53 protein-coding genes, 1 tRNA gene and 1 pseudogene (2 of these 55 running past the window's edge) are annotated in these 57671 nt (G+C 60.9%); 30 read left to right on the forward strand and 25 right to left on the reverse strand.

The features are described 5' to 3' along the window. The 3 genes in view from glmS to P0N66_RS10760 are tightly spaced (at most 23 nt apart) and all read left to right on the forward strand, a layout consistent with a single transcriptional unit that may run on beyond the window. On the forward strand, positions 1–1392 hold the 3' portion of the coding sequence (gene glmS / locus P0N66_RS10750) for a glutamine--fructose-6-phosphate transaminase (isomerizing) (protein ID WP_275805210.1). 465 nt of this gene lie to the left of the window's left edge; only the last 1392 of its 1857 coding nucleotides appear in the window; the start codon falls outside the window, past its left edge; the stop codon is at positions 1390–1392. 23 nt (positions 1393–1415) lie between these two features. After that, on the forward strand, positions 1416–1886 hold the full coding sequence (locus P0N66_RS10755) for a hypothetical protein (RefSeq protein ID WP_275805212.1): 471 nt from the start codon (positions 1416–1418) through the stop codon (positions 1884–1886). Then, a complete protein-coding gene (locus tag P0N66_RS10760) occupies positions 1883–3049 on the forward strand; it encodes a mannose-1-phosphate guanylyltransferase/mannose-6-phosphate isomerase (RefSeq protein WP_275805214.1) in 1167 nt (388 codons plus the stop codon). The genes P0N66_RS10755 and P0N66_RS10760 overlap by 4 nt, the downstream gene beginning before the upstream one ends. On the opposite strand, the gene mltA is transcribed toward P0N66_RS10760, so the two are convergent. Beyond that, positions 2976–4217, reverse strand: coding sequence for a murein transglycosylase A (gene mltA, locus P0N66_RS10765; RefSeq protein ID WP_275805216.1), 1242 nt, complete (start codon positions 4215–4217; stop codon positions 2976–2978). The genes P0N66_RS10760 and mltA overlap by 74 nt on opposite strands. A 117-nt stretch (positions 4218–4334) precedes the next feature. On the opposite strand from mltA, the gene P0N66_RS10770 reads away from it, so the two are divergent. Continuing rightward, positions 4335–4421 (forward strand) — tRNA-Leu (locus P0N66_RS10770). 114 nt (positions 4422–4535) lie between these two features. Here P0N66_RS10770 and P0N66_RS10775 read toward each other — a convergent pair. The 3 genes from P0N66_RS10775 to P0N66_RS10785 form a co-directional block, all read right to left on the reverse strand. Beyond that, positions 4536–5408 carry a slipin family protein gene (locus tag P0N66_RS10775; protein WP_275805218.1) on the reverse strand — a complete coding sequence of 291 codons (873 nt, stop codon included), beginning with the start codon at positions 5406–5408 and terminating at the stop codon, positions 4536–4538. Between the two features lie 38 nt (positions 5409–5446). Beyond that, on the reverse strand, positions 5447–6958 hold the full coding sequence (locus P0N66_RS10780; RefSeq protein WP_431190044.1) for an NfeD family protein: 1512 nt from the start codon (positions 6956–6958) through the stop codon (positions 5447–5449). A 158-nt stretch (positions 6959–7116) separates the two neighbouring features. Further along, a complete protein-coding gene (locus tag P0N66_RS10785; protein WP_275805222.1) occupies positions 7117–8463 on the reverse strand; it encodes an O-acetylhomoserine aminocarboxypropyltransferase/cysteine synthase family protein in 1347 nt (448 codons plus the stop codon). A 436-nt stretch (positions 8464–8899) separates the two neighbouring features. Between P0N66_RS10785 and P0N66_RS10790 the strand changes: the two genes are divergently transcribed. From P0N66_RS10790 to P0N66_RS10855, 14 genes are all read left to right on the forward strand, one after another. Beyond that, complete coding sequence (locus tag P0N66_RS10790) at positions 8900–9385, forward strand: pilus assembly FimT family protein (RefSeq protein WP_275805224.1); 486 nt, start codon at positions 8900–8902, stop codon at positions 9383–9385. Beyond that, positions 9382–9759, forward strand: a complete 378-nt coding sequence (locus tag P0N66_RS10795) for a type II secretion system protein (protein ID WP_275805226.1) — start codon at positions 9382–9384, stop codon at positions 9757–9759. Before P0N66_RS10790 ends, P0N66_RS10795 begins: the two co-directional genes overlap by 4 nt. Before the next feature lie 9 nt (positions 9760–9768). Further along, positions 9769–10236, forward strand: a complete 468-nt coding sequence (locus tag P0N66_RS10800; RefSeq protein ID WP_275805228.1) for a prepilin-type N-terminal cleavage/methylation domain-containing protein — start codon at positions 9769–9771, stop codon at positions 10234–10236. Between the two features lie 62 nt (positions 10237–10298). Then, a complete protein-coding gene (locus tag P0N66_RS10805) occupies positions 10299–12152 on the forward strand; it encodes a hypothetical protein (protein ID WP_275805230.1) in 1854 nt (617 codons plus the stop codon). Positions 12153–12155: 3 nt separating this feature from the next. Next, complete coding sequence (locus P0N66_RS10810; protein WP_275805232.1) at positions 12156–13010, forward strand: ExeA family protein; 855 nt, start codon at positions 12156–12158, stop codon at positions 13008–13010. A 215-nt stretch (positions 13011–13225) separates the two neighbouring features. After that, on the forward strand, positions 13226–15241 hold the full coding sequence (locus P0N66_RS10815; protein WP_275805234.1) for a DUF2267 domain-containing protein: 2016 nt from the start codon (positions 13226–13228) through the stop codon (positions 15239–15241). Further along, positions 15238–15786: a hypothetical protein gene (locus P0N66_RS10820; protein ID WP_275805236.1), complete on the forward strand. Its 549-nt coding sequence runs from the start codon at positions 15238–15240 to the stop codon at positions 15784–15786. Before P0N66_RS10815 ends, P0N66_RS10820 begins: the two co-directional genes overlap by 4 nt. A 35-nt stretch (positions 15787–15821) precedes the next feature. Beyond that, positions 15822–16334 carry a hypothetical protein gene (locus P0N66_RS10825; protein ID WP_275805238.1) on the forward strand — a complete coding sequence of 171 codons (513 nt, stop codon included), beginning with the start codon at positions 15822–15824 and terminating at the stop codon, positions 16332–16334. 47 nt (positions 16335–16381) lie between these two features. Further along, the gene (gene pilQ, locus P0N66_RS10830; protein WP_275805240.1) at positions 16382–17899 is read left to right on the forward strand and encodes a type IV pilus secretin PilQ; all 1518 of its coding nucleotides are present in this window, start codon (positions 16382–16384) and stop codon (positions 17897–17899) included. A gap of 27 nt (positions 17900–17926) precedes the next feature. After that, positions 17927–19627 carry a GspE/PulE family protein gene (locus tag P0N66_RS10835; protein ID WP_275805242.1) on the forward strand — a complete coding sequence of 567 codons (1701 nt, stop codon included), beginning with the start codon at positions 17927–17929 and terminating at the stop codon, positions 19625–19627. A 74-nt stretch (positions 19628–19701) separates the two neighbouring features. Next, the gene (locus P0N66_RS10840) at positions 19702–20916 is read left to right on the forward strand and encodes a type II secretion system F family protein (protein ID WP_275805244.1); all 1215 of its coding nucleotides are present in this window, start codon (positions 19702–19704) and stop codon (positions 20914–20916) included. 24 nt (positions 20917–20940) lie between these two features. Continuing rightward, positions 20941–22344: a sigma-54 interaction domain-containing protein gene (locus P0N66_RS10845; protein WP_275805246.1), complete on the forward strand. Its 1404-nt coding sequence runs from the start codon at positions 20941–20943 to the stop codon at positions 22342–22344. 291 nt (positions 22345–22635) lie between these two features. Further along, positions 22636–23088, forward strand: coding sequence for a type IV pilin protein (locus P0N66_RS10850; RefSeq protein ID WP_275805248.1), 453 nt, complete (start codon positions 22636–22638; stop codon positions 23086–23088). A 241-nt stretch (positions 23089–23329) separates the two neighbouring features. Next, positions 23330–24298 (forward strand): transposase, encoded by a 969-nt coding sequence (locus P0N66_RS10855; RefSeq protein ID WP_275805250.1) that lies wholly within the window; start codon positions 23330–23332, stop codon positions 24296–24298. Between the two features lie 40 nt (positions 24299–24338). On the opposite strand, the gene P0N66_RS10860 is transcribed toward P0N66_RS10855, so the two are convergent. Then, positions 24339–24749 (reverse strand): type II toxin-antitoxin system VapC family toxin, encoded by a 411-nt coding sequence (locus P0N66_RS10860; RefSeq protein ID WP_275805252.1) that lies wholly within the window; start codon positions 24747–24749, stop codon positions 24339–24341. A 1-nt stretch (position 24750) separates the two neighbouring features. After that, the gene (locus P0N66_RS10865; RefSeq protein WP_275805254.1) at positions 24751–24990 is read right to left on the reverse strand and encodes an antitoxin; all 240 of its coding nucleotides are present in this window, start codon (positions 24988–24990) and stop codon (positions 24751–24753) included. A gap of 234 nt (positions 24991–25224) precedes the next feature. Between P0N66_RS10865 and P0N66_RS10870 the strand changes: the two genes are divergently transcribed. From P0N66_RS10870 to P0N66_RS10880, 3 genes are all read left to right on the forward strand, one after another. After that, positions 25225–25440 carry a ribbon-helix-helix domain-containing protein gene (locus P0N66_RS10870; RefSeq protein WP_275805257.1) on the forward strand — a complete coding sequence of 72 codons (216 nt, stop codon included), beginning with the start codon at positions 25225–25227 and terminating at the stop codon, positions 25438–25440. Beyond that, on the forward strand, positions 25424–25678 hold the full coding sequence (locus tag P0N66_RS10875) for a type II toxin-antitoxin system RelE family toxin (protein ID WP_275805259.1): 255 nt from the start codon (positions 25424–25426) through the stop codon (positions 25676–25678). The genes P0N66_RS10870 and P0N66_RS10875 overlap by 17 nt, the downstream gene beginning before the upstream one ends. A 145-nt stretch (positions 25679–25823) precedes the next feature. After that, on the forward strand, positions 25824–26306 hold the full coding sequence (locus P0N66_RS10880) for a hypothetical protein (RefSeq protein ID WP_275805261.1): 483 nt from the start codon (positions 25824–25826) through the stop codon (positions 26304–26306). Positions 26307–26357: 51 nt separating this feature from the next. On the opposite strand, the gene P0N66_RS10885 is transcribed toward P0N66_RS10880, so the two are convergent. Together P0N66_RS10885 and P0N66_RS10890 are read right to left on the reverse strand one after the other, a co-directional pair. After that, positions 26358–27083, reverse strand: coding sequence for a helix-turn-helix domain-containing protein (locus tag P0N66_RS10885; protein WP_275805263.1), 726 nt, complete (start codon positions 27081–27083; stop codon positions 26358–26360). 30 nt (positions 27084–27113) lie between these two features. Beyond that, a complete protein-coding gene (locus tag P0N66_RS10890) occupies positions 27114–28058 on the reverse strand; it encodes a P-loop NTPase (RefSeq protein WP_275805265.1) in 945 nt (314 codons plus the stop codon). Positions 28059–28335: 277 nt separating this feature from the next. Between P0N66_RS10890 and P0N66_RS10895 the strand changes: the two genes are divergently transcribed. Beyond that, the gene (locus P0N66_RS10895) at positions 28336–29904 is read left to right on the forward strand and encodes an ATP-binding protein (protein ID WP_275805267.1); all 1569 of its coding nucleotides are present in this window, start codon (positions 28336–28338) and stop codon (positions 29902–29904) included. Position 29905: 1 nt separating this feature from the next. Then, the gene (locus P0N66_RS10900; RefSeq protein WP_275805269.1) at positions 29906–30286 is read left to right on the forward strand and encodes a response regulator; all 381 of its coding nucleotides are present in this window, start codon (positions 29906–29908) and stop codon (positions 30284–30286) included. A 24-nt stretch (positions 30287–30310) separates the two neighbouring features. Here the strand turns inward: P0N66_RS10900 and P0N66_RS10905 are convergent, their stop codons facing one another. The 3 genes from P0N66_RS10905 to moaA are packed head-to-tail and all read right to left on the reverse strand — an operon-like array spanning position 30311 to position 32899. Next, the gene (locus P0N66_RS10905; RefSeq protein ID WP_275805271.1) at positions 30311–31363 is read right to left on the reverse strand and encodes a 4Fe-4S binding protein; all 1053 of its coding nucleotides are present in this window, start codon (positions 31361–31363) and stop codon (positions 30311–30313) included. After that, positions 31360–31851: an MOSC domain-containing protein gene (locus tag P0N66_RS10910; RefSeq protein ID WP_275805273.1), complete on the reverse strand. Its 492-nt coding sequence runs from the start codon at positions 31849–31851 to the stop codon at positions 31360–31362. The genes P0N66_RS10905 and P0N66_RS10910 overlap by 4 nt, the downstream gene beginning before the upstream one ends. Before the next feature lie 25 nt (positions 31852–31876). Then, entirely contained in the window at positions 31877–32899 is a 1023-nt protein-coding gene (gene moaA, locus P0N66_RS10915) for a GTP 3',8-cyclase MoaA (RefSeq protein ID WP_275805275.1), read from the reverse strand. Positions 32900–33324: 425 nt separating this feature from the next. Between moaA and extKL the strand changes: the two genes are divergently transcribed. Next, positions 33325–34557 (forward strand): multiheme c-type cytochrome (seleno)protein ExtKL, encoded by a 1233-nt coding sequence (gene extKL / locus P0N66_RS10920; RefSeq protein ID WP_275805277.1) that lies wholly within the window; start codon positions 33325–33327, stop codon positions 34555–34557. A 388-nt stretch (positions 34558–34945) separates the two neighbouring features. On the opposite strand, the gene P0N66_RS10925 is transcribed toward extKL, so the two are convergent. Then, on the reverse strand, positions 34946–39664 hold the full coding sequence (locus P0N66_RS10925; protein ID WP_275805278.1) for an acyl-CoA dehydratase activase: 4719 nt from the start codon (positions 39662–39664) through the stop codon (positions 34946–34948). A 360-nt stretch (positions 39665–40024) separates the two neighbouring features. Between P0N66_RS10925 and P0N66_RS10930 the strand changes: the two genes are divergently transcribed. From P0N66_RS10930 to P0N66_RS10955, 6 genes are all read left to right on the forward strand, one after another. Then, positions 40025–40267 carry a sulfurtransferase TusA family protein gene (locus tag P0N66_RS10930; RefSeq protein WP_013164582.1) on the forward strand — a complete coding sequence of 81 codons (243 nt, stop codon included), beginning with the start codon at positions 40025–40027 and terminating at the stop codon, positions 40265–40267. 115 nt (positions 40268–40382) lie between these two features. After that, positions 40383–40697 (forward strand): peroxiredoxin, encoded by a 315-nt coding sequence (locus tag P0N66_RS10935; RefSeq protein ID WP_275805282.1) that lies wholly within the window; start codon positions 40383–40385, stop codon positions 40695–40697. A 17-nt stretch (positions 40698–40714) separates the two neighbouring features. After that, on the forward strand, positions 40715–41011 hold the full coding sequence (locus tag P0N66_RS10940; protein WP_275805283.1) for a hypothetical protein: 297 nt from the start codon (positions 40715–40717) through the stop codon (positions 41009–41011). 29 nt (positions 41012–41040) lie between these two features. Next, the gene (locus P0N66_RS10945) at positions 41041–41214 is read left to right on the forward strand and encodes a hypothetical protein (protein ID WP_275805285.1); all 174 of its coding nucleotides are present in this window, start codon (positions 41041–41043) and stop codon (positions 41212–41214) included. Positions 41215–41325: 111 nt separating this feature from the next. Then, positions 41326–42453, forward strand: a complete 1128-nt coding sequence (locus tag P0N66_RS10950) for a glycosyltransferase family 2 protein (protein WP_275805287.1) — start codon at positions 41326–41328, stop codon at positions 42451–42453. Then, on the forward strand, positions 42443–43567 hold the full coding sequence (locus P0N66_RS10955; protein ID WP_275805289.1) for an SPASM domain-containing protein: 1125 nt from the start codon (positions 42443–42445) through the stop codon (positions 43565–43567). The genes P0N66_RS10950 and P0N66_RS10955 overlap by 11 nt, the downstream gene beginning before the upstream one ends. Before the next feature lie 54 nt (positions 43568–43621). On the opposite strand, the gene P0N66_RS10960 is transcribed toward P0N66_RS10955, so the two are convergent. From P0N66_RS10960 to P0N66_RS11020, 13 genes and pseudogenes are all read right to left on the reverse strand, one after another. Next, positions 43622–45142 (reverse strand): B12-binding domain-containing radical SAM protein, encoded by a 1521-nt coding sequence (locus P0N66_RS10960; RefSeq protein WP_275805291.1) that lies wholly within the window; start codon positions 45140–45142, stop codon positions 43622–43624. A gap of 132 nt (positions 45143–45274) precedes the next feature. Then, the gene (locus P0N66_RS10965; RefSeq protein WP_275805293.1) at positions 45275–46531 is read right to left on the reverse strand and encodes a YeeE/YedE thiosulfate transporter family protein; all 1257 of its coding nucleotides are present in this window, start codon (positions 46529–46531) and stop codon (positions 45275–45277) included. Positions 46532–46648: 117 nt separating this feature from the next. Beyond that, entirely contained in the window at positions 46649–46954 is a 306-nt protein-coding gene (locus P0N66_RS10970; protein ID WP_275805295.1) for a hypothetical protein, read from the reverse strand. Positions 46955–47226: 272 nt separating this feature from the next. After that, positions 47227–48987 (reverse strand): glycosyltransferase family 39 protein, encoded by a 1761-nt coding sequence (locus tag P0N66_RS10975; protein ID WP_275805298.1) that lies wholly within the window; start codon positions 48985–48987, stop codon positions 47227–47229. Between the two features lie 37 nt (positions 48988–49024). Beyond that, complete coding sequence (locus tag P0N66_RS10980) at positions 49025–50617, reverse strand: NAD(P)/FAD-dependent oxidoreductase (protein ID WP_275805300.1); 1593 nt, start codon at positions 50615–50617, stop codon at positions 49025–49027. 10 nt (positions 50618–50627) lie between these two features. After that, positions 50628–51137, reverse strand: coding sequence for a thioredoxin family protein (locus P0N66_RS10985; protein WP_275805302.1), 510 nt, complete (start codon positions 51135–51137; stop codon positions 50628–50630). Between the two features lie 424 nt (positions 51138–51561). Beyond that, positions 51562–52317, reverse strand: a complete 756-nt coding sequence (locus P0N66_RS10990) for an ATP-grasp domain-containing protein (RefSeq protein WP_275805304.1) — start codon at positions 52315–52317, stop codon at positions 51562–51564. A 17-nt stretch (positions 52318–52334) separates the two neighbouring features. Next, complete coding sequence (locus P0N66_RS10995; protein ID WP_275805306.1) at positions 52335–52610, reverse strand: hypothetical protein; 276 nt, start codon at positions 52608–52610, stop codon at positions 52335–52337. Positions 52611–52846: 236 nt separating this feature from the next. Further along, complete coding sequence (locus P0N66_RS11000; protein ID WP_275805335.1) at positions 52847–53065, reverse strand: hypothetical protein; 219 nt, start codon at positions 53063–53065, stop codon at positions 52847–52849. 25 nt (positions 53066–53090) lie between these two features. After that, positions 53091–53729, reverse strand: coding sequence for an HDOD domain-containing protein (locus P0N66_RS11005; protein ID WP_275805337.1), 639 nt, complete (start codon positions 53727–53729; stop codon positions 53091–53093). A 1-nt stretch (position 53730) separates the two neighbouring features. Then, positions 53731–54930 (reverse strand): MinD/ParA family protein, encoded by a 1200-nt coding sequence (locus P0N66_RS11010; protein ID WP_275805339.1) that lies wholly within the window; start codon positions 54928–54930, stop codon positions 53731–53733. Between the two features lie 70 nt (positions 54931–55000). Beyond that, positions 55001–56227 carry a GspE/PulE family protein gene (locus P0N66_RS11015; protein WP_275805341.1) on the reverse strand — a complete coding sequence of 409 codons (1227 nt, stop codon included), beginning with the start codon at positions 56225–56227 and terminating at the stop codon, positions 55001–55003. 44 nt (positions 56228–56271) lie between these two features. Further along, positions 56272–57671 (reverse strand): annotated as a pseudogene (locus tag P0N66_RS11020) (GspE/PulE family protein) (its annotated part continues 40 nt past the right edge of the window); the annotation flags it as partial.

Consider the following 57671-nt stretch of genomic DNA (forward strand, 5'->3'; position numbering starts at 1 on the left):
GTAAAGGGGTCTTACGCCATCGGCGTCCTCTGGACCGGTGAGCCGGATAAGCTGGTGGCGGTCCGTTCCCAGAGCCCCCTGGTGCTGGGCATCCAGGATGACGATGGGGGTGGTTGTCTGCTGGCTTCGGATATTCCCGCGCTGCTGCCCTATACCCGCCGGGTGGTGTACCTGGACGACCAGGAGTTGGCCGTTCTCCGGGCCGATGGTTTTGAGATCCAAAAACTCAGCAACGGCCGTAAAGTCAAAAAGGAAGTCCACACTATTGACTGGAACCCGGCCATGGCCGAAAAGTCCGGCTACACCCATTTCATGCTCAAGGAGATATTCGAGCAGCCCCAGGCCATTCTGAACACCTTTCGCAGCCGGATCGACCCGGAACACGGCCAGCTCTGCCTGCCGGAACTGGGGCTTTCCGACCGGAACATGAAGGGGTTCAAGCGGATCGTAATGGTGGCTTGCGGCTCCTCCTGGCATGCCGCCCTGGTGGCCAAGTACTGGCTGGAGAAATGGGTCGGAATCCCGGTGGAGGTGGACATTGCCTCGGAGTTCCGCTATCGTCGGCTACTGCTGGATAAACAGGTGCTGGTGATTCCCATTACCCAGTCCGGGGAAACCGCCGACACCCTGGCCGGTACCCGCCTGGCTTTGAAGTCCGGCGCCAAAGTGGTGGCCATCTGCAATGTGCTCGGCAGTACCATTACCCGCGAGGTTCATGGCACCCTTTATACCCATGCCGGCCCAGAGATCGGGGTGGCCTCCACCAAGGCTTTTACCTGCCAGCTAGTGGCCCTTTTTCTTTTTACTCTTTACCTGGCCCAGGTCCGGGGCACCATGGTGGCCCATGAGCGGCTGACCATGATTGAATCCCTGGTGGAGTTGCCGGCGGTGCTGGAACGTGAGTTGCCCGGCTGGCAGGAGGAGATGGAACGGCTGGCGGAGGATTTTGTGAAAAGCCGGGATTTTCTTTTCCTGGGCCGGGGGGAGAATTTCCCCATTGCCCTCGAGGGGGCCCTCAAGCTCAAGGAGATCTCTTATATCCATGCCGAGGGTTACGCCGCCGGCGAGATGAAGCACGGCCCCATTGCCCTGATTGACCGTGATATGCCGGTGCTGGCCCTGGTGCCGCAGAACGGCGTTTACGACAAGGTGATTGCCAATGTGGAGGAGGTCAAGGCCCGGCATGGCCGGCTGATTCTGCTGGGCAGCCGGGGGGATGTCAACATCGGCCGAATCAGCGATCATGCCGTTTATCTGCCGGTGATCGTGCCGGATTTGAATCCGATTCTGTATACTGTTCCCTTGCAGCTTTTGGCTTACCAGGTGGCTCGTTTGCGGGGTTGTGATGTCGACCAGCCCCGCAACCTGGCCAAGAGCGTCACCGTGGAGTAATCCCCCGGCGGGAGGGTGTACGTATGAAGCAGCAAGAGCAGGAAGGCGGCAAGGATATCCGCCAGGATCCGTTGATCGCGGGAATTTTAAGCCGGCTGCCGGAAAAAGTGGCCGGTTCCTTTTCCGAGGAGCAGTTGCTCAGCCTGAAGGCGGCCCTGGGGGCCCAGCGCGGCCACCGTCATCCCTTTGATGTGCGGGGGGGCATCGGTCTGGGCCGTCTGCGCTGGTACTATGTGTTCCTTTTTGGCCGTGACTGGCGTAATTACCATCGCCGGGAAGGACGCTGCAACCGGTTGTCCCTGCTGTTGTTCTGGTTTTTTTTCCTGTTGTTGGCCATGGCCCTGGGTACTGTTTTGCTGACCGTTCTTAAACTTGGCCTGGGTCTTGATTTGCCGGCTTATGCCACCGGCCTGCTGGCGGAGTTGGCGGGCGATTCGCCGTTGCGGCCGGCTTATTTTCCGTTCAGTGGGGCCGGGCTGGGAGCCGGGGCGTGATCGTCCCGGTGGTGCTGGCCGGTGGCTCCGGTACCCGCCTTTGGCCGCTGTCCCGTGAGCAGTGCCCCAAGCAGTTGTTGTCCCTGGAGGGGCGGGACACCATGTTCCAGGAGACCCTGCGGCGGTTGGAGGGGCTGGATGACACCGGCCGGCCGGTGGTGGTCTGCACCGAGCCCCATCGTTTCATGGTGGCGGAACAGCTCCGGGCCGTGGGGCTCGCCGCCGAGATTATCCTGGAACCGGCGGATCTCGATACCGCTCCTGCCGTAGCCGTGGCGGCCCTCCAGGCCCTGGAGCAAGGCGCCGATCCGCTGCTGCTGGTGCTGCCTTCCGATCATCAGATTAATCAGCTCGCGGCCTTTGTTGCCGCCGTCAACACCGGCCTGGCGCCGGCGGAGGATGGATGTCTGGTTACCTTCGGGATCATGCCCGAGCAACCGGAAACCGGTTACGGCTATATTCAGCCGGCGGAAGAAAGCTGGCGGCGCTTGTCTTACCAGCCTTCCGATCCCTCCCCGTTTTTCGACCCCTCCGCGACCGGGGCTGCCGACTGTTTCCCGGTACTTCGTTTTGTGGAAAAACCCGATGCCGCCACGGCCCGGAAATACCTTGAAGAGGGGTATCTCTGGAACAGCGGCATTTTTCTTTTCCGGGCTTCGGTGCTGCTGGCCGAGCTGGCGGCCCACGCCCCGGAGATCAGTGCCCGGATGAGCGAGGCTTACCAGGGGCGGCAGCGGGACCAGGATTTTATCCGTTTACCGGCGGATTCCTTTGCCGCCTCGCCGGCCTTGTCCATCGACCGGGCGGTGCTGGAGCGTACCAGTAAGGCGGTGGTGGTCCCCCTCTTCTGCGGCTGGCGGGATGTCGGTTCCTGGAGTGGTTTATGGGACGGCGGGGCCGCCGACGCCAATGGCAATGTCCAGCAGGGCCGGGTGGTGAGCCGGGACAGCCGCAACTGCTACGCCCGCTCCACCGGCCGCCTGCTGGCCCTGCTGGGGGTCGACGACCTGGTGGTGGTGGAAACCGCCGATGCGGTGCTGGTGGCCCATCGTGAGCGGGTGCAGGAGGTACGTGAACTGGTGCGGGAGCTTAAAGAGCGGGGTCTGAAAGAAGCATTTCAGAGCGGGGCAGGAGCAGAAAAAGCTCCACGGGATGCCGGGTGACCCCGGCGGCGAAGGCGGCGTAGCGGTCATGGCCCCAGAACAGATCGGCCCGGCCCCGGCCCCGGATGGCTGAGCCGCTGTCCTGGTTGAAAACCAAACGGCTGAAATCCCGCCACTCAACAATTTTTTCCTCATCATTTAATTCCGGCCGGACTCCCGCCAGATAAGCCGGTATTCCCGGCGGATAATAGTTCTGGTCCAGGGCCAGGGAGCGGCCGGGGGTCAGGGGCAGGCCGAAGGAGCCCAGTGGTCCTGGTTCATCTTCCTTGCCCCAGCGGAAAAAGATGTAAGACTCGTTGTGGTGCAGCACCCGGCGCAGTTCTTCGGGGTGTTGCCGTAGATAGCTTTTGATTCCGGGCAGGTCGGCTTCTTCCCGGGTCAGTCGCCCCTCATCCAGCAGCAGCCGGCCGATGCTGCGGTACTCCCGACCGCTGCGGGCGGCGTACTGGATGGAGCGCACCGTGCCGTCGGGCAGGCGGATGCGGCCCGAGCCCTGCACGTGGAGAATGAAAGCGGCCAGCGGGTCATCCAGGTAGGCCAGTTCATGGCCGGCCAGCAGGTGGTATTTTTCGATTTCCGCCCGCGACCAGTAGGGGACGAATTGGCCCTCCGCCCAACGTCCCTCCCGGCCTTCATGGCGTACCAGGTCCGGCGGCGGTGCGTACAGGGGGTAGCGGAAGCGCTCGTCCGGTTCCATGCTGCCGGCCAGTTCCGGTTCGTAATAGCCGGTCAGAAAGGCCTTGCCCGCATATTGCGAGCCTGCGGTCCGACAGAAGAGGAAGTGTTCCTCAATAAAGGCGATCAGCTCCTCCCCGGTGGCGGCTTGTCGTACGGCGGCCAGCAGCTGCTCCTGGGCCTGCTGCAGCCGGGCCAGGGTGTATTCCCGGCCGCACAGTTGGTAGCGGGTATTGCCATCCCGACGGCTCATGATCTGCAGACTGATGGCGGCGGCTGCCGCCAGGCTGTTCAGCGACAGATCGTCGCCGACGGGCAGCGTCGGCCCGTCGGCAGTGCCGGGTGCCGCCGCCGAGACGGTGGACGGGCCGGTTGTGGCGCTGGCAACAAGTACCAGCCAGGTCAGCAGGATGAGCCGGCCGATGCGGGCCGCAAGCGGCGCTCCGGTGGTGACCGGCAAAGGGGGGAGTGACAACGGCGAAGCAGGCGGCATGGCGGTCGTGTGTTTTGTTGGATACGTGACCCCGCCCCCGTGCGTGGTTGTGCTTGACACTGGCGGGCAGGCTTTCTATATTGCTGCTTCCCGGCCGTGACGGTCGGGACAGCAAACGCCGGAGTGGTGAAACTGGTAGACGCACGGGACTCAAAATCCCGCGGGGGCAACCCCGTGTCGGTTCGATTCCGACCTCCGGCACCAGTGATTAGCAGGGGCTTTCCTCGATGTTGTGCGGGGAAAGCCCCTTTTTTTGTTTTTGATGCCAAGACATAGCCCGGCCGGCGGTCGCTGCGCCGCCGGCCGGGGCCGTATTGTTCAGGGCTTGTCGGCCCCGCTGGGCGGTGCAATCGCTTCCTTCAGGGCCTCGGGGCTGATATCCGGCACCTCGGGGACTTCATCGTCGTCCGCCGGCGGGGGGCTCTGGGTCACGGCCTTGCCGGTGATGGCCCTCATGAGGGGGCCGATGATGTCGGTGGGCACCGGGAAGACGATGGTGGAGGTCTTGTCGCCGGCGATGTGGCCTAGGGTCTGCAGGTAACGCAGTTGCATGGCCTCGGGTTGCATGGCCAGCACCTGGGCCGCTTCCCGCAGCTTTTTGGAGGCCTGCTTTTCACCCTCGGCGTGGATCACCTTGGCCCGCCGTTCACGTTCGGCCTCGGCCTGGCGGGCGATGGCCCGGATCATCGTTTCATTGATGTCCACGTGCTTGATCTCGACGCTGGAAACCTTGATCCCCCAGGAGTCGGTCTGCACGTCCAGGGCCTGCTGGATGTCCATGTTGAGCCGGTCCCGTTCGGAGAGCATTTCATCCAGCTCGTGCTTGCCCAGCACCGCCCGCAGGGTGGTCTGGGCAAGTTGACTGGTGGCCACCATGTAATTTTCCACTTGGATGATGGCCTTGGCCGGGTCCATCACCCGGAAGTAAACCACCGCGTTGACCTTGACCGAAACGTTGTCCCGCGAGATTACGTCCTGGCTGGGCACGTCCATGGTCAGGGTCCGCAGGTCCACCCGTACCATCTGTTGCAGACCGGGAACGACGATGATCAGGCCCGGGCCCTTGACGCTCCAGAAGCGGCCGAGTTGGAAAATTACCCCCCGTTCGTATTCCCGCAGGATCCGGAAAGTGTAGCCCGCCAGCAGCACCAGACCCACCACCACCATCAAGAAAAAATAAGCGTCAAACATGGCCTTCCTCCATTTTTTAAAACGTTGTGTACGTTAAATTATTCCACATCAAGTTCCAGGCCGCGTACCCTGGTGACCTTTACTTTCTGTCCTTTTTTCACCGGCCCGGGTGCCTGGGCCAGCCAGCTTTCGCTGTGAACCCGGATCCAGCCCCGATTTTGGTCGTCAAAATCGGCCAGAGCCTCGCCTTCGGCTCCCGCCATTTCCTCGTTGCCGGCCACCACCGGCCGTTGCCGGGCTTTCAGGGCCATGCCAACCACCACGACCAGGAAGAGTATCGTGGCCGCCGTAACCCCGACGATCAGAGGCCAGGGGAGGGTAAAGCCTGGCGCACTTGTATCCATAAGCATCACCGATCCGATTATGAAAGCCACCGCGCCGCCCATCCCCATAATCCCGAAGGAGGGCATCATCATTTCGGCGGTCATGAAGGCTACCCCCAACAGGATCAGCCCCATGCCGACATAGCTGACGGGCAGCAGTTGAAAAGCGTATAGCGCCAGCAACAGGCTGATGGCGCCGGTTACCCCGGGAATCATGAAACCGGGGTTGTAAAACTCCAGAAGTATACCATAAATTCCCAGCAGCATCAGGATATATGCCACGCTGGGATTGGTGATGGTGGCCAGAAAACGGTTGCGCCAGTCGGGGTCGATGGCGATCAGCTCGGCGTCTGCGGTGTCCAGGGTGATGGCGCCCATGGGCACGTTAAGCTCCCGGCCGTCGATCTGGCGCAGCAGATCGCGAATATCCCCGGCCACCAGGTCCACCACGTTGATCTCCGCCGCCTCAGAAGCCGACAGGCTGACCGCTTCCCGCACCGCCTTTTCCGCCCACTCCACATTACGGCCCCGCAACTGGGCCAGGCCGCGGATATAGGCGGTGGCATCCTCGATCTGCTTGCGGGTCAGGGCGTCACCGGCCGGGGTTTCTTGTTCGTCGGCCTTTTCATCCTTTTGTCGATCATCGCCATCCTGATTGTCGTCGGGAGCCCCCGGTGCCCCGCCGGGGCCGCCGATGGCCACCGGGGTGGCGGCCCCCAGGTTGGTGCCCGGCGCCATGGCGGCGACATGGCTGGCATAAAGAATATAGGTGCCGGCACTGGCGGCCCTGGCCCCGGAAGGATGTACAAAGGTGGCAACCGGCACCGGTGAGGCCAGAATATCCTTAATGATCTCCCGCATGGCGGTATCCAGGCCGCCGGGGGTGTCCATCTGCAGCACCACTAGCTGGGCGCCCTTGGCATGGGCCCGGTTCAGCCCCCGCTTGATATAATCGGCGGTGGCCGGCCCGATGGCATCGGCCACGGTCAGCACCACCACCGGCGCCACCGGGCTGCCAGGGGCTACAGCGGGCGCTTCACCCCCACTGCCGCTTGCCCCAGGCACCTCATCACCACTGCTGCCGGCCACCCCCGGCGCCAGGGCGGCGGCCCACAGGGGTGCTGCCACCAGCAGCAGCAAAAACAACCGCCGCAACCAGGTAACTGGTTTAAAGAAATTGGTGTCTGCCCCCAATTTTGCCAATTTTCTAAAAAATAGCTTGTTCATAATATTGATGCTACCTCAACGAAAATATGTTGCCGGACCCATGCCAGGCAACGCGGTAAACTTGCGCCAGTGCCGCAGGTTGCGGCAAGCTGACCGGCGCCGCGTACATCAGTACGCAAGCCGGGCCGATCGCCGCAAGATGCGGCGCTGCCGAAAGTTTACCCCAGGGCCTGGGTTAGATCGGCGCAGATATCCTCGATATGCTCCAGCCCCACCGACAGGCGGACGAAATCCGGCGACACCCCGGCGGCCCGTTGTTCATCGGGAGTCAACTGGGAATGGGTGGTGGAGGCCGGGTGAATGGCCAGGCTCTTGGCGTCGCCGATATTGGCCAGGTGACTGAATAGTTTCAGGTTATTGATGAACTTGCGCCCTGCCTCCAGGCCGCCCTTGATGCCGAAGCCCACCAGGGCGCCATAGCCGCCTTTGAGGTAACGGTTGGCCATGGCGTGGGTGGGGTGACTTTCGAGGCCGGGGTAGAGTACCCATTCCACCGCCGGATGCTGCTCGAGAAATTTGGCCACCGCCAGGGCGTTGGCGCAATGCCGTTCCATGCGCAGGGTCAGGGTTTCAATGCCCTGCAGAATTAGAAAACTGTTCATCGGGGAAAGGCAGGCGCCGGTGTCCCGCAGCAGAATGGTGCGGGCCCGGATCACGTAGGCCGCCGCCCCCACCGCGTCGGTCCACACCACCCCACCGTAGGACTGGTCGGGGTCGGTGAGCATGGGAAATTTGCCGCTGGCGGCCCAGTCGAATTTGCCGGAATCGACAATCGCCCCGCCGATGGAGTTGCCATGTCCCCCGCAGAACTTGGTCAGGGAGTGGACCACGATGTCGGCCCCGTGGGCAATGGGCCGGCACAGGGCCGGGGTGGGCACGGTGTTGTCGACGATCAGGGGGATGCCGGCGGCGTGGGCGATCTCGGCAATTTTGGCGATATCCGGGGTGTCCAGCCGGGGGTTGCCGATGGTTTCCAGCAGCAGGCAACGGGTGTTTTCGTCGATGGCGGCGGCAAAACTCTCCGGCTGGTCGGCGGCCACGAAAGTGGTGCGGATGCCGTAGCGGGGCAGGGTGTGCTGCAGCAGGTTGTAGGTGCCGCCGTACAGGCTGGAAGCCGCCACCACGTTGTGGCCGGCTTCGCAGATATTCATGATGGCGTAGGTGATGGCCGCCGAGCCGGAGCTGGTGGCCAGGGCCCCGACGCCGCCCTCCAGCAGCATCATGCGTCGTTCCAGCACGTCGGTGGTGGGGTTCATGATCCGGGTGTAGATGTTGCCGGTGGCCTCGGAGGGGAAATCCTCCGGCCGCAGACCGTCGCGGTCCAGGTTGAGTCGCGGCGCCCAGACTTCGGGTTTCAGGGCGAAAAGAGAGGCGGCGTCGTCGGTGTCGGCGAAGACGTAGCTGGTGGTCTGGTAAATGGGCACCGCCCGGCTGCGGGTGGCTATATCCGGGGTGTGGCCGCCATGCAGGGCGATGGTTTCAGCTTTCCAGTCTGGCTTGCTCATGGGCTGCGGTCCTTAATCAGGGCAAAGAAATATTATAATGCACCAGTCGGGCCTGGCACGGAGTTAAGTGGCAGGCCGACCGCCTTGGTCAGTGTCTATACTTTCACAATTTGGGGCGATAATGTCAACAACCGTGTCGCCGCCGCCGTCGATAGCTTTTGCGGTCGGGATCAGGCGGAGATTTGATAAAATCTTGTGTTGTGCCGCAATATACGATAAATTGGGATTATAGGTGAGTTAGGGCAATGGCTGAAGCGACCGTTCACCCTTTTTTGCCCTTGACCATTCGGTGCCTGTTAAGAAACCTTGGTGTTTTTTTCTTGAACTGGGCAAAAAATAACTATACAAACATATAAAAGCCGCATGCAGTTGCCGACCAACCAGTTTGGCGGGTTTTTGCGAGGGCATCATAAGTTAGCGATGGCGGATTTTCTTTATGGCGGCGACGGACACAAGCAGGCGAACGTGGTCGACGGGTTTCACCCTGGTGGAAGTCATTGCCGTGCTGATTATCATCGGTATCCTGGCGGCGGTGGCGGCCAGCCGGGTGGGCGACAACCAGAGCCGGGTGGTGGCGGCGGCCGACAAGCTCAAGGTGCACCTGCGGCATGCCCAGCTTCGGGCCATGCATTCCGATACCTCCTGGGGGGTGCATAACAGCAGCTCCAGTTACTGGCTTTACAGCGGCGACGACATTACTAGCCGGAGCGTGTTTCTGGGGGAGGAGGCAGACACCGTGCCCCTGCCCGCCGGGGTGAGTGTCAGCGGTTTTACCAACCTTTCTTTTGACGCATGGGGGCGGCCATACAATGGTGTTGATCCCGCCAGCGGCAGCTTGCTGGACAGCGACCAGGCGGTCACCGTAGGCAATGGCCACACCGTTACCATCACCATTACCCGCGAAACAGGTTTTATCCCATGATCAGACCGGAGCCATGCCAAAGCGGTTTTACCCTGTTGGAAATCATCATCACCATCGTGGTGGCGGCCCTGGCCGGCCTGGTGGCCTTCACCTTTGTCAGTCACACCGTGGTCCGCAGTAGCGAGCCGATCCATTCCGCCCAGGCTCTGGCCCAGACCAGGGTTCCCCTGGAAACATTGACCGCCTCTTACCATGAATATCTGCGTGAAGAGCTTGACTGGGGTGAATTCGAGAGCGAACTGGATAATCTTTTAGCGGCTTATGGTGGCACGAAAACAGATGTTTCGGCTGACTTTGACGGCGATTTCGAGGTGCTGCAGGTTACCTTCACCGGGGCGCATGGGCAGGAATTGACCGCGTTTTTCTCGGAATAGGGGAATAGAGTGTTTGCGCGACCAGCAAAAAACCGCCGCCAATGCGGCTTTACCCTGATCGAGGTGATCGCCGTGCTGGTGCTGGCCGCCATGCTGGCCGCCATCGCCGGGGCGGGGTTGACCGCCATTGCCCGGGGTTACCTGATGGCCCGGGAAAGCACCGCCATGGCCCAGAAGGCGCAACTGGCCCTGACCCGCTTGAGCAGTGAGCTGCAGGTTTGCTACGATTGTATCGGTGCAGACGAGCCGATTGATCTGCCTTTTACCTACAATAATATACTCGGCTCCATGAGTATCGCCCAAAGCGACGACACCATCACCCTTGACGGGGCGCCCCTGATCGACGGGGTAATCGACTCTTCGTTGGCGTATGACGCCGCCGGCCTGGTGGTGATAACCTTCAGTCTGGAACATCAACAGACGGGAAGTGCCCTGGAATTCACCACCAGCGTGCTGCCCCGTAACTCCTACCAGTGAGCAAACCTATGCACAAGGCAAGGCCAGAGAAACGCGGGGCCGGGCGCCAAGGATTAAATCCTGTGGGTAATCACCAGGGTGGTGTGCTGCTGGGGCTGGTGGCGGCCATGGTGATGGCCGGGGTGCTGGGCGCCGCCGCCGCCTCCATGCTGGGCACTTCTTCCCTGCACGGGGTGCGGGCCAACTACGGCGAACGGGCCTACTACCTGGCGGAGTCCGGCTTCCGCTACGCCGCTTCCACGCTACGCAGCGATGCCGATGAGTTTTGGGAACTGGATGGTGAAGAATTTATAGTGGCGGGGGGCACGTTCACCCTGGAGTTGGCCAAGCTGACGGAAGAGGAAGGCTATGATGCCGAGGCTTGGGTTGCCGGTACTCAGACGGTCAGTAACGCCCCGGGGGAAAGAGACCTGCAAATTGAGTCCGGGGCGCAGCTGGCCCCCAGGAATGGCCTGTTCAGATACCAGGGCAGTTGGTACCGTTACCGTGAATTTAGTGACGATACCCTGGTGGCGGTAATCGCCGCTATCCCCAACCGGCGTGAGGTACAGGGGGCGCAAGCGATCAACGAAGAAGATGACCTGCCATTAAAGGCCGGTTCGGTGATCCCGGCCAGTGACCATGTTTTTTTGCACAACGGGGTGGAGTACGGCTATGAGGAGTTTGCGGGCGGCGCATTGCGGAACATCAGCGGGGACAGCGACGATTTCCCGTTGACGCTGGATGACGGCGAGTTCCTGCATTTTCCGGCGCTCTTTCCCTTCACCGTGCAAGACCAGGATGTGCTTGAATTTGCCCCGGTTATTCAGGTGCGCTCCATCGGCGAGTACCCCGGCGATAACAGCAGCCTCAATGTGTCCCGCGCCGTCACCTACTGGTTTTACGATGACGCCGGCTTTCCGCTGGAGATATCGGGGGATGATGAGTTTGTCGGCGACGGGGAGATGATTGCCAGCGATATGGACAACTTTGGTGAAGGGCCGGGGGCCAGCGGCAAAGGGGCGCCGCTGGGTAAATTCGGGACCGTCGATGAGGATGGGGCGCCGGCCATTCAGTTGCAGGGAATGAATCCAGGTGGACAGCATCCCATGACCTCGTTGCTTTATAGTGGCCAGGTTGGCCCCGATTACGAGGTGCAGGTTAAAGTAAAAATTGAGCAAGACCTTGATCCGATGGCCTATATGGCCGGGATTACCTTTCGCCTGCAGGGAGATGGAAATACGCCGGGGCAGCTTGGTAAAGGTCTTTATGGGGTTTCGTTTGTCAAGGGGCATCCTGAGGCCAGTGGTAACGATGCGCCATCTCCCGAGATCCTCGCTGAGATAGGCAAGGAGGAGCCTCACCTTGTTTTGTGGAAAACGGTCGGATCAGGAGCCAATTTTGGGGCCCAACCGCTGGCCTGGCATTCACTGGCCAATTCTTCCATCGTTAACGAAGAAGGACGTTTGCTGGACTGGAGCACTTTGCTGTTGCGGGTCCAGCAGCTAGGTGAATCGGGTGGCAACCGTATTCAGGTGTTGTATGGCGATCATGTCGTCGAATCAATCAGCGGCGACAGCGATCCCTACAATGATGATATCAGGATCACTTCCCCCCGCGGCGGCCTTGATAATGACGGCTCCCAGGTTCTGCCCTGGCCGCCTAGTGATTTCGGGGACTGGACGGAGGCGGTCGACTACTTCACGGTTACCTCCATTGACGTAACCGACGACAGTAACGATTATAAGTCCGACGCGGCGGCGGAAGTCGGGCTGCACACCTGGGGCCACAACTTGGTGGAATGTACAGGGCAGGGCAACAGTGAGGTTTGCGACGGCAAAGTTTTTTTTGATAACTTTGCCGTTCGCGAAGCCGGGCAGGGTGATGGCGGCGGCGCTGGGTACGGTGGCGGTTACATTCCACCTATTCAGCAATAACCCATGCAATACTACCAGCTCCTTGACCTGCAGCGGGACCCCTTCGCCAACTCGCCGGACCCCCGTCTGCTTTATCTTTCCGCCCAGCATCACGACTGTTTGCAGCAGTTGGAACTGGCGGTGCGGCTGCGGCGGGGGTTGAGTGTGGTGATTGGCGAGGTGGGTACCGGCAAGACCACCATCTGCCGGCGACTGATCCGTAACCTGGGAGGTGAGCGGGACCGGCGGATCCTGACCCGGCTCTTTTTGGACCCCAATTTCAAGTCCGGCCGGGAGTTTCTCGCCGCCATCGTTCAGGCCTTCGGGCTGGGGGGAGAGGAGCCGGCGGAATTTAATGAGCGGGAGTTGCGGGAGTTGTTTAACAACTTCCTTTTACAAGAAAGCCTCGAGCGGGACCGCACCGTGCTGCTGATCATTGACGAAGGCCAGAAGCTGCCGGATTTCTGCCTGGAGGTGCTGCGGGAGCTGCTCAACTATGAAACCAACGACCGCAAGCTGGTGCAGGTGCTGATCTTCGCCCAAGAGGAGTTCAAGGAACAGATCCGGCGGCATAACTACTTTCGGGATCGCATCGCCTACTTTTTCCATCTGCGGCCGCTGGGGTTCCGGGAAACCCGGGAGTTGATCAATTTCCGCCTGCGACAGAGTCACCGTCGCCCGGCCACGGCCGATGATCTTTTCACCCTTCCGGCCCTGTGGCTGATTTATCGCCATACCGGCGGCTACCCACGCCGCATTGTCATGCTTTGTTCCCAGGTCCTGCTGGCCTGTATCGCCCGGGGCGGGTTGGATGCCGCCGGTCCCCGTCGGGTTCGGGCCTCCCTGGTGCGCGCTTGCGCCCGGCGAGTATTCAGTTGAACAAGTAAAGCAAGTTCTGGCGGCTTGGGCGGGCCGGAAAAAGGTGCCACAAAAAAAGAAAAAAAATATTGATATTTTGTTTGTGTTGCGGTAAGTGGGAAAAGCTGTTTTAACCACCTGTTGTAGGCTGAACCTTTAATATCCCGCCGTTTACAAGAGGTTTATAACTTTTAACTGCCTGGCATTTTGCTTGCCCGGGGCTGGTCGCCGCAATAATGGATCGTCGTAAAGAACTTTCCACCACCGAAAAATTGCTGGATCTGATTCGCGCCGGCGATGACCATGACGTTCCCCCCCGGCGGGAGAGCAATACGGCGGCTGCTGCCGTCCCGCCGGCGGCTGCGGCACCGGCCAGGGACGATGCCCCCCGGGCCGAGCAAAAGTCCTGCCCCCCCCGCCCCCCCCTGCTTTCGCCATCCAGATGGTCCGAGCTGGCCGCCAAATTGCCGGTTTTGCGGCGCCGGGGCCGGCCGGTTACGGTGGGGATTTCCCTGCGGCCCGATGCTCTGGAGTTGGCGGTGGTGGGTCATGTCCATGGGCGCCAGCTGCTGCAGGACCACCAGAGCTACAGCGTTAAGCAGGAGGCCGCCGCCGGCGCCCCGGATTCTGACGACTCCTGGCTGGACTCCGCGGCCATGCAAGAGGCCCTGCGCCGGGCCCTGGCGGTGGTTCAGGCCGCCCATGGCGGCAGCGCCCAACCACTTGAGATCTGGACCGAACTTCCTTGGCACCACGTCGATGTGCATTTGCTGACCATCCCGCCGGTGGCCACTTCGGAGGTGGCCAACGCCGTGTTCTGGGCGGCCCGGAAAAACATCGACAGCTTTGATCCCAAAAACCAGATCCTCGATTTTGTGTTGCGGCCCGCAGCCGAGGCCGACAACGACGGCAAACGGCGGGCGGTGGTCTTTCTGGCGCCCAGGGCGGTGGTGGAACGCCTGCGCCAACTGTTCCGTGCCCTCTCCTTTCCCTTGGCCGGGATCACTGCCCCCTCCTCTGCCTTACGCAATCTTTGCCTGCAGGAGCGTTTAAGCGGCGGTGATCGTGCCTTTTCCCTTTTGCGGCTGGAGGAAAACAGCTCTTTTATCTCCCTTTTCCGGGACTGCGGGTTGGTGTTCAGTCGGGATATCAAAACCGGCCTGCAGAGCATTCTGGAAGTCGGGCCGGCAGCCATGGCCAACGGCGGGGAAATCGAGCTTTCGCGGGGCGAAACGGCGCCGGCCGGGGCAGACCCGGAGCTGCAGGCGCCAGGTGAGTGGGAAGAGGGGGTGCTGGATGAACCGGCGGTCGACCCGGCAACCGCCGGGCCCGAGGGCCATGGGGGCGCGGAACTCCCGTTCGACCCCCAGGCCGCAACCCGCCTGGTGCGCCAGTTGGAGCGCACCTTCGACTACTGCCAGGCCAACCTGGGAATCCCCCGGCCGGAGCGGATTTATGTTGCCAGCCCGATGAAACTGGGGGCGTCGCTGCTGGAAAAAATTGAAGATGAACTGGGCATCGGCTGCGCCTGGCTTGATCCCTTCGCCAACGACCAGGGCTGCGGCCCCCTGGCCGCCGCCCCCCCCTACGACCAATTCGCCCGACAACTGCTGGCCCCGGCCATCGGCCTGGCTCACTGTAATCGCCGGCACAGCCTGAACTTTCTGCTCACCTATCCGGACAAGGAAAAACAGCAGCTGGCCCACCGGACCAACCAGGCGGTGGTGGGCCTGTTCATTGTGCTGGCCCTGGGGCTGGCCGGCCTTTACGGCTGGCAGCAGAGTGTGATCGGCGAACGGGAGCGCGAGTATGCCGCCCTCGAGCAGGAGCGCCGACAACTGGCCGCCACCCAGTACGACGAGGCTTATCTGGCGGCGCTGGCCGCTGAAATAGGCCGCTACCAGGATGAGATTACGGCCATGGCCCGGCGGCAGCAGTTGTTGATGCTGCTCACCGAGGTTCAGGAACTGGCCCCGTCGGGCGTGGCCTTGCTGGCCCTGCAAGCCCGGGGCCTGGCGGGGGCGGATGAAAATGGCCTGACGCTGGAACTGCGGGGGGTGATCGGCGGCCGGCCGGCGGAGCGGGATCTGCAACTGGTGCGTTACCTGCGGCGGCTGGAGGGCTCCCAACAGGTGCGGACGGTCGGCGTTACCCAGCGGGAAGAAAGGGAAACCACAGCGCAAGTGAGCGTGCTCTATTTCCATCTGGAGGTTGAGGCCCGCCTGTTGTTTAAGGGAGAGCAGAGCCGATGAACACCGTTATCTGGCAGGAAAAACTGAGGGTCGCCTTCAATGCCTACAACCTGACGGTGTTGGGCGTGTGTTGCCTGCTGCTGGCGGTTTTTGGCTTTGGGCTGGTGCTGCCTTCTTTCAAGGAAGCCGAGCGGCTGGCGGCGGAGATTCCAGCGGAGCGGGCCCGCCTTGAGCAGACCCGGGAGATTCATCTGGTGGCCGAGGCCCTGCACGGCAAACTGGCCGTGCTGCGGGAGGAGGCCTGGTCGCCGCCCCGGGAATTCGGCCACGAGTACCGGGAGTCGCCGATGGCGGTGCGCCGCCTGGCCGCTGAACACGGTGTTGCGGTGCGGGAGCTGGGCCTGGAAATTCCCGAGCATTTAGAACCAACGGGGTATCTTAAACTTCACCTGAAGCTGGCCGGCGAGCTGGATTCCCTGCGGCGGCTGGCCCTGGAACTGGTCTGGCTGCCTTCCCTGGAGGAACTGGCAGAAATCGGGATAGAGCGGGAGCGGGGCGAGCGCGGGTTTCTGCTTACGGCGCTGCTGCTCGTTGACGACCAGTAGCTTGTGCCGGTGACTATAGTGCGGAGGAGAGAGTTTTGAAAACCACGCGGGAAAAGATCATTGTCGGCCTGATGGGGTTGGTGGTGCTTTATTTTGTTTACGATTTTTTCCTGGTCACCGAGCCCGAAGCGCCTGCCCACACTGCCGCGCATGATGCCGCCCTGGCCATGGCCGTGGAGTTGCAGCAGGAGCTGGCGGTGGGCAAGTTCGAGCCGCCGGAGGCGGCCCTGCAGGCCATGGACGAACTGCAGCAGACGGCCTGGTCGGCAAACCTCTTCGTTGCCTCGGATTTTGTCCTGCTGGACGAACCGGCGGCGGATCGGCGCGAGCATGTGGTCATGGAAGAACTGCGGGAGGCCGCCGGTCGCCTGGTTTATTCCGGCTACCTGGAAATGGCCGGCCGGCGGCTGGCGGTGCTGAACGGCAAGGAGTACATGGTTGGTGATACCATCAATGGTAATCTTAGCCTGCAGCGGATCGATCCCCATTATCTGGAGCTTGGCTGGGGGGGGCACGTGGTGCAGATCCCCCTTGTCGACCTGGAATAAGCGGCAGGGTTACAGGTAAACTAACGGCCCGGGAGGTAGGCCTTACCATGAAATCACGTTCTGTCATATTGCTGTTGGCTCTGCTGCCCCTGCTGGGGCTGTTCGGGGCCTGCTCCACTTTGCCGGATCCTAAGCCCGAGCGGGATGCTTTTTTCGAGCAGTGGCGGGAACTGGTGGAATCCTCGCAACCGGTGATCCGGCCCGTCGAGCCGGAGGTGGCGGAGCCGGCGGCGCCCGAGATCATGCCGCGCCGGCCGCCGCGTACCGTGGCCGAGCGCACCGCCGAGTTGCACACCGCCTTGCCCACCACCGCCACTACCATCAACCTGGTGGATGTACCCATCGGCACGGCCATGCGCTCGCTGGCCCGGGTGGCGCGGCAGAATATCATCATCAACCCCAGCGTTACCGGCAGTGTCAATATCCATGTGGACCGGGTGCCCTGGAACGATGTGTTCATGAGTATCATCGAAAGTTACGGCCTGGTGGCGGCCCTGGAGGGTGGGGTGATCCGGGTGATGTCGGTGGAAGATCTGCGTCGCCAGGTGGAGCGCCAGGGTCTTTATCTGGAGGAAGAACATGTCAGCCCGCTGCTGACCAGAGTTATCCCGGTACGTTTTTCCGAGCCGGCCTCGCTGGCCGAATCGCTTACCCCGATGCTGAGTCGGGACAAAGAGGGCAACCCCCGGGGGTCGGTGACCGTAGATCGTCACACCCGCTCTTTGGTGCTGCGTGATACCGCTGAAAATCAGGAACGGCTGGCCGACTTCCTGCGGGAGGTCGATCAGGCCACCCCCCAGGTGCTCATCGAGGCCCATATCATCGAAACCAACCAGGAAGTGGCCCGGGAACTGGGCGTTCAGTGGGGCTCGTTCTGGCGCGGCCGGCAGCGGGTCAGCGATGATGGGACCGACGGTTTTACCTATCAGGCGGGCAATCCCATCGGAGAGCAGTACAGCCTGGATGTTTTGAGCGGTGAGGTCGGCTTCTACACCGCCTCGGTGGCCGGCAACATTCTGGAAATGCAGTTGCAGGCCCTGCAGCGGGAAGGTAAAGTCAACATCCTCTCCCGGCCGTCCATTGCCACCCTGGACAACCACGAGGCGGTACTGGAAAGCGGTACCGAGGTTCCTTACCAGACCATTGAAGATGGCACCACCAGTGTCCAGTACAAAGACGCGGTGCTGCGGCTGCTGGTCACCCCCCAGGTGATCTCCCGGGACAACATCAAACTCAAAATCGAAGCCCAGAAGGACGAGGTTGACCAGAGCCGCACCGTTTTGGGCAATCCCTTCATCATCAAAAAACTGGCCCAGACCAACCTGATCGTGGAAGATGGCGCCACCGTGGTGATTGCCGGGCTGGCCAAGGAGCGCCAGGCCAGCAGCAGCTCCGGCGTGCCGCTGCTCAAAGATATTCCGGGGATCGGAGAGTTTTTCCGCAGCGATGCCCGGGCCGGAGAATTTGAAGAACTGCTGATTTTTATTACCCCGCGGATTTTGAGTGCCGACAACCTGGAAAACCGGAACTACGAGCACCTCCGTGAACTACCGAGCCTGCGCTGAACGGCCCTGACAAGCGGTTGGAAAGGAATGCTTAAGACCAGAAAAAAATTGGGCGACATGCTGGTGGATTCCGGCCTGCTGACGGCGGAACAGCTCCAGCAGGTGCTGAGCGGCCAGAAAAGCAGCGACATGCGTCTGGGCGACTACCTGATTCAACAGCAAATCGTGCCGGAAGAGTCGATTATCTGGGTGTTGAGCGAACAGCTGCATATCGGCCGTTACGACCACGAGAAAAACCAGGTCACCCCGGAAGCCGCGAAGATCCTGCCCCGGGACATGGCCATGAAGTACAAAGTGGCCCCTTTGGCAAAGGACGCCTTCGTGGTCCGCATCGCCATGGTGGACCCCCTGGATATTGCCGCCCTGGACGCGGTGGAGGGGCACACCGGCCTGGAAGTCGAACCCCTGATCTGCTCCCAGTCCGAATTTCCCCTGCTGATCAACGGCATTTACGGTTTCCATTCGGCGGTCAGCGACGTGCTGCGCGATGTGGAAAGCGAGGTGGAGATCGGCAAGGAAGAGGAGGAGAGTGACGCCACCGCCCTGGGGGTGCTGCAGGATATCGCCGGCGCCGCCCCGGTGATCCGGCTGGTCAACTCCATTCTGCGCCAGGCGGTGCAGGAGGGGGCCAGCGACATTCATATCAGCCCGGAAAAGAACCGGGCTCAGGTGCGGCTGCGCATCGACGGCAAGCTGCATGAGATCCCGCCCCCGCCCCGCAACCTGATCCCCGGCATCATCTCGCGGATCAAGGTGCTGGCCAGCATGGATATCGCCAATGTCCGCATTCCCCAGGACGGACGATTCAACATCAAAGTGGACAACAAAGAGATCAACATCCGCGCTTCCACCCTGCCCACCATCTACGGGGAGAACCTGGTGCTGCGGCTGCTCTTTGTCAGTTCCGGGCCGCTGACCATAGACAACCTGGGGCTTTCCGGCGAGGATCACCGCAAGATAATGCGGATGATCCGGCAGCCCTACGGCCTGATTCTCAGCGTCGGCCCCACCGGCAGCGGCAAATCCAGCTCACTGTGTGCCTTTTTAATGGAGATCATGTCGCCGGAGATCAACATCGTCACCCTGGAGGACCCGGTGGAATACCGCCTGGACGGGGTGCGCCAGGTGCAGCTTAACCGCCGGGCGGGGATGACCTTCGCTTCGGGCCTGCGCTCCATCCTGCGGCAGGATCCGGACGTGGTGCTGGTGGGGGAAACCCGGGATGCGGAAACCGCCCAGATTACTACTCAGGCGGCCCTTACCGGCCACCTGGTCTTTACCACCCTGCATACCAACGATGCGGTGAGCACCATTTCCCGGCTGCAGAACATGGGCATTGAACCCTTTCTGCTGGCCTCCAGCCTGGTGGGGATCATCGCCCAGCGGCTGGTGCGCCGGCTCTGCCCCCAGTGCGCCGAGCCCTACCAGCCGGCGTCGGAGATTCTGGAGTTCTGGGGGCTGGCCGACCGGGCCGGGGCGCAGTTTAAAAAACCGGTGGGCTGTTCGCTGTGCATGAACAGCGGCTACCGGGGGCGGGTGGGGATTTACGAGATCATGTCGGTGGACGGCGAGGTCCAGGAGATGATCCTGAATCACCAATCCAATGCCGAGATCGTCAGTCACCTGCGCGGCCAGGGCAAGCTGGTGCTGCTGAAAGAGGCCGCCGCCAACAAGATCGCCGACGGCGTTACCTCCTTCGACGAAGCCGCCCGCACGGTTCTGACCTGAGATGGAAGCGAGATTGCGAGGGCAGTTGAGATATCGGTCGAGAGTTCTGCTAAGAGCTTTGCCGCGAGTTCTCCATGGTTAAATTCGACTACCAGGCCACCACCGAAAGCGGCCGCCGGCTAACCGGCGTCATCGAAGCCGATTCCCCCGAAGAGGCCACCGAACTGCTCTGGGTTCAGGGGATGGCACCGGAAAAGGTGGTCCGGGCCAAGGATAGCGATGAATCATCGTGGCTTGACCTGCTGCTGGCCGGCAAACCGGTCAAGCCCCAGGACGTGGTGATCTTCACCAAACAGTTACGCACCCTGCTGCGGGCCGGGGTGGCCATTACCCGGTCGCTGGAAATCCTCCAGGATCAGACCGAACACCCCCACATCAAGCGCAGCCTGGGCCGGATGGTGACCGATATCGAGGAAGGCTCCACCCTGGAGGCGGCCTTCCGCAAGCATCCCAAGATTTTTTCCAAGCTCTACTGCAGCATGGTGCGGGCCGGCGAAGCCAGCGGTTCCCTGCCCGAGGTGCTGGAGCGGCTGAGCTACATCCTGGAGCATGAAAACAAGGTCAAGGGCGATATCAACACCGCCCTGGCCTACCCCAAAATTGTCAGCCTGGCCCTGGTGGGGGCCTTTCTCTTTCTGCTGACCATGGTCATTCCCCAGTTTGTTTCCACCTTTGCCAAGGCCGGGATCGATCTGCCCCTGCCGACGGTGATCAGCGTGGCCATGTACCGGGGGCTGGTGGAGTACTGGCCGGTGCTGCTGGCCGGGCTGGCGGCGGGTTTTTTCGGCCTGCGGGCCTATTTTCGTTCGGAGCTGGGTTATGTGGTCAAGGGCCGTCTGCTGTTGCGGTTGCCCATTCTCGGCCCGCTTTTTCAGAAAAGCGCCATGTCCCGTTTTTCCAGCATTTTTGCCATATTGCTGGCCAGCGGGGTGACGGTGATGGAATCGCTGTCCATTATCTCCGAGGTCATCGGCAACGGGGCCATCGCCCGGGAGTTCGACAAGCTCAAGGCCAAGATCGAAGAAGGGCGGGGGATTGCCGGCCCGCTGAAACAGGCCCGCTATTTTCCGCCCCTGGTGGTTAACATGGTGGAAATTGGCGAGGAGTCCGGTTCGCTGGATGAAATGCTGCAGGCGGTGGCCAACCACTACGACGCCGAGGTGGAGTACGCGGTAAAACGCCTTTCCGACGCCCTGGGCCCCCTCCTGGTGGTAGGCCTGGCGGCGGTGGTGGGCTTTTTCGCCCTGGCCATCTTCATGCCCATGTGGGATCTGACCAAGATGGTGTAGCCATGGTTCGAGGATAGAGCAAGGATGATCAAAAGGCGTTACGCGTTAAGTCTGGCGGTGCTGGTCCCGCTGATTTTTACCGGCCTTAATTTTGTCGCGTTAAGCGGGGCTTTTTATCTTTTACGTCCCGCGGGGGAAGGCGCCCCGCCCCCGGCCTTCTATTACTGGACCACGGTTTGCCTGCTGCTGACTATCCTGGTCAGCGGGCTGATCACCTGGCAACTGGTCCGGCCCATGCGCCGCTTTGCCAGCCGGGCCGGTAATCTGCCGGTGCTGGCGGAAAATTCCGCTACTACCGCCGCCCCGCAGCCGCCGAGGGATGAACTGGAGGAATTTAATCGCCTCTTTGACCAGGTCAGCGGGATTCTTTCCCAACTGGAGGCCGACCGGGCCTTTCCCCGGCTGATCGGCCAAAGCCGGCTTATCCGGGGGGTCATGGCCCAGATGCTCAAGGTGGCCCCCACCGACACCACCGTGCTGATTACCGGCGAGACCGGCACCGGCAAGGAGCTGGTCGCCCGGGGGATCGTCGCCCGCAGCAAACGTGGGGACCAGCCCCTGGTGGTGATCAACTGCGCCGCCATCCCCGAGGGGCTGTTGGAAAGCGAGTTGTTCGGCCACGAGAAAGGGGCCTTCACCGGCGCGGTGGCCCGGCGGCGCGGCAAGTTCGAGGAGGCCGACGGCGGCACGGTCTTCCTGGACGAGATTGGCGATATGCCGTTGAGCACCCAGGCCAAGCTGCTGCGGGTACTGCAGGAGAAGGTGGTGACCCCGGTGGGCGGCAACCGGCAGGTGCCGGTGGATGTCCGCCTGCTGGCCGCCACCCACCAGGACCTGCCGACCCTGGTGGGCGCCGGCCGCTTCCGGGAGGATCTCTACTACCGCCTCAACGTCTTCACCATCACCCTGCCGCCCCTGCGCCTGCGCCGGGAGGATATTCCGCCCCTGGCGGAGGAGTTTATCCGCCAGGCCGACCAACCGGTGGAACTGGACCCCGAGGCCATGGGGATGCTTATGGCCCACGACTGGCCGGGCAATATCCGGGAGCTCCAAAATGTGGTGGAGCGGGCCCTGCTGCTGGCCGAGGAGGGCCGCCTGACCCCGGCCCATCTGCCGGCCCCCCTGCGGCGCGGGGGAACGGCGGCGGGCGGTTTGCCGTCGGCCGGGGGGGAGGTGCCGCCGGCGTCGGCGTTGGCGGCCGGGGCCGATCCGGGGGGCGGTGCGGTGATCGGCGAAGCGGCCCCCGCGGCTTCTTTGGATGAGACTTTGGCGGCACTGGAAAAAAGGCTGCTTACGGAGGCCCTGGCGCAAAGCGGCGGCATCCAGGTCAAGGCCGCCCATCTGCTGGGCATCAAGGAGCGCAGCCTGCACCATCGCCTGCGCAAGTACGGCATCCGGGCCAAGGATTGGCGGGGGCGGGAAGAGTGACAAAAATTGTTGAGGGTTGCATTTTTTGCAGCTTCGGAGCGGCCTGACTACCAAAAAATGTAGCTTTGCCCGATGGCGGCTGGGGTGGGACGGCTTGCCGCCGAGCCGGGCCGGTGGTGCAGTACGCCGAAGTCAGGTGATAATATGGTGATCAGAGAGCGGGTCGGCTAGCGTGGTCCTCTCTTGGCATGGTAAATGCTATTGTAGCTAGCCAGGAAATTGGTTAAAGCTTACGGTTGGTAGAAGCCGTGAGCGTCAAGCAGCGCTAACCTTATAAAGGAGAAAGAAAAAATGGAGGCAACAGCTATGGAACAGACGAGAAAAAATAACCCCACCCGCTTCCAGGGTGGTTTTACCCTGATCGAAATTATCGCCGTGTTGGTGATCTTGGGGATTTTGGCGGCGGTGGCGGTGCCGCGGTTTGTGGGTTTGCAGGAGCAGGCAAGAATAAGCGCTCTTGATCAAATCGCTACTTCAGCCGTTTCCGCCACTACTATGGAATATTCTCGGAGATTGCTTAGTACGGGCGGCAATGTGGATACAGCTTGGAGTGAAACCGTAACTTGGGCAACCAGTGAAAATTTGTTAAACAGTGTTAGTACTGACGGATATGAAGGGACTATCTCCTTCAATGTAGCCGGTGTAGAGGGTGAGACCATAACAATACAAGCCCAGGAAGTAGTGGGGGACACGACTAGGCAATCAACAACTATGACATTTACTAATCCAAACCAGAGTGAATAAATTGAAAGGTAATGGGGACTAATGGGGACGTACATAAAATTATAAGTTTCCCCGTTCTGTCTTTTCGTTGAGCGACCACGAATACCGACTTTACGACTTCATAGCCCCCGCTCCAGTTGCTTTCCCGCTGGAGCGGGGGTTTTTTTGTTGACATCTCAATGCTTTTGCCTAACCTTGACGTTGCCCTGCAAGAACAACAGCTCAATCTATGAGTCCAGCCGATGACGACGAGGAGTCCGTCATGCCACGACAAGCCCGCATAGATGCCCCCGGAATTGCTCATCACATTATCTGTCGGGGGGTTGATCGGTGCAGGATTTTCAAAGACAACGATGACCGAGACCACTTCCTGAGTCGGCTCTCCGCCCTGCTGACTGACTGCGATGCCAGGTGTTATGCCTGGGCCTTGATACCAAACCATTTTCACCTGCTGCTACGCACCGGAACCACCCCGCTGACCACCATAATGCGCCGGTTGCTCACCGCTTACGCCATCTACTTTAATCGCCGCCATCGCCGCAGCGGCCACCTGTTCCAGAATCGCTACAAATCCGTAATCTGCCAGAACGAACCATACTTGCTTGAACTGGTGCGCTATATCCACCTCAATCCCCTGCGCTCCCGCCTGGTGGCCGACCTTGCTGGGCTGGAGCGCTATCGCTACAGTGGCCATCGCCAATTGTTGGCAGCGGACGCGGACTGGTTGGATGTGAATTTTGTGCTGAGTCACTTTGCCGCACATCCCGCCGAGGCTCGGCGCGGCTACAGGACTTTTATCGCAGAGGGGCTGGCCGAACTGGATACGCCGGCCGGGCAAGGCGAAGACAAAACCGGTAAGCCGCGACCGCAAGTGCAGCAGGCAGTGGCTGCCAATGATTTCGCAACCAGGGCGCTGGCGGAAAGTCAGCGGCGAATGGAAAAAAGTAACCAATTGCGAAGACTAAATTTGAACCTTGAGCAATTGGCCGTTGTTGTTGCCCGTTCCTTCAATCTCGACCCCGCCATGATTTGGGACCCAGGGAAGCAGCCGCAGCGGGTGAAAGCCCGCAGCCTGCTCTGTTATTGGGCGGTAAATGAGCTGGGCTTGACCACCACCGCTCTGGCCCGGCTATTGTCCCGTAGCCAGCCGGCGGTCAGCCAAGCTGTGCGCCGGGGCCAACAACTGGCCCGACAGGAAGGCTGGCAACTGGAGAAACTTATAAATTTATGAACGTCCCTGCCAACCTGCCAACCGGCCGGGGGGGGGCCGCTCAGCCCTTCAGCCAGTTCTCTGCAGGCAGATTGGTAATTCGAGAAAATTCTGCGATGTTGGCGGTAACCACCGTCAGTCCGTAGGAAAGAGCGTGGGAAGCGATCAGTAGATCATTGGGGCCGATGGGGGTACCACGCGCTTCCAGTTCCGCACGAATCTCGGCGTAATGGGGATCAACACCAGCATCCAGCGCCAGAACCTCGATGACGGCAAGGATCTCTTCCACTCTGGCCGTAAGAATCGCAGAGCCCTTCTTGCGAGCCCCAAAGCGCAACTCACAGGCAACCACAATGCTGGTGCAGACGGCACTTTCTCCCTTTGCGGCAATTTGCTGCGCCACTCTGCCGGCCGGGTTCCGGATCAGATCGGAAATGATATTGGTATCCAGCAGGTAAACAAAACCGTCCATTTTACAACTCAATGTCATCAAGAGGCGGCAACGCTTCATCTACATCGGGGAAATCTTCGGCCAGGGGCTCCCAACCGGCAAGAGTCGCCAGCAGGGAACGGCGCTGCACTGCTTCAATGATCAGCCTGTCGCCATCCCGGCGGATCACCGCTTCATCGCCAGGCAGTTCAAACTCCCGGGGAATCCGTACCGCCTGATTACGCCCATTTTTAAAAAGTCGCACATGTCTTTCAGTCTGCATAATCTTCTCCCAATTTATGTATATGTCTCAGCATATGCCGACATGCTAGCACGGCAACATATTTTCGGCAAGGGAGTAAGTTGGGGTCACCGATAAGACAACGTGGGACGATTGTTGTGTGAATGTTAAGCGCGAATCTTTCCCCGGCACGCCCTTCCGCTCCCGAAAACTTGACCCGGCCAACCGAACCTGTTATGATGTCGATGACATTCAAGAACATTAAAGGAGGGGAGTATGTCCCAGATTACCGCTCGCTTACCGGACGAAGTTGTCTCAGCATTGGACCGCGCCGCCAGAGCTTTGCACCGGAGCCGTGCCGACGTGGTTCGTCAGGCCGTCGAAAGTTATCTTGAAGACTTCGACGACTTGAGCGTTGCCATCGAACGCCTGCGCGACCCCGCCGACGAGACCATCGACTGGCAAGAGGCTCGCCGTGTCCTACTCGCTTAAGATTAAGCGAAGCGCCCTCAAGGAAATCCAGTCCCTGCCTAAATCCGAGCGCTTACGCATAGTTGAAGCCATCGACCGGCTATCCCAAAATCCCCACGTCGGCAAACTGCTCAAGGGCGATCTCTCGGGCCTGCGTCGTATTCGCACCGGCGTTTACCGCATCGTTTACGAGATCGATGAAGGGCAGGTCGTAGTCCTCGTCCTGCGCGTCGCCCATCGTAAGAACGTTTATAAATAATTGGTGTCTGGCCCCAATTTCCACCTCCGTCGCAGGTTTTACCTTGCGGCGGGGGGGCGCTTTCGGTACCTTGCGACAGGCAACGGTCTTCTTAAGCTGGCTTCGGCTTTCCCATGGTAATCTGTCCCCCAAAGCGGTGAACATCATGTCGGTTAACGCAACTCCCAGGGTCCGGCGTGGCCCCATCCTGCGCCAAGTGGTGGCGGTGGTGATCCTGCTGGGCCTGCTGACCGCGGTGGTTGTCAGCCGGATGGAAGGCGGCGGCCCGGAGTACAATGCCCAGGTGGCCGAGCTCAAAAGTCATTTGCGCCACGCCAAGCTGCGGGCCGAGGAGTCCGGCCCCACCGGCGATTACCAGTTCTGGGGGATCAGAAGAAACGGCGACAGTTACCAACTGATCGCCATCGATGCCGAGGGCAATCAAACCCACCGGCTGCTGCCCGGCCAGTCACGGATTTACGTGGTGGCCGACCGGCTGAACTTTGTCGACTCCTTCCGGGTGGTTTACTTCGACGCCCAGGGCCGCCCCCATGTAGGCGAACCGCCGCGGCCAGCCACCCGCGACGTGGCGGTCACCACCGGCTACCGGCCGGTCAATGTGATCCGCAACACCGGGGTTATTCCATGAGCAGCTCCCTGACCGCCGCAAGATGGGGTGCTGCTGGACAGTTACCGCAGATTAAAGAAACTTCCGCCGCTGCCACCAGCTTTTTTTCTCTATTTCGGGCTGGTCGTGGCGGTTTTCCTGTTCGTAGCGGCGCAGGTAGTCGGCTACTATTCGTTCCGGCTGGTAACCCAGCGCCTTGGCGAACAGGGTGAGGTACCCCCGCAGATAAACCCGTACCGGCAACAGAGAAAAATTTTCCTCTTCGATGTATTCCAGGTAGCGGGTACCGAGATTGGTCATTTCCGCCACATCCTTGATCGTCAGATCCTGCTGGACCCGCAGTTGCCGCAGCACGGCGCCGGAAAATTCTTCGATTTCCGCCGGCGGCGGGACCAGTTTTTCCGGCAGGCGCAGTTCGTTCTCCTCCTCATCTTCCCCGTCGGCCGCGGCGGGGGCCGCGGGTAATTCTTTGGGCTCCGGAGGGGGGGCTGCCGGCGGGGCTGACGGCGCTACCGCTGCGGATGTCGCCGTCGGTTCCGTGCCCTTGGCCTCCTGTCGGGCCAGTCGGGCATCATATTCGGCGCGGCGCTGGGGGTGAATTAAAGTTTGATAAGCGGTTTCCAGTTGCTGCCGGATCTGCTGCAGTTCGTGTGGGGTGAGCAGGGAATAAATGGCGCTGGCATCACCGGAGAAGGTCTGGCGGGCCCGGGTGTAAGCCTGCTCGATGCCGCGGGCGGTGGCCTGGCGATTCAACTCGAGCAACTCGTAGTAATTGAGTTCAGCCATTTTGAAAGACATGCTTGTCTCTATGCTCCTTGCTCGACTGCTTCAGGGCATGGGGTTCTCCAGTTGCTGATGACCGAGCAGGTTATGGACGATGCGCTCCAGGGAGTGCCGGGGCCGGGAGTTGGGGTATTCCAGGGCCAACGGTCGCCGGCGGCGAATCGACTGCCATACGCAGTCATCATACTCAACATAACCGGGATATTCCAGGTCAATACCGAAATAGATCCGGGCCGCGCTGCGCATGGAAAAACCGATCCGGACATCTTCCGGGGAGCGCACCTGATTGAGAATCAGTTTCGGTTTGAACTTTTTCATCTCCGCTTCGAGTTGTCGGCCGGCCTCCGGTTCCATGTCCTTGATGCATTGGAGCAGGTCGTGGGGGGTCTGCAGGCCCAGGGCGTTTTTCTGGTCTTTGGCGGCGTCCACCACTTCCTTGAGGGCCCGGTTTTCCACAACGTTGCGGAATTTACGATAGAAAGCGCTCTTGATAAAACGATAAACGTTTTCAATGGAGGTGGGTTCGGGCAGCACCACCAGGGCGCCATGGTTGGAAAAGAGGAAGAAATCGAGCACGTTGAAGGATGTGCCGGCCCCCAGGTCGAGAATTAGGTAGTCGGCATCGACTTGGCCCAAGTGCCTCAGCAGGCGGCTTTTCTGACCGTGCAGCGGGTTGGCGGCATCCAGAAAATCCCGGGCGCCGCTGATGATTTGCAGGTTGCTGATCCCGGTTTCCGCCACCACGTCGCGAAGCTGCTCGGTGCGCCGCTTAAGGAAGTCGGACAGGGTGACTTCCGGCGCCTCCATCCCCAGGGTGGTGTGGACGTTGGCGCCGCCCAGGTCGAGGTCCACCAGCAGGACTTTTTTTTGGAGCTGGGCGAGGATGATGGCAATGTTGCAGGCGATCAGGCTTTTGCCGATCCCACCCTTGCCGCCGCCGATGGACCAGATCTCTTTCTGTGGTGGAGCGTGGTGGCTGTTGGGCATCATTTTTTCCGCCTTGCCCGTTAGATTTACAGGCAGTTTGAGGACAACAAGGGTCCCGGCAGGTCGTGTCTGCCAGCCCCGATGACCTGGGTCGGCGGTGCGGCGCGGCGTGAAGCCGCCAAATCGTGGCCTGGCATCTCCAAATAGCGGCAAAGAAAAAAGTCCCCGATAACCCTAGCTTGATCCGAGCAAAAAAACAAGATAGCATGAAGATATTTTCTTATCCGGTTAATCTTCTCGGCGTGGCGGAAGGCAAAGGATTACGCAAGGAGGGGCGGGGGTGGTGAAAAATATTCTGGTGGTGGACAATCATCCGCTGATCCGCCGGTTGCTGAGTGCCCGTCTGGAGAAGCAGGGCTACAAAGTGCGCACGGCGGAAGATGGCCTGAATGCTTTGGATTTGTTGCACGAATTTGTGCCGGACGTGGTGGTGGTCGACCTGGTGATGCCCAATATCGACGGGGCCCGACTGTGTCGGATCATCCGTTCCCGGCCACAACTGGCCGGGGTCAGCCTGGTGGTAATCTCCGCCGTGGTGGCCGAGCAGGGCTTTGAACCGGACAGTTGCGGGGCCGACGCCTGTATCGCCAAAAGTGGCGCCGACCGGATCTGTACCCACCTGGATACGGTGCTGGCCGACCTCAACAACCACGGCCGGATTCTCGATGAACACCGGATGCTGGGGGGGGAGGAGGTTTTCCGGCGGGAAATCACCAAAGAACTGCTCTCCTTGCAGCGCCACCACGAAATGGTTTTAGGAAATATCGCCGACGGGGTGATCGAGCTTAACCACGAAGGCAAGGTGGTCTACGCCAACCCCCAGGCCCTGGCCATGTTCGACTGCCGGGAAGAAGAAATGCTGGGGAGCGATCTGCCGGCCACCCTGGAGCTGGCAACGGCGGAAGTGCTGGCCCGGGTTCTGGCCGGGCCGCCTCAGCCGGTAAGCCTTACCGAACCCGTCTATCTGCTCAACCGGCAGGTGCAGATGTCGTTGCATCCGGTGCCGGAAGGTGAGTTGTACACCTTTGTCGTCCTGTTGCACGATATTACTGAAGCCCGGGCGGCGGAACAGGCCCTGCGGCGGACCTCCGATAATTTGCGGCAATCGCTGGCCGAGTTGCGCAGCGCTCAAAATGTTCTGGTCCGCCAGGAGAAGCTCGCTTCCATCGGCACTTTGGCGTCGGGGGTGGCCCATGAGATTTTGAACCCCCTCAACATCATCGGCACCATTGTGCAGGTGATGCAAACGGAGGAGCAGTTGCCGGAATTGATGCAGGAGCAACTGGAGGAGGTGATGGTGCAGATCAGGCGGGCCACCAAAATCACCAACAGCCTGCGGATGTTTTCCCGCCAGGGCAAGGCGGAAATTGAGGAAGTGGATATCCACGTCCTGCTTGACAATACCCTGGAGTTGGTGCAACGTAGCCTGGAGCTTGACCAGATCGTGGTGGAGAAAGACTATACCCCGGAACTGCCGGCGGTGGCCGTCGATCCGGATCAGCTGGCCCAGGTGCTGCTGAACCTGATCAACAATGCCCGGGATGCCATGCGTGACCGCCGGGAACGGCGGCTGACCTTTGCCACCCGGACGGTGGAGCAGGGTATCGGCCTGACCGTGGCCGATACCGGCGGCGGTATTGCTCCTGAGCATCTGCCCAAGATCTTTGATCCTTTTTTTACCACCAAGGATCCCGGCAGCGGCACCGGGATGGGACTGGCCATTGTTCATTCCATCATCGAGGGAATGGGAGGGTTTATCGAGGTTGATTCCCGGCCGGGCCGGGGGAGTGAGTTTTTTATGGTGTTGCCCTTGCCGGAACTGGGCGGGCAACGGGAACGGGGGAAATAAGATGAGTGCTGATGAACGTAAGATTCTGATCGTCGACGACGAATATGCTTTTTGCAAATCTTTGAAGCAGTATCTGGATAAGCTCGGCTACCAGGCCATGGTGGCCACCAACGGTGAACACGCCCTGGATCTGATCCGGGAAGAGGCGCCGGAGCTGATGACCCTGGATATCCGGATGCCGGGGATCAATGGTTATGAAGTGCTGAACAAGGTCCGCCATCTGGCCCCGGAGATGCGGGTGGTGGTGGTTACCGCCGTCGATGTGCCGCGGATGGAGGAGATGCTGGAGCATTCCGGGGCCCACGCGGTAGTGCATAAGCCCATCAATTTGGAGGAGTTGCGGCGGGTGATCGACAAACTGTTGCCGGCGCCCCAGGGTTGATCGGCGCTCGTCGCCGGCTATCGCTCATTCTTGCGCGGCGGCGCGTTCCCGCAGCAGCCTTTTTTCTCCGGCGTCCGCCGCGCCGCCGGGGCTGAGCGGTTTGATACTGATGGCCCGGGCCGGGCAGAACTCCCGGCACAGGCCGCAGGCGCTGCACGACAGCGGGATGAAATCAAGCCGCTGCAGGTCGTCATCGCCGCTGATGGCGCCGCTGGGGCACAGGCCGATACAGGCGCCGCAGAAGGTGCATTCCGGGCCGACGGTAAGTTCAACCAGCAGTGCTGTCAGCAAAGGGGTATGGTCGGCGTTCCGCTCTCCGGCCTGTTGCAGCAGTCTGAGCCGGCCGGGCAGATGTTTGCTGGCGGCCCACTGCTCTTCTTGTTGTTCTTCCTCGCGCAGGGTGGTCCAGGTTTCGGCGGCGGCGTGGAAGGAGACTTCCTTGAAGGCCCGGAAAAAATCGCGCCGCCCCGGGGCGCGCTCTTGGTCGGTGTTCCGGCGTTGATCGGAGACGGGATCAGGGTGGGCCGGGGCCGGCGGTTTCGCCTCCAGGTGCAGGTGGATGACGGGTTGATGGTCCAGGCCCTGCCATTGTTGGTGCAGCTCATCCAACTGTTCCTGCAGAACGTCCGGCACCCAGGGCGAATGGCATTCCCGGCAGGGATACAGCAGCAGGGTCAGGCGGCCGCGCAGCAGGGCATAAGCGGCCAGATGATCACGGGATAGCGCCCCCAGGCAGGGGAGAATAATTTCGGTGCCGTGGCGCAGTGATTTTTCGCAGCAGAGCACCACTTCGCCATCCCCGGTGGCGATTTTGGGCCCAGCCTTGGCCAGGCGGGAATCTCGGCCGGTCAGGGCTTCGGTGGGGCAGACGGCGGTGCAGACCAGGCAGCCGGTACAGCGTCCGGACTCCAGCCGCACCTCGCCTTCGCCGGGGTAGATGGCCTGGGGCCGACAGGCCCGGGCGCAAAGATCACAGCCGCTGCGGATAAAACGGCGCCGCAGGCAGCGGGCGCCGGTAAAGTCGACTGTGGTGCCGGGCCGCGCGATGCGGGCCAGCAGCCGATCGGCCAAAGTCATGGGGCGGTTTTGGCCGGTGACCCCTGCGGCGCCCCGGCTCCCGGCTGCACCCCCGGCTGTACTTCGATGCTTTGTCCGGCCTTCACGGTGCCGCCTTTGAGCACCCGGCTGAAAATCCCCTCCCGGGGCATGATGCAGTCGCCGGTGGCCTTCTTGATGGCGCAACCGCTGTTATGGCATTCTTTGCCGATCTGGGTGATCTCCAGCAGCACCTCGTTGTTGATCAGCAGCCGGTCGCCGATCTTCAACGCCACCAGGTCGACGCCCCGGGTCACGATGTTTTCAGCAAAAACGCCGTGACCGATCTGGGGCAGTTTGGCTTTCACCCCGTCGATGCTCTCTCCGGCCAGCAGGGAAACCTGGCGGTGCCAGTCGCCGGCGTGGGCGTCATCGGCAATCCCCCAGTTTTCCTTCAATTCCACCTCGCTCGCCGGTTTTTTGATAATGCCCTTCTTGGCGCTGATACAAACCGCTTCCACTGTACCCATTTCGTTTCCTCGTAAAAACTTGATATTAGCCGCCGATGGTGGCCATTGACGCACAACTGCCCGGCAGGCCCTTTTTTTTGCGTTGTTCGGCGGCGGCAAAGCCGTCGGCGTGGCGCCGACCCAGGCAGGCCCGAATCATTTCGGCCAGTTCGCGGTCACTGCTGCCGGAGCGCAAAACTTCCTTTAAATCCAGTACCCCGTCGTCGTAGAGGCAGGTTTTCAGCATGCCCTGGGGGGTGATGCGAATTTTGTTGCAGGTGGCGCAAAAACAGCGGGAATAGCCGCCGATCAGGCCGATGCTGCCCTTGAAGCCGGCCGCCTGCAGAACCCGGGCGGTGGCGCCGGCCGTCGGCGCTTCCCGCACATCCGGCAGGTGCTCCCGGAAGTGCTGTTCCAGCCGCGCCAGGTTCCAGTTGCCGGCTACAAAGCTGTTGCCGCCGTCAAAGGGCATGGGCTCGATAAAACGCACCTGGATGGGGCGGTCGGCCGCCAGGCGGGCCAGGTCCAGCAGTTCGTCGGTGTTGATGCCTTCCTGGACCACGGCGTTGATTTTCACCGGAATGCCGGTAAAAATGGCCTCTTCAATGACCGCAAAAACATCGGCGAACAGGTTCTGGCCGGTAATGGCGGCAAAGCGCTCGGGCCGCAGGGTGTCCAGGCTGATGTTCAGGCCGGCGAGGTTGAGTGCCCGTAAGTCGGCCAGCCGGGGGCCCAGCAGGGTGGCGTTGGTGGTCAGGGCCAGTTGGTGCAAGCCGTCGATGGCCTGCAGGCGCCGCATAAAATCCAGCATGCCGTGGCGCACCAGGGGCTCGCCGCCGGTGATCCGTACTTTACTGACTCCCATCTCCACCAGTAGGCGGGTAAGCCTTTCCAGCTCCTCGTAACTCAGCAGTTCGCGGCGCGGTTCGTCGCAGGGGCCTTTGGGGCGGCAGTAGCGGCAGTTGAGGTTGCAGCGGTCGGTGACCGCCAGTCGGACGTAATTAATCGTCCGGCCGAGATTGTCGGTAAGAGTGGGGGCCGGTGGCGCGGGGGTGTGGTGTGGCGTCAAGTTTCGTCTCCTGCGGCGGGGCCAGGCGCCGTTATGGGCATACGAATGTTGCCAGGTTTCATAGTGTAGTAATGTATTGCATAAAATAAAAAGTACAAGCCTAGTTTGCCGCCGCCGCTTTTTTTGCGCATTTTTGCCGCTGTAAATTTTGTGCAAAAACCACCTTGACACCGGTTGTTTGTATTGCCTATCCTGATCGTTGGGTACATGGTGGCATGTATATGCTGCATCACCGTTTCTGCGACAATTTGTCACTTCCTGCTTTTGGGCGGGGCGTGCTAGATTCCTACCAGGTAATACTGGTGAGCAGTCCCTTCTGTTCGTCACTATCGAAAAATACAGACCGCATGCTAAGGAGGTGATGGCGCAGGTAGTTTAGTTCAGATCCGGGGTAATTGCTGTTTAAACAGAGAGGAGGAAGATTAATGAAACATTGGATAATCGGTCTGGTCGTCGCCGCTTTTGCCCTGCCGGGCATGGCGTTGGCCGGCCAGAAAGCCACCACCATCGACGAGCTGGCGCAGATGTTCGACGCCTCGCGCTGCAAGGCTTGTCATGGCGAAGTCTACAAACAGTGGGAGGTGTCCCATCACGCCCGTCCTCTGATGGGGGTGCATGGCGGCCTCAAGGATACGCCTTTGGCCATGGCCGGGGCCACTCCCTGGTCGCCGGAGCACCCGTCCGAGGCCACCCTGGAAACCTTTCCCTGCTTTAAATGCCACCTGCCCCAGGCCCTGACCCACGCCGAGGATTCGGTGGCGGCGGAATACGCCCAGGCCCTGCTGGACCAGGACCGGCGCAAGATCGGGCAGCTTAAGATCACCTGTATCGTTTGCCACAACAATAAGGCGATCATCCATCGTTTGCAGGAAGGTGAGCCCGAGCCCAACGTGCTTTACGGCACTAGGGACATTCCCAATCATCCCGATCCGGTCTTCACCGAGATTCGCCAAAGCCCGGTGATGAAGGAGCCCCTGTTCTGCGGCCAGTGCCACGGCGTCGGGGTTAACCTGGAGTTCGGCAACCCGGTGCAGTGCGCCACTCTTTACGGCAGCTATCAGCACGCCTACATTCCCGCCGGCGGTACCCAGTCCTGCCAGGACTGTCATCTTTATCCGAAGAAAGACGGCTATGCCGACCACCGGATGCTGCCCGACTGGAACGACACCGAGCTGATGAGCCAGCGCCTGGCCGAGTCCCTGTCTTTTGATATGCAGGCCATGGGTTACGAGTGGCTGCGGGCCGGCGGTGATCGGCCCAACCGGCTGGTGATTGAAACCAAGATCGATTCCAAGGCCGGGCACCGCATCCCCGACGGCTGACCGTCTCACAATCGAGTGGTCCTGGAAGTGACCGCAAAAGATTTGGACGGAAAGCTGATTGCCCAAGATTCCCGCCACTACCATCCCCAGGCGACCACCCAGCGGGGCGCCAACGTGATGGTTTACGGCGCCCAATGGAAGGCCAGCTATGTGCGCGACACCAGCATCCAGCCCTTCCGCACCAAGGAGGAAACCTTCGAGTTCCTGCTGCCGGAAGGCACTCGCTGTGCCGATGTGGAGGTGGAGTTGCGTTATGAACTGGGTAACCCCGATCAGATTATCCCCATTCATCGCCGCACCAAAAGGGTAACCCTGGATCGTTGCCCACCCCTATAAACGGTAAACGAACGCTGGCACCGCATCTTGCGGCGATCATCCCGACTTGCGTACTGATGTACGCGGCGCCGGGCTGCTTGCCGCAACCTGCGGCACCAGCGCTCGTTTACCGGTCCTGGCCAGGGCGTGTGTTGATGGTTTGAACGTGCTCTGGTCGCACCGAATAAAAAAGGCCCCCGGGTTTCCCGGTGGGCCTTTTTGTTTTGATGTGATCGTGAACGGGCTTGGGTAGCCGGGGGCAGATTTAAATCAGCCCCCGGCGCGCCAAGGCTTAGCCGTAAGGTGCCGTGGGTGAGGTAAACGGACGATAGTGCCGCAGGTTGCGGCAAGCGCCCCGGCGCCGCGTACTCCAGTACGCAAGCCGGGGCGATCGCCGCAAGATGCGGTGCTAGCGTCCGTTTACCAGGTCTGCGTGGATTCTTCGGGCCTGTAGGGCGAAGGCCTCCAGGCGGGCTTCGATGATCTGGGGGAAGGCGTTGCCGTCGGTTTCCAGGGCCAGGAAGGGCAGTTTGCGCTCCTTCTCCTTGTTGAGCAGGGCCGGCATGTGCCGATGGCCCTCCGCCTCCCAGACCAGCCGCTTTTCGCCGCTGGTGAACTTTTCATTCAAAATCGATTCCGCCAGCCGGGTGGGCATGCAGCCAAACGGGCCGATGGAGATGATGCCGCAGGAGGGGTGCAGGATCTCGTGCAGGGCCGCCCCCACCGTCAGGATCGCCTCGCCGGCAAGCTCGGGGGCGATGTGCCGGCGGCCGGCGTTGATCAGCGGTTCCACCTCCACCTTTTCCTCGTAGTGAAAGAGCCCGCAGGGGGCCAGCAGCCGGCGGATCTTGGCGTCGAAATAGCGCTTGACCCAGTAGCGGGTCCACCAGGGGAAGTCCGGCTTGCCTTCGATGCGGTTTTTCACCAGCCAGTCGCAGTACTTGATCCACTCCGAAACCTGTGAAGTGCGGACGATAAAGCCCTCCGCCGCCAGTCGTTCGACTAAGCGCTGCAGCGAGATGGGGTCGTGGCGCACGTAGATCTCGCCCACCAGGGAGAGTTTGGGGATCTGCGCGTGCGGGGTGTGCAACTCTATTTTACCCAGTTCCCGGGCCGTGGCCTTGAGCTGCCGGGCGATGGTCGGCCAGCGGTCGGCAATAACCTTTTCCAGCTTCTCTTGCTCCCGCCAGAAGATGGCTTCCGCCGCTTCCTTGTCCTTGGCCCCGGCCTGGATGGTGGACCAGATTTCATTGAGCAGATCACCGATGATAATGGCCCGCCAGGCCGCCAGGGTGAACTTGTTACCCAGGCCGCCGTAGCTGTTGGTGGAGGTCAGCGACATCACCGCCGCGTCGGTAATACGGTGGCGGACGATGGTGCGATGGGAAAAGACGTGGTACTGGCCGAAGCGGCAGGGGCCGTCGGTGGTGGCCATGAAATAGGCGGTGATCTCGCCCTTGGGCCGCCGCTGCTGCAGATACTGCAGCATGGTGCCAACGGTGGTCTGCAGGGGCAGGCACTCCTTGCAGGAGGAGTTGCCCCGGCCCAGTTTCAGGGCCTCTTCATCGGCCGGCGGCAGGGCCTCGGCCCTGATCCCGCGCCGCCCAAAGGCCGCCGCCACCAGGCTGGTGCCAAAGGGCCCCATGGCCGGTACCAGCACTTTGACCCGAGGGTCGGTCATCGGCACCCAGGAGCCGTCGGCCAGCCGGATGCCCAGCTCATCGCCGCGCATTTCGGTGACTGCCGGTTTAAATTCCGACTTGCCAATCGCTGCGGTTAAATCGTTGGCTTCGCTGTTGTCGCCTGACGGTGCAGATGAATCCGGCTGCCCGGCGCTAAGCTCCGTCGAGGGCCGAGTGGGTGGCTTCGGCGACTTGGGTTCGGCTGCGCCCGCACTTTCGGCCTTGCTTTGAATCTGCCGATAATACCGTACGATATCCAAGAAGGCTTCGATCCGCGTTTCCAGCCCGGCGTCGGCGGTATGGCTGTCCAGTTCCAGGGTCAGGGAGGGCTTGCTGCCCATCATGTCGCGGAAGTAGGTGAGCAGAAAGGAGTCCGGCCCGCAGGAGAAATTGGTGATATAGGTGCCGTACAGCTGGGGGTGGTTTTTCACGTACCGGGCCGCCTTCATGATCATCCGGCCCATGGCCCAGTACATGTTCATGTCCGCCCCCAGGGGCTCGTCCTCAAAGGGCAGCAGGTCGATGGGGATGACTCGGATGCCCCGGGAGGCGAACTTGGCGGGAATGCCCTTGTTGGCTTCCCGCACCAGGCTGTTGTAGGGGCGGCCGAAGAGCACCACCGCCGTGCTTTCCGGATCTTGTTCCAGCTCGGCCAGGGCTTGGCGGCCCATCTCCTTAAGGTCGTGGCGGCAGGATTCCTGGTCGGCGATGGCCGCCTGCAGGGCCGCTTCGGCCCGTTTGGGGTCGGCTCCCAGTTGCCGGGCCAGGTCTTTGAATACCGGCAGGTTGGCGGTAAATCCCTTGCTGAAATCAAACACCGGGCTGATGATCGGCTTCTTTTCGGCGGCCGGGAAGGTGGCGCGGAGGTAGTAGGGCTCGCCCTGGACGAAGGGGCAGACGCAAGAGGTGGTGGCGTCGTCGGTGATCTTGACCCCCCGGATATGGGGCAAGAACAGGTAGTCGGGGGACTTGGCCAGCAGGTCGCCAAAGAGGCCGTGGGCCAGCTCCACCGGGTAGCAGAAGGGGGCGTTGCGCTGGTCGATCCCGTTGGGGTCGACCCTTTCCGAGAGCACCGGTTTTAGGTTCAGCTCTTGAAAGAAGCGGTTGAAAAGCGGGAAGAAGGTGTTGATCAGGAATGAGCGGTTGATGCCCACCGTTTTTTGCTTGGTCGAGCTTTCAAGCTGGTTTTCGGGCTTAGGCTTTACCGGGAGGGTTCCGCCAAGTTGGTTCTCGGGCTTAGGCCTTCCCGGGGGGGTTCCGCGCCCCGGTTGACGCTCATTCTCGGCGGGCATCCTGCCCGCCTCCGAGGCGCCGGCGGCCTCCTGCACGTCCATGTGCCCGGCCGCCGGCGAACCCGCGTCAACCGGGGCGCGGAACCCCTGGGGACCCTTGGGGGTTGTGGCCCGGGGAGTGTCCGTGGTGGTGGCCTGGGGGGCGTCCCGGAATACCCGGCGTTCTCTTTGTATCACCAGGTCCAGGCCGGTGCTGTCCACCTTGCGGCGGTGGATGATGTTGTCGTAGCGGTTGCAGATGCCGCCGAAGGGGTAGCTCTTGCCGTTGATGTTGATCCGGGAGATCTCGCAGCCCCGGTCGCAATCCTTGCCGCCGCCGCACTTGAAGGGCTGGCCGTATTCCACCTCCCGCACCGCCAGTTCGTCGAGGTCGAATTTGTCCGGTTCCAGCAGGCCCTGTTCCAGGCGGCGTTCGGCCTCCAGGGCCACCCCGAAGGCGCCCATCAGGCCCGGATCGGGGGGGACCACCATCTCCTTGCCGGTCAGTGCCGCCATGGCCGCCGGCACCGCCTCGTTGTAGCAGACCCCGCCCTGGATGAAGACCTTGCGGCCCACCGGGCGGTTGCCCTTGACCCGGTTGGTGTAGTTCATGCAGATGGAGTAGACCAGGCCGGCGACGATATCCTCCAGCGGCACCCCTTCCTGGGCGGCGCCCTTGATGTCCGAGCCGATGAAGGCGGCGCACTGGTCGTTGAAGTTGGGGGGGCTGGTGGCCCGGTAGGCGGTTTGGCCGATTTCGGTAACACCGATGCCCAGGCTTTCCTTGGCCGCCTCCTCCAGGAAGGAGCCGGTGCCGGCGCTGCAGGCCTCGTTCATGGCGTAGTCCGAGGGCACGCCGTTGGTGATGTAGGTGTACTTGGCGTCCTGGCCGCCGATTTCAAAGATGGTGTCCACCTCCGGGTCGAAATGGACCGCCGCGGTGGCGTGGGCGATGATCTCGTTGATCACCCCCTCGCTTAAGGCGTGCAGGCCGGCGATCTGGCGGCCGGAGCCGGTGACCCCAAGGGCTTCGATGATGATCGATTGGCGCAGCTCAGGTCCCAATTGCTCGGCCAGCGAGGCGTAAACCCGGCGGGAGGCGTCGATGGGATCGCCGTCGGTGCGCAGGTAATCGGCGGCTAAAATGGCCTTGTCGGCTCGCCGCATGATCACCCCCTTGGTGGTGGTGGAACCCACGTCCAGGCCCAGGATGCAGCGATCGCCGGCCGCCGCCTGGCCCCGGGCGGAGGGCTTGAAGTCCACCAGGTGGGTGAATTCGGTGAGGGGCTGGTGGTGGGAAAAGCTGCCGCGTTGGTTGCTGAACACCTGCTCCGGCGCCGGTAGCGGCCGGGTTTCATGCTCCAGCGCCCACAGGGCCGCCCCCAGCGCTTCCATGGCATCGGGGGGGACATCTGGGGGGACATCGGGGGGAACATCAGTGGAAACATCGGGGTTGCCATCGGTGCCGCCGGGAATGGCCAGGTCGGCGATCTCCTGGCGCAGGTAGTGGACCATGGAGCGGTTGGCGGCGCAGCCGCCGATGAGCAGCACCTGGTCCGAGGGCATTTTTTTCAGCAGCTCAAGGATTTTGCCGGCCATCATCCGGCTCAGGCCCGCCACCACCTGGTTCTTGGGAATGCCCTTGTTCAGGGCGTGGGTGCAGTCGCTTTTACAGAACACCGAGCAGCGGCCGGAAACCTGGTAGCGTTTCTCCGGCATCTCCATGGCCTCGACGTCTTCCAGGCTCAGCGACATGCGGCCCAACTGCTGCAGCAGAAACTCGCCGGTGCCGGAGGCGCATTTGTTGCCGCTCTGGATATGCTGAATCCGCCCCTCGTCGTCCAGGCGGTAGACCATGAAGCTCTCGCCGCCGGCGGAAACCACGGTGCGGTAGGGATGATCGGCGGGCAGTACGAACCGGCAGGCCAGTTCCACCGCCTCGGGTTCGGGAATGGTGGAAAGTGCCAGGTGGTGGCGGAACTTACGACCGGTGGCCGCCACCTTCAAGCCGTCCGGCCGGCCGAACTCCGCCAGCATCTCGGCCAGAACCCGGCGCGGATTACCCTCGTGGGAGCGCTTGCGTCGCAGGCTGATCTGTGCCTTCTCGCCCTTGTCCCGGGTCAGGCCTACCATGGTAATGGTGGAGGCCCCCAGGCAAATACCCAGTGCTTGCATGTCTACCTCACAAAACACGTATTGAATCGGCTAAATAAATAAATGCAGCGACAGGCCTGGCCGAGGCTGGCGCATTTAATCGCAAAACCCGTATAATAATAGATTCGATGAAATCATGCTTCCGCTTTTCTTGTTTTTGATTTTTCTTTACCGAGAGGGGTAGCGTGTGGCACAATGTGTTACCCGCGGCTTGGGTTCCGAGTTGGCGGTCTTTTTTTGTTGACATCTTCTTTACCGGTCCGTTATAGGTTACAGACCCTTGCTAGATTCGGGGGAACATCTTCTGTTTACCCGACGTGTTTTAGATGGTGAGCAACGGTAATTTCCTAATCACCCAAAACCCCAAAAAGGAGAGCAATCATGGACGTCAACAGCATTACTCCCGACCAGACCCTGGACACCAAAGGACTTAGCTGCCCCATGCCGCTGCTGAAGACCAAGAAAGCCGTCGGCCAGCTTGGTTCCGGCCAGATCCTCGAAGTACAGGGCACCGATCCCGGTTCCAAGAACGATATGCCCGCCTGGTGTGAGCGGGAAGGCCATGAGTTCCTGGGCATCAAAGACGGCGACGGCTTCTTCTCGGTATTTCTGAAAAAGGCCTGATTGTCTTCGCCTTGAAAACAAGGGTAAATGTCCGGCCGGTCACGGGGGCTCTGCTTCGTAGTCGTGGCAACGGCCGGGTCGTATTTTGTGTAAATGAATCGCGATGGAGGACAGCATGGCGAACAGTTTAGGTATTTTTGTTACCAACCCCGACAGCGTGCAGCATATCGTAGGGGTTACCAAGGCCGCCAAGGCCAAGGGCATCAAGGTAAAACTATTTTTTACCTGGAGCGGCACCAAGCTGACCAAGGATCCTGCCTGGTCCGAACTGGTGAAACTGGCCGACGATGTTTCGATCTGCGCCGACAGCTACAAGAAGATGGGCTTCAACGTTGAAGACGTTCCCGAAGGGCTGACCACCGAGAAGATGGCCACCCAGGCTCAGCACGGCGACATCATCGAAAACTACGATCGCTACATGACACTGTAGGACAGGGAGGTAACAGCATGTCTAAAAAATTATTTTTTATGTACAAAAACGCGGATTACGTCGTGGACGGCATGCGCTCCGCCCTCGGCCAGGCCGTGGAGAACAACTACGCTTTCGGCGCGGTGATGACCGATATGCCGGCGCTGGACGAGCACAATAAGGAAAACGTGGACTGGATCCGGGACATGGAGGGTGAGATTTATTCCACCGTTCCCTCGGTTTGCGAGCAAAACGAGCTGACTCCCATCACCCTGGAAGAGCTGGGGCAAAAGTTGCGTGAGATGGAGTATATCATTCCCTACGGTGTTAAGTAACCAGAGACCAACAAGCACAGGAGTAGATTATGAAAATCCTGCATGTATATCGTTCAGAGCCGGATTCCGACACCAAGAAACTGGTGGAGATTGTTTCCGAAGGCCGCGAGGCCGCTGAGTTTAAACTCCACGAAGGCCAGGTTGATTACGACAAGCTGGTGGACATGGTGATGGACGCCGACCAGTCAATCTGCTGGTGGTAGAAAACGTTCAGCCGTACTGCCGAAAGCGGCGACCGGCCCGGCTTGCGTACTGAGAGGTACGCGGCGCCGGGCCGCTTCTTTTCTGACCCCTTTTAACTTCTGGTGGCCCGTTTGAGTTCTTCTGCCGCCCCTTTTCTCTCGGTTATCGTGCCCAACTATAATGGGGCCGCCACCATTGGCGCTTGTCTGGAGGCTTTTTCGGCTTCAGACCACGCCGTCTTTGAGGTGATCGTGGTGGACGATGGCTCCACCGACGGGTCCGTGGAGTTGATCCGCGCCTTTATCAAGGGGCGCGGGGGGGCGGCTTTTCCCTGCCGGCTGGTGCAACTCAAAAACCGACGCGGTGCCTCGGCGGCCCGTAATGCCGGGGCGGCCAAGGCCGCGGGGGATTACCTGTTCTTCATCGATTCTGATTGCCTGGTCTTGCCGGAAACCCTCAGCGCGGTGGCACAGGCTGTCGAGGAGCACGGAGCCGGGACGGTGGTGGGCGGCACCTATACCCTCCGGGCTTATGATCCCGGTTTTTTCAGTCATTTTCAGTCGACATTCATCCACCATTTCGAGACCAAGCGCCTGCATGATCCCGATTACATCGCCAGCCACGCCATGCTGATTGCCGCCGACGTCTTCAAGACCGCCGGCGGTTTTCCCGAGTCCTTCATGCCCATCATCGAGGACGTGGAGTTCAGCCACCGGTTGCGCCGCCACGGTTTTGCGCTGCGCATGGACCCGCGCATCCTGGTGCGGCATGTTTTCAACTACGACTTGCGCCGGTCATGGCAAAACGCCTGGCGTAAATCCCGTTACTGGACCACCTATTCTTTGGGCAACCGTGATCTGTTGGCCGATTCCGGCACCGCCTCCCGGGAGTTGAAAATCAACGTGGTTGCCTGGGCGGTCAGCGCGGTGCTGTTGCTGTTGGGGCTGGTGCTGCTGCTCACGGGGCCGGAGACGGCGGCCCTGGCCGGCGAGGCGGTCGGTGGCGCGGGGGCGGGCGGTAACGGTGATCCGGCAGCGGCCGGCGCTTCGCCTTGGGCCCTGTGGCTTACTGTCCTGGTGGTGCAGGCGGCCAACTGGCTGGAGCAGCGGCCGCTGCTGGCCGCTTTCGGCCGGGCCGGCGGGTCGGGGTTCGCCCTGGCCGCCGGGCTTTATTACACCCTGCTCTATCCCCTGCCGGTGGGTCTGGGGGCGCTGCGGGGGATGCTCGGCTATCTGGCGGGGGAAGGCGATGGTCGCTGAAGGGCGGGGCGCCGCCCCGAGGCGCTATTCCCCCCTGCGGCACTTGGGCGGTATTTTTTCCAAGCAAGCCCCCCTGCACTTGACCGTCTTTCTTACCCGTCGCTGCAACCAGCGCTGTTCATTTTGTTTTTACCTGGCCGCCGACACCCCCCCGGCCGACCGGGGAGCTGGCGAGTTGTCCTTGGCGGAGCTGGAAAAAATCGCCGCCTCCAGCCCGCCGTTGCTCTGGCTGGCCTTTTCCGGCGGCGAGATCTTTTTGCGCGACGACCTGGTGGCCGTCACCGAGGCCTTTTACCGCCACACCCGGCCGGCGATTATCCTGCTGCCCAGCAATGGCCTGGATACCGGGCGAATTACGGCGGCGGTGCGTGAAATTCTCCAGCGCTGTCCCCGCTCCACGGTGGTGGTCAAGCTCTCTTTGGACGGGCCGCCGGCGGTGCATGACGCCCTGCGGGGGGTGGGCGGCAGCCACGCCGCCTGCCTGCGCACCGCCGCCGAGCTGGGGGAAATGCAAGGGCGGTGGACTAATTTTGAATTGGGAATCAATTCGGTGTTCTGTCCCGCCACCCAGGATAGCATGCTGGAGACGGTGGATTTTGTCGCCGGCCTGCCGCATATCCACACCCACACCATCTCGCTGGCCCGTGGTGACCTGGCCGATAAAAGCCAGTTGACGGCGGACCTGGAAAAATACCGCCGAGCCTGCGAGTACCTGGAAAAAAAACTCAAAAATCGCCAGGCCGCCACCTACCGTTTCGGCGGCGCCCGGCTCAAGGCGGCCCAGGATATCCTCCAGCGCCGTTATATCCTGGCCACCGCCCGGCAGCAGAGGGCGCAACTGCCCTGCTACGCCGGGCGGCTCAACCTGGTGGTGGCCGACGACGGTGAGGTTTATCCGTGCGAGGATTTCCGCCCGGCCATGCGGCTGGGCAATATCCGGGAGCATGATGGCGATCTGCCAAAGCTGCTCCACAGCCCCCGGGCCCGGGAGGTGGTGGCGGCCATCCGCCGCGACGGCTGCTGGTGCACCCACGAATGCTACATGATGACCAACATCCTCTTCAATCCCGCCACCTATCCGGCCCTGCTGAAAGAATACGTTCAGCTCCGGTAAACGTTCAGCCAGTTAAATCAGCACTTTGTTGGCTTTGGTGAAGAGTTGTCCACTCTAATGGCGCTTGTCGCCCCGGTGGAAGATTCGGTCGCCCACCAGAAGCCAGAACAGGCTCCTGACCCCGTTGATGGCGGCCTTCAGATCATGCATGCTGCGCAGGGCCAGCAGTCGTCGCCAGAGGAATTTGGGCCGTGAGTAGAAGCGTTTGAAGGCCAGGCGGCGCAGTTCGGCGATTTCTTCCCTGGTCATGGAGTAGGGGATGAAGGCGGCCCCCTGGTAGGTGTAGTCGGCCAGGTCGTGGGAGACGGTGCCGTATTGGTCCAGGTTATCCCACAGTTCGGTGCCGGGAAAGGGGGTCAGGGCGTGGAAGTTGGCGATATCCGGGTCCAGTTCCAGGGCAAAGTCGATGCTTTTCAGGCCGTCTTCGAAGGTCTGGCCGGGAATCCCGAAAATAAACGGCGTGTAGACGGTGATCCCCGCTTCCTTGGCGGCGGCTACCGCCTTCTTGATCTGGGCCGGGGTAATGCCCTTGCGGATGGTGTTGAGGTCCTTCTGCACCCCGCTTTCGGCCCCGAAGAGGATGGCCCAGCAGCCCGCCTCCTTGAAGGCCTTGAGCAGCGGCAGGTCCACCTGGTTGACGCAGGCCGAGGCAAACCAGGTGAAATCCAGTCCTTCCTCCTTGATGCGTCGGGCCAGTTCCATGGCCCGGTCGTAATCCGCCGCCAGGGTGTCGTCGATGAACTTGATCTCCCGGTAGCCCTGGGCCAGGCAGTGGCGGATCTCGGCCATGACGTTGTCCACCGAGCGGTAGCGGATGCCGCTTTGGCGGCTCTTGTCGATCTGGAAGCAGTACAGGCAACGGCGGTTGCAGCCCCGGGAGGTGATGATCACCGCCACCGGGCGGCGTTTGTAGGTGGCCGGCGGCGGCACATAGTCGTCGATCTCCCCAAGCAGCTCCCGGGCCGGGAAAGGCAGGGCATCCAGGTCGGTGATCAGCGATCGTGGCGGGTTGAGCACAATTTCCCCGCCCCGCCGCCAGGCAATACCTTGTATCCGGCTTAAATTCTGGGTTTGGACGCCGGCGGCATCGTCGAGTTCGGTCGCACCCGCGATCCCAGGTGAAGCTTCGCCATCGCTGCCGTCGAGCTCCCCGGCCAGCAGTGCCAGCAGTTCAACCACCGTCTCCTCGCCTTCGCCGGTCACCACCACATCCAGCTCCGGGCATTCAGTCAGGCATTTTTCCGGCAGGGCGATGGGGAAGGGGCCGCCCACCACCAGCCAGCCTTGGTGACCGGCCGCTCTTAAGTCGGTGGCCATTTTTTTGGCTTTGTCCCAGCCGAAGGTCGTTGAATAAAGGCCAATAAACTCCGGGGCAAACTCCTTAACCCCGGTCATGATCTCCTGGTGTTTAAGAAAGGCGCCGTTAAAAAAGCGCACCTCGTGCCCGGCCTGCTGCAGGGCGGCGGCCACGTACAGGGTGCCCAGGGGCTGCCAGTAGTTGATCTGGCTACCGGCGGTCTTGCTGGAAAATATTTCCTCGGGCAGCCAGGGCGGAATGATCAGGGCGCATTTCATGGGAAAAAACCTCGTAAAAAAAAACGGGAGGATGGCCACGTCATATCGACCATGGCGATCCTCCCGATCAGTACAGGGTAACGGTCAGGTTACCGTCCCCCGGCAATAGCTACTTACACAACAGCGGTCGCCTCACATCTCAAGAACACCCTTCTGGGTCTTTTCGTTCCAGGTAACGGCGATCCACCAGGCGGCCATGGCGCCGAAGATCAGGGCCAGCGTACCGCCCCATCCCAGCCAGGTGTTGGGCAGGTAGGTGAAACTGCCCAGCATCCCTTCGCTGAAGGGCAGGGGTTGTCCGGCTTGATACCAGGCAATGATCCCTTCGATGTCGCGGGGGCCATGGATAAATTTGCTGGTTAAAGCGGCTCCCAGGCCGAAGAAGGGCACCACGATCCAGAGCTTGATCTGGCCTTCGCCCACCCGCCAGAGGGCGCCGGTACCGCAGCCGCCGGCCAGAACCGCGCCGAAGCCGAAGATAATGCCGCCCAGCACGCCACCCCAGCCGAAGACGCCACGCAGGTAATGGGCGGGATCGACGATTCCGGTGTGCTTGAGTACGGCAATGCCGGTTACCAACAGCACGATGGACAGGGCCACTGACTTGGCCATCTTGCAGTCGCCGGTCATGTGCGGCTCCCGGAAGGCCTGGATCATGCACCAGCGACCGCGCTGGAAGACATAGCCCAGTGCTGCAGCCAGCAACAGCACGCCGCCCAAGGTGCCCAGCGGCTGCCAGGCGCCCATGCCCCAGAAATGCTCCTGGCTGCCGGCGTAGGCGTAAGCTCCCCAGATCAGGGCGATCAGGGCGCCAACGCCCAGCACGATCTGCAAAGCCGGGGGTACGTTGAAGGTCTTGGCGCCGCCTTGTCCCCAGGAAACGTTTTCCATTTCCCAGTAGGTGTATTTCAGGGCCAGAATGGCGCCGATAATCAGGCCGGCCCACATGGCGAACCCATGGGCCGACAGGTTGCCCAGAGCGTTGTAGAAACCGCCGACGTTACAGCCACCGCCCAAAATGGCGCCGATCCCCATCAGGGAGCCGGCGACTACCGCTTTGATTATTTCGATGCGGGGCGGAATGCGAAAGGCGAAGTTGCCGCCCAGGCACGCAGAGACAAAAGCACCGGCGATAAAAGCAATGCCAATCACCGAGCCGCTGTGCAGAAAGATGTTGCCGGGGCCTGATTCGTTAACCCCGACTCCGTAAAGGATCCAGTCGCCCCAGTTCTGGACGGCGCCGGTGGCACCCCACGAGGTGTACCAGGCGGCGATCACCACGCTCAAAAAGGCGATGAAGGTGGCAGTGATGTAAGGGTTCCATTTGTCCTGACAGAGAATCTTATACAGTTCTTTGGCCTGCTGACCAAGCACGCTTCCTTCGCTCATACCCTCTCCTGTTCCCTAGAGTTTGAAAGTTTACTGAAAACGCAGGAAACCACCTTGCCTCCTCAGCAAAGTGGTTATTCCTGCGTTCTCTGGCTGTTGCATCAAGACCGTCGCTGCTTAGCGACCGTAACCGCCACCGGGCCGGGGGGGCGGTGCACCGTAGCCACCGCCGCGGGGTGCGGGGGGTGCGCCGTAGCCTCCACCCGGCCGAGGCGGCGGAGCACCGTAGCCCGGAGCCCGGCCTTTATCTTCTTCTTTGGCTTCCGGTTGCGGCTGGCCGTACCCGCCACCCTGAGCAGGGGGAGCGCCGTAGCCACCGGCCCGGGCCTGAGCCTCATCGGGGCCGCCGATCTGGCCCTGGAAGGCCACGAAGCCGAGCATTCCGGCTACCAGTAACATGCCCACAAAACGTGATGTTTTCATTTTGGAACCTCCTTGCGTTTCTTTGGGTTGCAGTTCTAGTGCTGCCTTTGTTTCTTGTTTTGATTTAAAAGACCACTTCGGCGGTCAACTTGTTCCCCTTCGCCTGGGCCATATATCACAGAGTGGCAGGTGGTCGACGGCGCAAAAGAAGGAGTCACCGGGCGATGGCGCTCGGTCTTTTCCTGCTCGTGACCGGGGCAACGATACTTCTAAAAAAATTGTAAGGCATTCTATGTGATTGTTTTATTTTTTGCAAAATAAAAATGTGTATTTTACGGCTCCGGCCAAGGTTTGGCGATGTCGGCGGCGCGGTAAATCAACACCAGGGGGCGATACTGGAAAATCCCGCTGTCGGCGCTGAACTGTTGCAGATGGTGGTAACCGTCCAGCATCATTATGGTTTCCGGCGGAATGCGGGCCGTGGGGGAGCCCTTGATGACTACCACAGTTTCCGGCGGCGGGGCAGCCGGGGCGGGTAAATAAAATTCCGGCAGGTGCATCTCCCAGCTGAAGCGCAGCGGTGATTCCGTCACCCCCGGCGGCTGCGGGGGCGGCGTCGCCGGAGGCAGGTAAACAACTTTCTGGTTGGTGAAAAGGTCGAGCAGGGGCAGGGTCACCCGGGGGTCCAGCACCGGATCATGTTCGCTCAATACCACCACCCCAATCGGCTGCCGGGGCAGAGTGTCGAGGAAGCGACCGGCCTCCAGCAGATTACGGTCGCCGGTGCTGTTGAGAAAAGGCTTGAAGGCGCCGCCGGCCAGCAGCAGCGAAGAGCCGGCGATGACCACCAGCAGGTGCCGGCGCAGACCGGGGTCGGCCAGGTCGCGCAGGCCGTAACCGGCCAGCAGGGCCAGCAGCGGCAAGATCGGAATCGAATAGCGGATGCGGCGCAGTTCAAGCACCACCAGCACCAGAATCACCAGCCAGGACAGTGCCGCGTAACGCCGGTCGCGCTGCCGGATGGCCCGGTAACCCGAGTAGAGCAGGGCGGCGGTGAGCAGCGGATGGGTCTGGAAGAAGAAGGTGGAGATCAGTCCCTCGCGCCAGCCCTGGCTTAAGGCCGGGCGTTGGAATTCCAGCAGCAGGGCGATTTGCTCGGCCATTACCTCCCGCTGTCCCCAGAAAAAAACAGCGACCAGAAGCAGGGCCGGCGTCAGGGCCAGGGCGGCTCGGATTATGGCCCGCCGTGGCTCCGGGCCCAGTGAGCAGAGAAAAACCGGCAGCAGCCCGGAGAGCAGCAGCCAGGCGGAATATTTCACCAGCAAAACACCGATCACCGCCACTGCGGTGAGGGGGACATACCATCCACCCCTGGTCATGGCTCGATGCAGGGAGGCCAACGCCAGCAGCAGGAAGAACATGGTGCCGATGTCCACCAGCAGCAGCGGAGTCTGGCTGTACAGGTACGGAAAGCCGAGAAACAACAGGGCCCCGGCTTGGCCGGTTTCCTCATCCCAGAAATCTCGACCAAGTTGTGCGATGAGCAGGGTAGTGAGGGCAAACAGCAGGGCGTTGAGCAGTTGCGCCGCCAACCGGCTCTCTCCGAAAATGGTGAACAGCAGGCCGTAAAGCATGGACATCAGGGGCAGGTCGGTCCAGGCAAAAATTTCGCCGCCCCATTCCCGGTAGAAATATAGCGGCCCGTAAGTGCTGAAGCTTTTGGCCTGGATAAAATAGCGGGCCGCGTCCACGATCATTTCCGGAACATCGAAAAAGAGCAGGCAGGCCAGAAAGGCCATCAGCGGAGTAGTGGCCCGCGCCAGCAGCGGCATCAGTCGCCGCTGGCGTCCGGCGGGGGTGCTGTGCCCGGCCTCCCGCCACCACTCGGGGGCCTTGGCCAGCAGCCACAACAGCGGGGTTAACAGCAACAAATACAACCACAGCCGCCAGGGCTCGGCGGCCTGAAAAACCCACTGCCAACTGGTCAGGGCATTGTCATCCAGGTGTCGGGCCCGGTACAGTAGCACCGGAAACAGCAGGGAAAGCCCGGCAATCAGCAAGTGTCCGTATATGTTGCGCAACAGAACAGGCAAATTTTCTCCTTCGCCCATGATAAATAACCGGCGGCGATCAGCCTTCTTCGTGGTACTCTTCTTCGCTGTTCACTTCCCAGATCGCCCGCTTGTCGGTGCTGCCGTTTTTAATCGCCGCCACCGCCGCCATGGCCGCCAGCATGGAATGGTCCATGTTGTTATAGCGGTGCATGCCGTTGCGACCGATCAGAAACAGATTGGTCAGCCCGTCGGTGAAGTTGCGGATCTCGGTGAAACGGTGATAAGTGCCGAAATAGGCAGGATAAGCCTTGGGCTGGCGGATTATCACCCCATCCAGCACGTCGGCCGGGTCGATGAAACCCAGGCTGGTCATTTCCGCCACCCCCAGTTGCTGCAGCTCGTGGTCGGGCATGTTCCAGAGGTCGTCGCCTTCGTCGCAAAAATACTCCAGCCCCACCCAGACCGTATCCGGGTTATCCACCATGTAGGGGCTCCAGTTGTTGAAGATCTGCAGCCGGCCCAGGCGGACATCATGTTCCTGGATGTAAATCCAGTTGTCGGGCAGCAGGCCGGTTTTGCCTGGCGCCTGCCCGGTGGCGGCGAGCTGGCCACTCATTTTGCTGAGCAGCAGGCCGATGGTTAAAAAATCCCGGTAAACCAGTCCGTTGGCGAGCTCCATTGTCGCTTCCGGGGCCTGGTCCAGGGCCAGGATCAGATCGCGCACCGGCATGGTGGAGAAGCAGAATTCGCCGTCTTCAACGTACTCCGTGCCGTCGGCCAGCTTGCGCACCCGCACCCCGGTGACCCGGTTGTCGCTGGTAAGCAGTCCCACCACCTGGTGACCGGTGCGCAAAGTGCCACCGGCGCCGGTTACCCGGCGGGCCACTTCTTCCCATAGCTGCCCCGGGCCCAGCTTGGGGTAGAAAAAATGCTGGATCAGGCTGGTTTCCACCTTGGCTTTGGCCCGGGCGCGGGGGCTGGTGAAGAGAAAGCGCAGGGCATGTTTGACGGCTCCCGCCACGGATAGTCCTTTCACCCGCTGAGCCCCCCATTCGGCGGGAATCTCTTTGCAGGGGCGACCCCAGACTTTCTCGGTGTAATCCTTGAAAAAGGTGGCGTAAAGGCGGTAGCCAAAGCGGTTAATGAAAAAATCTTCCAGGTTTTGTTCGTCCCGGATGGGAAACAGGTGGGCCCGCAGGTAACTGAGCAGGATCAGCAGCAGCCGGCCGGCTCCCAGGGCGCGGACCAGCGGCAGGCCGACCGCCAGGGGGTAGGCGAGAAAGCGGCGGCGATGGAGAATGCGGGAGAGGCGAGAACGCTGCAGCATTACCCGATCGGTTTTTTCCGGGTCCGGACCGTCGGCGGTCAGCAGGTCGGCCAGATCGCGGCCCAGGGCGCGGTCATCCCGGGCCGGTGCCCCCTGGAGGGGGAGAATTTCCTGCCACCACTCCATGATCCGCTGGGAGCGGGAAAAAAAACGGTGTCCGCCGATGTCGATCCGGTTGCCCCGGTAATTTTCGGTGCGGGAAATGCCGCCGATATGCGGTGTGGCCTCCAGGATCAGCGGCGTAACGTCGGTCTGGCGCAGCAGTTCCAGCGCGGCGGTAAGCCCGGCGGGGCCGCCGCCGATGATGATGGCGCGGCGCTGGGGGGGCGAAGAGGCAGACATAAGCGGATGGTTACCTGTCGCTGAGGTTTTGCCGGTCGATGGCGTCCCGCAGCCATTCTTCCAGTTTGGCTTTGGGTGGCAGCTTGCCGGCGCTGAGCAGGCGGTCGTTGATTACCAGGGCCGGGGTGCGGGGCATACCGAAGCGGCCGATTTCGTCGGGGTCCTGGATCTGCAGGATATCGGCGGGAATATCCAGCTCGGACATCACCTCCAGTACCATTTCGCCCAAGCGATTGCAGGAAACACAGCCGGGACCCAGGATGCGGATCTGCAGGGCGCCATCCCGGCGCGGTTTGCCGTGTTTCAGCCGGTCATACTCCTGTTCCAGGGCCCGGCGGTAAAGCTCTTCGCGGCCGGCCGGGATGTAGTTCTGGCGGGCTATCTGCCGGTAAAGCCGGTCCAGAATTTCCTGTCGGGGGCTGACCTGGTCGGCCAGGGCGTGGCCCAGGGCGACATCAAGACCCAGCAGGCCGATGACCGCCCGTCCGACCCTCAAGGAGCGCTGGATAGGGGTGTCCATGGTATGGATTTCGTCCGAATGGCTTTGTGTTTGTCATGATTTGTCGGTGGTCTTGACGACTGGCAGCAGGGTTCATAATTTTGTACCGGTGCAATAAATAATACCTGGCCTGCGGTTTCTCGTCACGTCATGTGCCGGTAGCGTTCTCCGTTGGCTGGAACAGTAAAGTCAGTATAAAAAATTGTACCAACCCGACCCGTCGCTGGTGATTCTGGTGGTTAATTATTTAAAAACACGTAGCTTTTTAATGGTATCTGTCGCTGGTATGGAGCTTGCATGTCAATAGAGGGTAGCAGTTGTAGCATCTCTCCTTTCATCTCCTTTCTCCAGGCACGAGAGCCGGCGCGCCCGCCAAGCGTTACGGCTCTTTTGCTTTTCTGCTAAAGATTCATAACGGGAACCGGGGCCGGAAACAAGGGTTGTTTTAGGCCGGGTTGCTGTCGGCCAGGATTTGTTCCAGGCGCCGGCGGTATTCTTCGGGGCTGATTTGCGCCCCCCGCAGGCCGCCCCGCAGGTTGATTTCGCCAAGATAGGCTTGTTCCGGCAGCAAAAAAAGATCCAGGTGGGCGTAAGGGAACCGGCCACGCTCCATGGTCCGGCGGCACAACTCCAACTGGCTGCGGCTCAGGGTCCAGGGCTCACTGTGGCCGCCGCAATGGAGATTGTGACGGAAACCGGCGGCGTTGTGGCGCAGGTAAGCCTCCCGGTAATCGCCCAGGATAACCACCCGGATATCCCGCCCCTCCGGCCTGAATGGTTGCAGCACAAAGGGAGGGTGCAGAGTCCCCAGAGTGGCCTGGTTGAGCACTTCTTCCACGCTGTTCCAGAGCAGTACCCCCATGCCGGCGTTGGCCCGGTCCAGCTTGGTGACCACCTGGTCGATGCCGGCGGCGTGATACCGGGTGACGGCCCGGTGCAGGCCGTGCAGGTCGTGAATGGCCAGGGTATGGGGCAGCATGAAGGGGGTGAAAACGGCGGCCTGCATAACCTTGGAGCGTGACAGGGCCTGGGCCCGGGCCGGTGGGAAGAGCTGTATCCCCCGGTCGACCAGGTCCCAGAGCAGGTACTCCTCGCCGGGGGCCAGCCGGACGCGGGTAAGCACCCGGTCGCCGGCGATCAGCCGATGATAGTCACGGCGCAGGGTTTCGTTGTCACGGATCAGTCGGGGGTGGGAAGTCAACAGGCGGCCTCCCGGGGTTAGAAGAGCATTTCCAGAAAGCGGGAATGGAAATTGGACAGGTCGGTGTTGCACTCGCCGCAAAACAGCTTGATTTCACCCAGAATCTGGGACTCATCACCTTCCTGGGTGAAGCTGCCGTCGCGGTTTTGTCGGTAGTGAGTGGTGAGAATCACGTCATCGGCAACTTCCAGAAAATCGGTGTCGTTGCCGCAGTTGGGGCATTTAATCAGGGCCAGGCTCCGACTGATTTCACGTTTTTTTTGCTGTTCGTTCGGGTTGCGGGCTGCTTCCATGTTGGTTCCTGTGACTGGGCGACTGGCAAGGGCAGACAGTATGAGGCCTGCTTTACGGTACAGTGATCGTCGGTAAATCGTTCACTATATTCCGCCAGGCGGTTTTCGTCAATCATTATGGCAAAGCCGCTCAAGGGAACCGTCAAAGTCATTGGCCTTGGTGCCGGGGTGGGGGCGCTTGCTTGGCGTGCAACCCCGAGATCGGTCGCGAGGGCCACGGACTGAACGCAGAATGTTTAATCAAAGAGGTGCAGGACATTGTCCTCGCCCCGGTTGATGACCTGGCACAGGTTGCCGAGCATCACGTCCAACTTTTTGGCGTCCAGCTCAAAGCCGTTGAGGTGGAGAAATTTAAGCAGTTTGGGGTTGCGGAAGAGTTCCCTGGTGGTTGGTTCTTCATCTTTCAGGCTGGGGTAGCCGATTATTTTGGCAAAGATGTTGGCCAGGTAGACCACGATGGAACTGCATGGGGAATCCCGGTCATGCCAGGGGGCGTGGTGATATAGTACGGGGCGGATGACCTGGGGGGGGGAAGTCCCACTGGCGTAGCAGTTTGGCGGCCACCTGGTAATGAGTGACCCCCAGAACGGCCTTTTCCGCTGTGCTGAATGACTGGTGCTGGGTGGCGACCAGATTCAGGATCTGCTTGAAGTCATCGCGGAAATAGGCATCAAATACGATCTTGCCGATGTCGTGAATCAGGCCGGAGAGAAAAATGGCGTCATCCTGGCAGCGAAAATGGTGGGCCAGATACTTGGCAATCTGGCTGCAGACGATGGCATGACGCCAGAAGCCTTTGCGGTCGAAACCGTTGCCTTCCTGCTGTTGAAAAAAATCGTAGACCGCCAGGGCGCTGAGGATAGAACGCAGTTCGTTGGCGCCTAAAATGGCCAGGGCGTGCTCGATGGTGTGGACCTTGCTGAGGGTCATGTGCAGCGGCGAGTTGGCGATCCGCAGAATTTTGACCGCCAGCGGCGGATCCTGTTCGATCAGGGCGGCGATTTTCCGGTAATCCACCGTTTCGTCTTCCAGCAGATAGGAGATTCGGTGGGCGATGGCCGGCAGGGTGGGCAGTTCTTCGATCCGCTGACTGATATCCTGCACTGTATAGGCGGGCATTTCACGATTCCTTGGTGCGGTTGGTCCCAGTGGCGTAAGAATGAAGGTCCAGCACGTAAACCTGCCGATCTTGAGCGGGCTGGGCTGTGGGGGCGGCGGGGCGCACGGCGACACCGCCCTTGTCGTTGGTTCCCAGGGCTTCCCGGATCCGGCTCAACTCGGCGGAGACCAGGGCCAGGTTGCCCGCCAGTTGTTCGACTAAGGGTACAAAGGCCAGCAGTGGATCTTGGGGGCCGCTGGCCGGCGGTGTCGTGTCGTCGGTGCCGGCCGTGTCCTCGTTAACGGCGGTGGCCGACGGTGCGACCGGCGGTTGCGGGGCTTCCGCCGTAGCGGCCGTTTCTTTCCGGGGAGCGGCTTGTTCCGTCCGGTGTTCCTGCCGCTTACCAGGAATATCGAGCGGCATGTTGAAATACTTGAAACAATTGTTCCAGAAAACCGTCATGTCTTCCGGCGCCGTTTTCTCGGAACTTTCGTTGGTCAGCCGCTGGGCCAGAGATCTGATACAGCTTGCGGCGCCGGACTGCGGGTACAGCTTCATGAACGATTTCTGCTGCTGCAGGGCCCGGGGGACGGCCTCATCCTGGTAGACCAGGCCCAGGGGTTCCAGCGGTACGCCGAGGTACTTATCCACTGCCATCCGGAACTTCTTGAACACGCCTTTGGCGGAAGCCACGTCGGTGCAACGATTTACCACAACCCTTACCCGGCCGCCATATTTATTCTTCGTTAACACCTTGAGCAGCGAGTAAGCGTCGGTCATGGAGGTGGGTTCACTGGTGATTACCAGCACCACTTCCGAGGCGGCCAGGCAGAAGGCCACCACGCTGCGGGAGATGCCCGCTGCAGTGTCAAAGAGAAAAAAATCGTAGCGTCCCAGAGAGGCAAAGGATTTGACCAGGGTGTCGAGATGTTCGGCCTCAAGGTTGGCCATCTCCTCGACGCCGGTGCTGCCGGGAATGACGTTGATCCCCGAAGGGTCTTGGATGATGATGTCCTGAATGGTTTTCTGGCCCCGGATCACATCGCCGATATCATGTTCGGGGTTGATCCCCAGCAGGATGTTGATATTGGCGGTGCCCAGGTCGGCATCGAACAGGCAGGGTCGATAACCTAGTTCAGCCAGGTGGATGGACAGGTTGACCGTGAGGTTGGTTTTGCCGACGCCTCCCTTTCCGCTGGTGATGGCAATGGTTCGATTCATGCTGTTTCCGTGGGGAAGTGTGAAGTTTACGGGAGAAATGCCGGGCGCCCCTGCCGCTGACGGGCCACTCTCAGTCAAGGGGAACGGCGGTGATCCTCACGCCGCCGTCGGCGTTCTCGAAGTTGAACAGAATACTGTGGCTACCGGTGGTCTTGGTAAGATCCTGGAAATTGTCGGTTACAAAACGATGAAAAAGTTCCCGATCGATTTTTTCTTCATCCTGGATTATGGCGGCCAAAGAGAGGTACTCTTCATACATCTGGTCGATGCGGATGCCTTCGGTGGCCGGATCGGTGATCATGAAACCGCGCCCCCGGCCGGTGCTGGAGGCGGGGCCGGGGTCATGGGCGCCGGGTGCGGAGCGGCTGCCCCGCTTGCGGAACATTTGGATCATCTCGTGCGGCACCACTCGCAGGATCTCCGAAATGGTGGTATCGCCGAGCTTCAGCAGGCCGTCGTCGACCATGGTTTTCATCCGGCCGCTCTCAATGGCTTCCGCTTTCAATTCATCGACCCCGGCGCCTTTGTTAAAAGATTTGAAATCGCTGGGAACAAACAGTTCCGACAGCAGAGTGCGGCCGCTGAAGCCGGTGAAATCGCAGTCACTGCAGCCCTCTCCCTTAAAAAAGGTAAGGTGAGTGGGGTAATCGCTGAACAGCGGGCTCCATTCCTCCTCGCTGGGCACATAATCCGCCAGGCAGGTTGGGCAGATACGGCGGACCAGACGTTGCGCCAGCACGCAGCTCAAGCTGGCGGCGATCTGGGCCCGATCAATCCCCAGATCATCGAGCCGGCCCAGGGTGCTGATGGCGTCGTTGGTGTGCAGGGTACTCAACACCAGGTGGCCGGTCTGGGCGGCGTCGAAGCCGATCTGGGCCGTGTCGCCGTCGCGGATCTCGCCCACCAGGATCACGTCCGGATCCAGTCGCAGAAAGGAGCGCAGCAGTTGGGAAAAGGAGAGGCCGATTTTGTTGTTGATCTGGGTTTGCATGATCCCCGGGAAGCTGTATTCAATGGGATCCTCGGCGGTGATGATCTTCAGGGTGGGGTCGTAGATATACTGCAGGGCGCCGTACAGGGTGGAGGATTTGCCGCTGCCGGTGGGGCCGGTGACCAGCACCATGCCGGCCGCACTCTTAAGGAAGATTTTGAAAGGGTCCAGTACATGGGGCGAATGATTAAGTTTTTCCAGTCCCACATTGGCATTGCGGGAATCCAGGATCCGGATGGTGACGTTTTCGCCGCTGATGGCCGGGCAGGTGGCCACCCGGAAATCCAGGTTGTATTTCTGGCCCATGGTGCGGTCGAAGTAATTAATATGGTGCGGTCGAAGTAATTAATGCGGAAAACGCCGTCCTGGGGAACGCGACGCTCGGAAATGTCCAGGCTGGACATGACCTTGATCCGGGAAACGATGGCCGCCGGCTTTTCATTGATCTTGTTGTGCAGCCAGCCGGCTTTGACCTCGCGCAAGACGCCGTCGATCCGGAAACGCAATTTGGCTCCCTTGCGGTCCTGCTCGAAATGAATGTCACTGGCTTTGTGGGTAATGCCGTACTTGACGATGTAGTTGACCAGCTCCTCGGTTTCCAGGTCGTAGGCGCCGTAATCGGTTTGGCTTTCCGGCACCTCGTCGATATCTTCGGAAAGCTCAAGCTGCATGGAGTCGGCCGGACCATTCTCAGCCGCGCGCTCTTCGCTGTTCTCTTTTGCTTCCGGCGATTGCCGACCGCTTAACTTTTTGCTGTAAAGAATTTCAAAAAGCTCGCCAAACTTGGCCTGGGTAATGAAGATGCAGGAGATGTTAAGGCGGTCGTAAAGTTGGTTGAGGTCGCGGACGTTGCTGATTTTATCGGCGCTGAGGGTGGCGACGGTGAGTTCGTTATCTTTCAGCGAAATGGGCAGAATAAGATTTTTTTCAGCATACTTGGGGCTGATGATTCTGGTCAGCGCCCGTTTGTCGTTCTCGCTGTAGATGAACCCCTCCAAAGCTTTGAAGGGAATACCGGCCTGCTTGGAGACTGCTTCCTGGAGCTGGGAGTTGGTAATCAGCTTGTTGTTGATCAGCAGCGTGCCCAGCGGCACGCCCTCGCGCTTTTGCTGGGCCAAGGCTTTCTGGAGCCTGTCCTGGTCCAGGTAGCCCAGGTTGATCAGGATTTCGCCCAGTTTGGTCTGCTTGTCGTACTTGTTTAAGATACGGTCCAGGTCCAGGGGGCTGAGCAGCCCCAGGTCACAGCAGATCTCGCCGATGCTGCGGGAGGATTTCTGGGTTCTTAGAGCGGCGTCGATATCCTGCCGGCGGGCCAGGTTGAGTTTGACCGCCAGGTCACCCAGTTTGTTAGAGCTCGCCTGTTCCTTGATCAACTCGTAGAGGGCGGCGCTGTCCAGGAAACCTTCATCGACCAGGGCCTGCCCCAGAGCCTGGTGGTGCTCCTTTTTCTGCAGGCAGAACATCAACTGTTCCTGGGTAACGTACTTCTTCTCCACCGCCAGGGTGCCAAGATGCTTGCGAAAGCTGGGATGTTCCTGGAGGCGGTGGAGATTCTGTTCGCTGAGCTTGCCCTGCTTGACCAGTATCTGCCCCAGGGGCAGGCCGATCAACTGCTTTTCCTGCTGCTGGAGTTTGAGAACCCGGTCGATGTCCTGCGGGCTGACCATCTTTTCACGTACCAGCAGCTCGCCAAGACGGAAGTGGCCGTTTGGGTTGGGTGCCAAATCGGAATTCAGGGCCGGCTTGTTCA

This window comes from Desulfurivibrio dismutans, from assembly GCF_029210385.1.
GTDB lineage: Bacteria > Desulfobacterota > Desulfobulbia > Desulfobulbales > Desulfurivibrionaceae > Desulfurivibrio > Desulfurivibrio dismutans.

Coding starts and splice junctions, on each gene's coding strand:
- P0N66_RS10755 (WP_275805212.1), top strand. CDS start 1,416: ATGAAGCAGCAAGAGCAGGAAGGCGGCAAGGATATCCGCCAGGATCCG.
- mltA (WP_275805216.1), bottom strand. CDS start 4,217: ATGCCGCCTGCTTCGCCGTTGTCACTCCCCCCTTTGCCGGTCACCACC.
- P0N66_RS10775 (WP_275805218.1), bottom strand. CDS start 5,408: ATGTTTGACGCTTATTTTTTCTTGATGGTGGTGGTGGGTCTGGTGCTG.
- P0N66_RS10780 (WP_431190044.1), bottom strand. CDS start 6,958: ATGAACAAGCTATTTTTTAGAAAATTGGCAAAATTGGGGGCAGACACC.
- P0N66_RS10785 (WP_275805222.1), bottom strand. CDS start 8,463: ATGAGCAAGCCAGACTGGAAAGCTGAAACCATCGCCCTGCATGGCGGC.
- P0N66_RS10790 (WP_275805224.1), top strand. CDS start 8,900: ATGGCGGCGACGGACACAAGCAGGCGAACGTGGTCGACGGGTTTCACC.
- P0N66_RS10795 (WP_275805226.1), top strand. CDS start 9,382: ATGATCAGACCGGAGCCATGCCAAAGCGGTTTTACCCTGTTGGAAATC.
- P0N66_RS10810 (WP_275805232.1), top strand. CDS start 12,156: ATGCAATACTACCAGCTCCTTGACCTGCAGCGGGACCCCTTCGCCAAC.
- P0N66_RS10815 (WP_275805234.1), top strand. CDS start 13,226: ATGGATCGTCGTAAAGAACTTTCCACCACCGAAAAATTGCTGGATCTG.
- P0N66_RS10820 (WP_275805236.1), top strand. CDS start 15,238: ATGAACACCGTTATCTGGCAGGAAAAACTGAGGGTCGCCTTCAATGCC.
- pilQ (WP_275805240.1), top strand. CDS start 16,382: ATGAAATCACGTTCTGTCATATTGCTGTTGGCTCTGCTGCCCCTGCTG.
- P0N66_RS10835 (WP_275805242.1), top strand. CDS start 17,927: ATGCTTAAGACCAGAAAAAAATTGGGCGACATGCTGGTGGATTCCGGC.
- P0N66_RS10840 (WP_275805244.1), top strand. CDS start 19,702: ATGGTTAAATTCGACTACCAGGCCACCACCGAAAGCGGCCGCCGGCTA.
- P0N66_RS10845 (WP_275805246.1), top strand. CDS start 20,941: ATGATCAAAAGGCGTTACGCGTTAAGTCTGGCGGTGCTGGTCCCGCTG.
- P0N66_RS10850 (WP_275805248.1), top strand. CDS start 22,636: ATGGAGGCAACAGCTATGGAACAGACGAGAAAAAATAACCCCACCCGC.
- P0N66_RS10855 (WP_275805250.1), top strand. CDS start 23,330: ATGCCACGACAAGCCCGCATAGATGCCCCCGGAATTGCTCATCACATT.
- P0N66_RS10860 (WP_275805252.1), bottom strand. CDS start 24,749: ATGGACGGTTTTGTTTACCTGCTGGATACCAATATCATTTCCGATCTG.
- P0N66_RS10865 (WP_275805254.1), bottom strand. CDS start 24,990: ATGCAGACTGAAAGACATGTGCGACTTTTTAAAAATGGGCGTAATCAG.
- P0N66_RS10870 (WP_275805257.1), top strand. CDS start 25,225: ATGTCCCAGATTACCGCTCGCTTACCGGACGAAGTTGTCTCAGCATTG.
- P0N66_RS10880 (WP_275805261.1), top strand. CDS start 25,824: ATGTCGGTTAACGCAACTCCCAGGGTCCGGCGTGGCCCCATCCTGCGC.
- P0N66_RS10885 (WP_275805263.1), bottom strand. CDS start 27,083: ATGTCTTTCAAAATGGCTGAACTCAATTACTACGAGTTGCTCGAGTTG.
- P0N66_RS10890 (WP_275805265.1), bottom strand. CDS start 28,058: ATGATGCCCAACAGCCACCACGCTCCACCACAGAAAGAGATCTGGTCC.
- P0N66_RS10900 (WP_275805269.1), top strand. CDS start 29,906: ATGAGTGCTGATGAACGTAAGATTCTGATCGTCGACGACGAATATGCT.
- P0N66_RS10905 (WP_275805271.1), bottom strand. CDS start 31,363: ATGACTTTGGCCGATCGGCTGCTGGCCCGCATCGCGCGGCCCGGCACC.
- P0N66_RS10910 (WP_275805273.1), bottom strand. CDS start 31,851: ATGGGTACAGTGGAAGCGGTTTGTATCAGCGCCAAGAAGGGCATTATC.
- P0N66_RS10925 (WP_275805278.1), bottom strand. CDS start 39,664: ATGCAAGCACTGGGTATTTGCCTGGGGGCCTCCACCATTACCATGGTA.
- P0N66_RS10930 (WP_013164582.1), top strand. CDS start 40,025: ATGGACGTCAACAGCATTACTCCCGACCAGACCCTGGACACCAAAGGA.
- P0N66_RS10935 (WP_275805282.1), top strand. CDS start 40,383: ATGGCGAACAGTTTAGGTATTTTTGTTACCAACCCCGACAGCGTGCAG.
- P0N66_RS10940 (WP_275805283.1), top strand. CDS start 40,715: ATGTCTAAAAAATTATTTTTTATGTACAAAAACGCGGATTACGTCGTG.
- P0N66_RS10945 (WP_275805285.1), top strand. CDS start 41,041: ATGAAAATCCTGCATGTATATCGTTCAGAGCCGGATTCCGACACCAAG.
- P0N66_RS10955 (WP_275805289.1), top strand. CDS start 42,443: ATGGTCGCTGAAGGGCGGGGCGCCGCCCCGAGGCGCTATTCCCCCCTG.
- P0N66_RS10960 (WP_275805291.1), bottom strand. CDS start 45,142: ATGAAATGCGCCCTGATCATTCCGCCCTGGCTGCCCGAGGAAATATTT.
- P0N66_RS10965 (WP_275805293.1), bottom strand. CDS start 46,531: ATGAGCGAAGGAAGCGTGCTTGGTCAGCAGGCCAAAGAACTGTATAAG.
- P0N66_RS10970 (WP_275805295.1), bottom strand. CDS start 46,954: ATGAAAACATCACGTTTTGTGGGCATGTTACTGGTAGCCGGAATGCTC.
- P0N66_RS10980 (WP_275805300.1), bottom strand. CDS start 50,617: ATGTCTGCCTCTTCGCCCCCCCAGCGCCGCGCCATCATCATCGGCGGC.
- P0N66_RS10985 (WP_275805302.1), bottom strand. CDS start 51,137: ATGGACACCCCTATCCAGCGCTCCTTGAGGGTCGGACGGGCGGTCATC.
- P0N66_RS10995 (WP_275805306.1), bottom strand. CDS start 52,610: ATGGAAGCAGCCCGCAACCCGAACGAACAGCAAAAAAAACGTGAAATC.
- P0N66_RS11005 (WP_275805337.1), bottom strand. CDS start 53,729: ATGCCCGCCTATACAGTGCAGGATATCAGTCAGCGGATCGAAGAACTG.
- P0N66_RS11010 (WP_275805339.1), bottom strand. CDS start 54,930: ATGAATCGAACCATTGCCATCACCAGCGGAAAGGGAGGCGTCGGCAAA.
- P0N66_RS11015 (WP_275805341.1), bottom strand. CDS start 56,227: ATGGGCCAGAAATACAACCTGGATTTCCGGGTGGCCACCTGCCCGGCC.